This is a genomic window from Staphylococcus warneri (genome assembly GCF_900636385.1).
Lineage (GTDB): Bacteria > Bacillota > Bacilli > Staphylococcales > Staphylococcaceae > Staphylococcus > Staphylococcus warneri.
In genome coordinates this window covers 461,371-519,041 of record NZ_LR134269.1, presented here as the reverse complement: position 1 = coordinate 519,041, position 57,671 = coordinate 461,371, and the positions used below count along the sequence as shown (strand labels likewise).

At 32.2% G+C, this 57,671-nt stretch carries 53 protein-coding genes and 2 pseudogenes (2 of these 55 only partly in view); 19 read left to right on the top strand and 36 right to left on the bottom strand.

Annotated elements, in window-relative coordinates; genetic code table 11:
* A protein-coding gene (locus tag EL082_RS02355) for a TetR/AcrR family transcriptional regulator (protein WP_002467484.1) crosses the window boundary here: on the top strand, positions 1 to 583 show its 3' portion. The gene continues 26 nt to the left of window position 1, outside the view; 583 of the gene's 609 nt are visible here — the last part of the coding sequence; its start codon lies beyond the left edge, outside the window; it ends in the stop codon at positions 581 to 583.
* Positions 584 to 644: 61 nt separating this feature from the next.
* Positions 645 to 1,592, top strand: a complete 948-nt coding sequence (locus tag EL082_RS02350) for a magnesium transporter CorA family protein (protein ID WP_015364735.1) — start codon at positions 645 to 647, stop codon at positions 1,590 to 1,592.
* A 70-nt stretch (positions 1,593 to 1,662) separates the two neighbouring features.
* Here the strand turns inward: EL082_RS02350 and EL082_RS02345 are convergent, their stop codons facing one another.
* Positions 1,663 to 3,102, bottom strand: a complete 1,440-nt coding sequence (locus tag EL082_RS02345) for a sucrose-specific PTS transporter subunit IIBC (RefSeq protein ID WP_103286171.1) — start codon at positions 3,100 to 3,102, stop codon at positions 1,663 to 1,665.
* 384 nt (positions 3,103 to 3,486) lie between these two features.
* Here EL082_RS02345 and EL082_RS02340 point away from each other — a divergent pair, with 384 nt between their 5' ends.
* The 4 genes from EL082_RS02340 to EL082_RS02325 all read left to right on the top strand — a co-directional run bounded on the left by EL082_RS02340 (position 3,487) and on the right by EL082_RS02325 (position 8,103).
* On the top strand, positions 3,487 to 3,858 hold the full coding sequence (locus EL082_RS02340; RefSeq protein WP_015364733.1) for a YbgA family protein: 372 nt from the start codon (positions 3,487 to 3,489) through the stop codon (positions 3,856 to 3,858).
* 936 nt (positions 3,859 to 4,794) lie between these two features.
* Positions 4,795 to 6,897 (top strand): AraC family transcriptional regulator Rsp, encoded by a 2,103-nt coding sequence (rsp, locus tag EL082_RS02335; protein WP_103286172.1) that lies wholly within the window; start codon positions 4,795 to 4,797, stop codon positions 6,895 to 6,897.
* Positions 6,898 to 6,973: 76 nt separating this feature from the next.
* On the top strand, positions 6,974 to 7,396 hold the full coding sequence (locus EL082_RS02330) for a pyridoxamine 5'-phosphate oxidase family protein (RefSeq protein ID WP_002467277.1): 423 nt from the start codon (positions 6,974 to 6,976) through the stop codon (positions 7,394 to 7,396).
* A gap of 362 nt (positions 7,397 to 7,758) precedes the next feature.
* Positions 7,759 to 8,103 (top strand): DUF4889 domain-containing protein, encoded by a 345-nt coding sequence (locus tag EL082_RS02325; RefSeq protein ID WP_002467269.1) that lies wholly within the window; start codon positions 7,759 to 7,761, stop codon positions 8,101 to 8,103.
* Positions 8,104 to 8,391: 288 nt separating this feature from the next.
* On the opposite strand, the gene EL082_RS02320 is transcribed toward EL082_RS02325, so the two are convergent.
* The 3 genes from EL082_RS02320 to EL082_RS02310 all read right to left on the bottom strand — a co-directional run bounded on the left by EL082_RS02320 (position 8,392) and on the right by EL082_RS02310 (position 11,042).
* Positions 8,392 to 9,669, bottom strand: a complete 1,278-nt coding sequence (locus EL082_RS02320) for a cation:dicarboxylate symporter family transporter (protein ID WP_002467272.1) — start codon at positions 9,667 to 9,669, stop codon at positions 8,392 to 8,394.
* 249 nt (positions 9,670 to 9,918) lie between these two features.
* Positions 9,919 to 10,284, bottom strand: coding sequence for a DUF3139 domain-containing protein (locus EL082_RS02315; protein WP_002467273.1), 366 nt, complete (start codon positions 10,282 to 10,284; stop codon positions 9,919 to 9,921).
* Positions 10,285 to 10,412: 128 nt separating this feature from the next.
* Positions 10,413 to 11,042, bottom strand: a complete 630-nt coding sequence (locus EL082_RS02310; protein WP_002467276.1) for a nitroreductase family protein — start codon at positions 11,040 to 11,042, stop codon at positions 10,413 to 10,415.
* Positions 11,043 to 11,206: 164 nt separating this feature from the next.
* On the opposite strand from EL082_RS02310, the gene EL082_RS02305 reads away from it, so the two are divergent.
* Together EL082_RS02305 and EL082_RS02300 are read left to right on the top strand one after the other, a co-directional pair.
* Entirely contained in the window at positions 11,207 to 11,653 is a 447-nt protein-coding gene (locus tag EL082_RS02305) for a MarR family winged helix-turn-helix transcriptional regulator (RefSeq protein ID WP_002450328.1), read from the top strand.
* A 238-nt stretch (positions 11,654 to 11,891) separates the two neighbouring features.
* On the top strand, positions 11,892 to 12,308 hold the full coding sequence (locus EL082_RS02300; protein WP_002467271.1) for an Hsp20/alpha crystallin family protein: 417 nt from the start codon (positions 11,892 to 11,894) through the stop codon (positions 12,306 to 12,308).
* A gap of 53 nt (positions 12,309 to 12,361) precedes the next feature.
* On the opposite strand, the gene EL082_RS02295 is transcribed toward EL082_RS02300, so the two are convergent.
* The 12 genes and pseudogenes from EL082_RS02295 to EL082_RS02240 all read right to left on the bottom strand — a co-directional run bounded on the left by EL082_RS02295 (position 12,362) and on the right by EL082_RS02240 (position 27,273).
* A complete protein-coding gene (locus tag EL082_RS02295; RefSeq protein WP_103286173.1) occupies positions 12,362 to 13,513 on the bottom strand; it encodes a nitrate/nitrite transporter in 1,152 nt (383 codons plus the stop codon).
* Positions 13,514 to 14,005: 492 nt separating this feature from the next.
* Entirely contained in the window at positions 14,006 to 14,659 is a 654-nt protein-coding gene (nreC, locus tag EL082_RS02290; RefSeq protein WP_015364730.1) for a nitrate respiration regulation response regulator NreC, read from the bottom strand.
* 22 nt (positions 14,660 to 14,681) lie between these two features.
* A complete protein-coding gene (gene nreB, locus EL082_RS02285) occupies positions 14,682 to 15,713 on the bottom strand; it encodes a nitrate respiration regulation sensor histidine kinase NreB (RefSeq protein ID WP_103286174.1) in 1,032 nt (343 codons plus the stop codon).
* Between the two features lie 9 nt (positions 15,714 to 15,722).
* Entirely contained in the window at positions 15,723 to 16,175 is a 453-nt protein-coding gene (gene nreA / locus EL082_RS02280) for a nitrate respiration regulation accessory nitrate sensor NreA (RefSeq protein WP_002465468.1), read from the bottom strand.
* Between the two features lie 21 nt (positions 16,176 to 16,196).
* Complete coding sequence (gene narI, locus EL082_RS02275) at positions 16,197 to 16,874, bottom strand: respiratory nitrate reductase subunit gamma (RefSeq protein ID WP_002465461.1); 678 nt, start codon at positions 16,872 to 16,874, stop codon at positions 16,197 to 16,199.
* On the bottom strand, positions 16,867 to 17,442 hold the full coding sequence (gene narJ, locus EL082_RS02270) for a nitrate reductase molybdenum cofactor assembly chaperone (protein WP_002465466.1): 576 nt from the start codon (positions 17,440 to 17,442) through the stop codon (positions 16,867 to 16,869). Before narJ ends, narI begins: the two co-directional genes overlap by 8 nt.
* Entirely contained in the window at positions 17,435 to 18,988 is a 1,554-nt protein-coding gene (narH, locus tag EL082_RS02265; RefSeq protein WP_015364729.1) for a nitrate reductase subunit beta, read from the bottom strand. Before narH ends, narJ begins: the two co-directional genes overlap by 8 nt.
* Positions 18,978 to 22,661 (bottom strand): annotated as a pseudogene (locus EL082_RS02260) (nitrate reductase subunit alpha). The gene narH and the pseudogene EL082_RS02260 overlap by 11 nt, the downstream one beginning before the upstream one ends.
* A gap of 180 nt (positions 22,662 to 22,841) precedes the next feature.
* Positions 22,842 to 23,768 (bottom strand): uroporphyrinogen-III C-methyltransferase, encoded by a 927-nt coding sequence (gene cobA / locus EL082_RS02255; RefSeq protein WP_002465465.1) that lies wholly within the window; start codon positions 23,766 to 23,768, stop codon positions 22,842 to 22,844.
* On the bottom strand, positions 23,759 to 24,073 hold the full coding sequence (gene nirD / locus EL082_RS02250; protein WP_002465474.1) for a nitrite reductase small subunit NirD: 315 nt from the start codon (positions 24,071 to 24,073) through the stop codon (positions 23,759 to 23,761). Before nirD ends, cobA begins: the two co-directional genes overlap by 10 nt.
* Positions 24,074 to 24,075: 2 nt before the next feature.
* Entirely contained in the window at positions 24,076 to 26,481 is a 2,406-nt protein-coding gene (gene nirB, locus EL082_RS02245) for a nitrite reductase large subunit NirB (protein WP_103286175.1), read from the bottom strand.
* A 69-nt stretch (positions 26,482 to 26,550) separates the two neighbouring features.
* Positions 26,551 to 27,273: a sirohydrochlorin chelatase gene (locus EL082_RS02240; protein WP_002465467.1), complete on the bottom strand. Its 723-nt coding sequence runs from the start codon at positions 27,271 to 27,273 to the stop codon at positions 26,551 to 26,553.
* Positions 27,274 to 27,591: 318 nt separating this feature from the next.
* On the opposite strand from EL082_RS02240, the gene nikA reads away from it, so the two are divergent.
* Positions 27,592 to 29,064, top strand: a complete 1,473-nt coding sequence (gene nikA / locus EL082_RS02235; RefSeq protein WP_050969304.1) for a nickel ABC transporter substrate-binding protein — start codon at positions 27,592 to 27,594, stop codon at positions 29,062 to 29,064.
* Between the two features lie 93 nt (positions 29,065 to 29,157).
* Here nikA and EL082_RS02230 read toward each other — a convergent pair whose 3' ends face one another.
* The 7 genes from EL082_RS02230 to EL082_RS02200 all read right to left on the bottom strand — a co-directional run bounded on the left by EL082_RS02230 (position 29,158) and on the right by EL082_RS02200 (position 34,240).
* Positions 29,158 to 29,694 (bottom strand): GNAT family N-acetyltransferase, encoded by a 537-nt coding sequence (locus tag EL082_RS02230; RefSeq protein WP_002465459.1) that lies wholly within the window; start codon positions 29,692 to 29,694, stop codon positions 29,158 to 29,160.
* Positions 29,695 to 29,971: 277 nt separating this feature from the next.
* On the bottom strand, positions 29,972 to 30,790 hold the full coding sequence (locus EL082_RS02225) for a formate/nitrite transporter family protein (protein WP_015364724.1): 819 nt from the start codon (positions 30,788 to 30,790) through the stop codon (positions 29,972 to 29,974).
* Between the two features lie 285 nt (positions 30,791 to 31,075).
* Positions 31,076 to 31,255, bottom strand: a complete 180-nt coding sequence (locus EL082_RS12015; protein WP_080567105.1) for a hypothetical protein — start codon at positions 31,253 to 31,255, stop codon at positions 31,076 to 31,078.
* Positions 31,256 to 31,336: 81 nt separating this feature from the next.
* Positions 31,337 to 31,807 (bottom strand): SRPBCC family protein, encoded by a 471-nt coding sequence (locus EL082_RS02215; RefSeq protein ID WP_002465462.1) that lies wholly within the window; start codon positions 31,805 to 31,807, stop codon positions 31,337 to 31,339.
* 149 nt (positions 31,808 to 31,956) lie between these two features.
* The gene (locus EL082_RS02210) at positions 31,957 to 32,961 is read right to left on the bottom strand and encodes a metal ABC transporter solute-binding protein, Zn/Mn family (RefSeq protein WP_002465472.1); all 1,005 of its coding nucleotides are present in this window, start codon (positions 32,959 to 32,961) and stop codon (positions 31,957 to 31,959) included.
* A 293-nt stretch (positions 32,962 to 33,254) separates the two neighbouring features.
* Positions 33,255 to 33,854, bottom strand: coding sequence for a thioredoxin domain-containing protein (locus tag EL082_RS02205; protein WP_002465464.1), 600 nt, complete (start codon positions 33,852 to 33,854; stop codon positions 33,255 to 33,257).
* A gap of 26 nt (positions 33,855 to 33,880) precedes the next feature.
* Positions 33,881 to 34,240 carry a DUF4467 domain-containing protein gene (locus EL082_RS02200; protein ID WP_002465456.1) on the bottom strand — a complete coding sequence of 120 codons (360 nt, stop codon included), beginning with the start codon at positions 34,238 to 34,240 and terminating at the stop codon, positions 33,881 to 33,883.
* A gap of 289 nt (positions 34,241 to 34,529) precedes the next feature.
* On the opposite strand from EL082_RS02200, the gene EL082_RS02195 reads away from it, so the two are divergent.
* The gene (locus EL082_RS02195) at positions 34,530 to 35,780 is read left to right on the top strand and encodes an aminoacyltransferase (protein WP_015364722.1); all 1,251 of its coding nucleotides are present in this window, start codon (positions 34,530 to 34,532) and stop codon (positions 35,778 to 35,780) included.
* Between the two features lie 57 nt (positions 35,781 to 35,837).
* On the opposite strand, the gene EL082_RS02190 is transcribed toward EL082_RS02195, so the two are convergent.
* From EL082_RS02190 to EL082_RS02175, 4 genes are all read right to left on the bottom strand, one after another.
* A complete protein-coding gene (locus tag EL082_RS02190) occupies positions 35,838 to 36,563 on the bottom strand; it encodes an amino acid ABC transporter ATP-binding protein (RefSeq protein WP_002466659.1) in 726 nt (241 codons plus the stop codon).
* Complete coding sequence (locus EL082_RS02185) at positions 36,560 to 37,279, bottom strand: amino acid ABC transporter permease (protein ID WP_002466658.1); 720 nt, start codon at positions 37,277 to 37,279, stop codon at positions 36,560 to 36,562. The genes EL082_RS02190 and EL082_RS02185 overlap by 4 nt, the downstream gene beginning before the upstream one ends.
* Positions 37,260 to 38,042 (bottom strand): transporter substrate-binding domain-containing protein, encoded by a 783-nt coding sequence (locus EL082_RS02180; protein ID WP_002466652.1) that lies wholly within the window; start codon positions 38,040 to 38,042, stop codon positions 37,260 to 37,262. Before EL082_RS02180 ends, EL082_RS02185 begins: the two co-directional genes overlap by 20 nt.
* Positions 38,043 to 38,159: 117 nt before the next feature.
* Positions 38,160 to 39,596 (bottom strand): MDR family MFS transporter, encoded by a 1,437-nt coding sequence (locus EL082_RS02175; protein ID WP_002466654.1) that lies wholly within the window; start codon positions 39,594 to 39,596, stop codon positions 38,160 to 38,162.
* 168 nt (positions 39,597 to 39,764) lie between these two features.
* On the opposite strand from EL082_RS02175, the gene EL082_RS02170 reads away from it, so the two are divergent.
* Positions 39,765 to 39,869 (top strand): putative metal homeostasis protein, encoded by a 105-nt coding sequence (locus EL082_RS02170; RefSeq protein ID WP_015364720.1) that lies wholly within the window; start codon positions 39,765 to 39,767, stop codon positions 39,867 to 39,869.
* Positions 39,870 to 40,026: 157 nt separating this feature from the next.
* On the opposite strand, the gene EL082_RS02165 is transcribed toward EL082_RS02170, so the two are convergent.
* A complete protein-coding gene (locus EL082_RS02165; RefSeq protein ID WP_002466650.1) occupies positions 40,027 to 40,713 on the bottom strand; it encodes a 2,3-diphosphoglycerate-dependent phosphoglycerate mutase in 687 nt (228 codons plus the stop codon).
* Positions 40,714 to 41,099: 386 nt separating this feature from the next.
* Here EL082_RS02165 and EL082_RS02160 point away from each other — a divergent pair, with 386 nt between their 5' ends.
* Complete coding sequence (locus EL082_RS02160; RefSeq protein ID WP_002466656.1) at positions 41,100 to 41,480, top strand: aggregation-promoting factor C-terminal-like domain-containing protein; 381 nt, start codon at positions 41,100 to 41,102, stop codon at positions 41,478 to 41,480.
* Between the two features lie 69 nt (positions 41,481 to 41,549).
* On the opposite strand, the gene EL082_RS02155 is transcribed toward EL082_RS02160, so the two are convergent.
* The 3 genes from EL082_RS02155 to EL082_RS02145 form a co-directional block, all read right to left on the bottom strand.
* Complete coding sequence (locus EL082_RS02155) at positions 41,550 to 42,452, bottom strand: cation diffusion facilitator family transporter (RefSeq protein ID WP_002466660.1); 903 nt, start codon at positions 42,450 to 42,452, stop codon at positions 41,550 to 41,552.
* A gap of 295 nt (positions 42,453 to 42,747) precedes the next feature.
* Complete coding sequence (locus tag EL082_RS02150; RefSeq protein WP_002466655.1) at positions 42,748 to 43,128, bottom strand: GtrA family protein; 381 nt, start codon at positions 43,126 to 43,128, stop codon at positions 42,748 to 42,750.
* A gap of 2 nt (positions 43,129 to 43,130) precedes the next feature.
* Positions 43,131 to 44,642: a hypothetical protein gene (locus EL082_RS02145; RefSeq protein ID WP_050969285.1), complete on the bottom strand. Its 1,512-nt coding sequence runs from the start codon at positions 44,640 to 44,642 to the stop codon at positions 43,131 to 43,133.
* 189 nt (positions 44,643 to 44,831) lie between these two features.
* Here EL082_RS02145 and EL082_RS02140 point away from each other — a divergent pair, with 189 nt between their 5' ends.
* Positions 44,832 to 45,980, top strand: coding sequence for a glycerate kinase (locus tag EL082_RS02140; protein ID WP_019236069.1), 1,149 nt, complete (start codon positions 44,832 to 44,834; stop codon positions 45,978 to 45,980).
* 33 nt (positions 45,981 to 46,013) lie between these two features.
* On the top strand, positions 46,014 to 46,700 hold the full coding sequence (locus EL082_RS02135; RefSeq protein WP_002466727.1) for a hypothetical protein: 687 nt from the start codon (positions 46,014 to 46,016) through the stop codon (positions 46,698 to 46,700).
* Positions 46,701 to 46,771: 71 nt separating this feature from the next.
* On the opposite strand, the gene EL082_RS02130 is transcribed toward EL082_RS02135, so the two are convergent.
* Both EL082_RS02130 and EL082_RS02125 read right to left on the bottom strand, forming a co-directional pair.
* The gene (locus EL082_RS02130; RefSeq protein WP_223266646.1) at positions 46,772 to 47,359 is read right to left on the bottom strand and encodes a DUF2812 domain-containing protein; all 588 of its coding nucleotides are present in this window, start codon (positions 47,357 to 47,359) and stop codon (positions 46,772 to 46,774) included.
* Positions 47,352 to 47,681, bottom strand: a complete 330-nt coding sequence (locus tag EL082_RS02125) for a PadR family transcriptional regulator (protein WP_002466723.1) — start codon at positions 47,679 to 47,681, stop codon at positions 47,352 to 47,354. The genes EL082_RS02130 and EL082_RS02125 overlap by 8 nt, the downstream gene beginning before the upstream one ends.
* Before the next feature lie 159 nt (positions 47,682 to 47,840).
* Here EL082_RS02125 and EL082_RS02120 point away from each other — a divergent pair, with 159 nt between their 5' ends.
* Entirely contained in the window at positions 47,841 to 49,046 is a 1,206-nt protein-coding gene (locus tag EL082_RS02120; RefSeq protein WP_002466722.1) for a putative multidrug effflux MFS transporter TcaB, read from the top strand.
* A 66-nt stretch (positions 49,047 to 49,112) separates the two neighbouring features.
* Here EL082_RS02120 and EL082_RS02115 read toward each other — a convergent pair whose 3' ends face one another.
* A complete protein-coding gene (locus tag EL082_RS02115) occupies positions 49,113 to 49,592 on the bottom strand; it encodes a GyrI-like domain-containing protein (protein WP_002466724.1) in 480 nt (159 codons plus the stop codon).
* Between the two features lie 165 nt (positions 49,593 to 49,757).
* Here EL082_RS02115 and EL082_RS02110 point away from each other — a divergent pair, with 165 nt between their 5' ends.
* Positions 49,758 to 50,372, top strand: coding sequence for a C39 family peptidase (locus tag EL082_RS02110; protein WP_015364716.1), 615 nt, complete (start codon positions 49,758 to 49,760; stop codon positions 50,370 to 50,372).
* Between the two features lie 55 nt (positions 50,373 to 50,427).
* Here EL082_RS02110 and EL082_RS02105 read toward each other — a convergent pair whose 3' ends face one another.
* The gene (locus EL082_RS02105; RefSeq protein WP_002466720.1) at positions 50,428 to 51,237 is read right to left on the bottom strand and encodes a metallophosphoesterase; all 810 of its coding nucleotides are present in this window, start codon (positions 51,235 to 51,237) and stop codon (positions 50,428 to 50,430) included.
* Positions 51,238 to 51,593: 356 nt separating this feature from the next.
* On the opposite strand from EL082_RS02105, the gene EL082_RS02100 reads away from it, so the two are divergent.
* Together EL082_RS02100 and EL082_RS02095 are read left to right on the top strand one after the other, a co-directional pair.
* Positions 51,594 to 52,997: an amino acid permease gene (locus EL082_RS02100; protein WP_103286176.1), complete on the top strand. Its 1,404-nt coding sequence runs from the start codon at positions 51,594 to 51,596 to the stop codon at positions 52,995 to 52,997.
* Between the two features lie 125 nt (positions 52,998 to 53,122).
* Positions 53,123 to 55,306 (top strand): annotated as a pseudogene (locus tag EL082_RS02095) (cation:proton antiporter).
* 66 nt (positions 55,307 to 55,372) lie between these two features.
* On the opposite strand, the gene EL082_RS02090 reads toward EL082_RS02095, so the two are convergent.
* Entirely contained in the window at positions 55,373 to 57,202 is a 1,830-nt protein-coding gene (locus EL082_RS02090; protein ID WP_002466462.1) for an APC family permease, read from the bottom strand.
* A 254-nt stretch (positions 57,203 to 57,456) separates the two neighbouring features.
* Here EL082_RS02090 and EL082_RS02085 point away from each other — a divergent pair, with 254 nt between their 5' ends.
* Positions 57,457 to 57,671, top strand: the 5' end (the start) of a protein-coding gene (locus EL082_RS02085; protein ID WP_103286177.1) for a serine hydrolase domain-containing protein. 1,294 nt of this gene lie beyond the right edge of the window; 215 of the gene's 1,509 nt are visible here — the first part of the coding sequence; its start codon is at positions 57,457 to 57,459; its stop codon lies off the right edge, out of view.

Genomic DNA, 57,671 nt, shown 5'->3' with positions numbered 1-57,671 from the left:
AACCAAATCTGCAATTAAGCACGCTTTTATACAATTATTGAAAGAACGAGGCCTTGAAAATATTACAGTTCAAGATATTGCAGATAAAGCTGACATCAACCGAGGTACTTTTTATTTACATTATGAAGATAAATACCTACTTCTCACTGATATGGAAGATGAATGTATTGATCAAATTTCTAAATTCACTCAATTCTCAGAGATTCAAGGCGATAATGTTGAAATGATAGCGACATTATTTATCGATAAAGTGTTGCGTAACATTATTCAACATGTGTATGATAATTTAGACTTTTACAATACTATTTTGAGTTTAGAAAGAAAAAGTCGCTTAGAAGAAAAAATAAGTGATTTGATACAATATAATATGAAAAATCAAATCAGTGTTGATAATGAAATTGAAGGTATTCCTGAAATGTATTTTCATAGTTACGTATCTGGTGCTACAATATCTATCATTAGGTATTGGGTATTAGACACAAACCGTATCTCTGTTGACGAATTAGTTACACACATCTTTAAGATTATTTATTATGGCCCACTAAGGATTATGGCCGAACAGAGATATAACCATTTGAATTAAACACATTGCTCGTTAAACATAGTGATGCGTTTGAAAAAAAGCTTTGAAAGGACTTTAACAAATGATCACTGCATATAAACATTCAAATCAAATGAATAATGAAATTATTGAAACACCTATAGATCAACAACCATTATGGATTAATGTCGTTGAACCTGATAGAGAAGAAATCGAATATTTAATGGACCACTACAATTTACCTGAAGATTTTATACGAGATCCTTTAGATTCAGAAGAAAGTGCACGTATCGAATATGATGAAGATACTGGATATTCTCTCATTATTATCGATTTACCATTAATCAATTCTACTAATCGTAGTGTTTTATCTTTTATTACGATTCCGCTTGGTATCGTCATTGGAAATGGTATCGTTATGACAATTTGTGATGCTGAAAATGAATTCTTAGAGAACTTTTCAAGACAAGATAATATTAATCTAAAATTTCATAGTCGCTTCGCTCTAGAAATATTAACCACTATTGCGAACCATTATAATAGAAACTTAAGATTACTTAATAAATCAAGAATCCGTATTGAAAGAGAATTAAAAAATAATATTACAAATAAACAACTTTTCAAATTAATGGAAGTCGAAAAAAGTTTAGTCTACTTTTTAGCCGCATTAAAAGGTAACGATACCATTATTAAAAAATTATTCCGTTTACCTGCTATTAAACGATTTGAAGATGACGAAGAGTTACTTGAAGATTTAATCATTGAAAATAACCAAGCCATCGAAACTACTGAGTTACATCAACGTATTTTAGAAAGTATTACAACATCCTATGCGTCACTATTATCTAATGATATGAACACCATTATGAAAACTTTAACCATGTTTACGGTTTTACTAACCCTACCTACACTTGTATTTAGTTTCTTTGGTATGAACGTTCCATTACCATTAGATGATCATAGTTATATTTCTTGGATTATCGTTGTTGGTATCTCACTGATACTTGTTGCGATTGTCAGTGTATACTTATGGCGAAAACAGAAGTTATAACCAGTTTTAAATATAAAAAGATGGACAGTACTAGAGGTCAATATACTCTAACTGTCCATCTTTTTTATGTTTATTGAACTTCTTTATATTTTTTTCTTTTAGATAAGACAAACGTTACAACTACAGATACTACAAAGGCAATGACCATGCCAATTAGATAATGTAACCAACCACCATGATTAGGATTGATTGAAATAAATCCTGGTATACCTGCAGTCCCCAATGCAATCGCTTTAACTTTAAAGAATGAAATATATGCCGCACCTAGTCCAGAACCAATGATTGCACCAATAAATGGATATCTTAATTTTAAGTTAACACCAAACATTGCAGGCTCTGTGATACCTAAAACTGCTGAAATACCTGCTGCTGAAGCAACACCTTTTAATTTTTTATTATTTTTTATAATAAAGAATGATGCTAAAGCTGCCCCACCTTGTGCCATATTAGACATCGTAGCAATTGGGAAAATAAATGAACCACCCGTTTTAGCTTGATCTGCAATCAGCGTTGTTTCCACTGCAATAAAGCTGTGATGCATACCTGTAATAACAATAGGTGCATATAATAAACCGAAGATTAATCCTCCAATAGCACCACCGAATTCATATAACCAAGTTAATCCATCAGATAACCAATAACCTAGTTGTCTTGTAATTGGGCCAACAAATAAAAATGTTAAAAACGCTGTCATAAAGATAGATAACAATGGTGTTAATAAATTGTCCAATACAGTTGGTACTACTTTACGCAACCACTTTTCAATTGTTGCTAATATATAAGCTGCCACAAGCATAGGCAATACTTGTCCTTGATAACCCACTTGGTTAATATGTAATCCAAATACATCCCAATGTGGAATCGCCTTACCTGCTTCTACTGCCTTGGGAAAATCATAGGCACTCATTAAACTTGGGTGTACTAAAATCATACCGAGTGCAGCCCCTAAAAATGGATTGCCGCCAAACCTTTTAGCAGCACTAAATCCAATTAATATAGGTAACAATGTAAATGGCGCATTCGCAAATATATTTATCATATCTGCTAATCCTGCAAATTGACTGTGTACCTCAATTAAAGATTTACCCGCATAAAATAAATCTTTTGCAGTTAATAGATTGTTTAATCCCATTAATAAGCCACCGGCTACGATAGCTGGAATAATCGGTACAAAAATATCTGATAGCATTTTGACAAATCTTTGTATTGGATTCATATTTTTAGTCGATTTGTCCTTCACTTCAGATGTTGTAGATGCTTCTTTACCTGTGATATTTTCCATTTCGTTAAATACTTTGTTGACAGTTCCAGACCCTATAATAATTTGATATTGTCCACCAGTTGAAAATGTTCCTTTAACAACATCCATTTTAGATAATGCTTCTTCATCAACTTTACTCTCATCATTCAAAATTAATCTTAGTCTGGTTGCACAGTGGGCCATTGAATCTAAATTTTCTTCACCACCAATGGCATTTAGTATCTCTTCTGCAGATTGTTTATAGTTCATTTGTCTAATCCCTCCCATTTTTAGAACCGGTTCCAAAATAACTACTTTAATTGTAACCGGTTCCAATTATTAAATCAACACTACCTTTTCACTTTTTGCGTAAAGGGAGTGGGACAGAAATAATAAAGAACCACTAATCATTGATTATGTAGTGGTTCTTACGCATTAGCCATAGCTAATGTGTACTTTAAAATAGGAATACATGAGTGAAACTCATGCATAAGAAATACTAATTTCTAAAGAAAAAGAATGACTTTACAGTCAACTACTGTCTATATATAAATGTAACTTGAACTATATATATTTATGTCCCAGCCTGTAATGTCGTTGACTAATTATGATTAAGGGTATATATGAAATACTAAACGTATAGGAGGGTACAAATTGAAAGAACGCGGACGCATTGAACAATTATGGCGAGAAGAAAAATATCGTGTTTTACTACATAGTCAAAAACAATATGACGCTATTCGAGAAAAGCTAAAGACTCAAACCTCTTACGAGGAAATTCGTATGATGATTGAACACGCTATCACTATTGATCCCAGTCAAGGTAGTGTCATAAATGCATATGATCATATGTGGGGATACTTTAAAAAGTTGGCTACTGACGAAGAAAAGCAAAAGTCTCAAACATTGAAACAACAATTTGTTAACCATGAGGTGTCCATTCATGATTTAATGTCATTTTTAAATGTATTAGCTAATAAATATGAGGTACATTACATACAACAAAGTACTGTATTAAAAGAATAAAAAAACAAACGTTCCATTTTTTAAGGAACGTTTGTTTAATTTTGTGTCGAAAAGGTACGTCACCTTTAAGACACATTAAATGTACATTATGTTTAAATTCTAAAGAAAGATTAATTCTAAGTTGTATCACCAAATAATAATAAACAATAAATAGGACTTAATGCTATAACATCCAGTGAAAGTTATTGTCATGCTTCATATAATTTGTTTTCACTTCGGGGGGAGTATTTCAAATTAATGATTATAAATTATCGCTACTTAAAAATTGATGCTTCATCATACTTTAATTTTCAGAAGATGTGATTTCTCAGGATGCTACCTATTTCTTTATTGGTTAATATCAGCTGCACATTCTAGTTGCTATATCATATCGATTTCAAACCAATGTCATAATGCCTTAACACATATGCTATATGTGTTATGAAGAAATAGGAATTGTATGCGTTAAATCTTGATGTTTATTCTTATTTTAAGTTGATTATTTATTTCACTAAATATGGCGTATGTGATTCTGTGTTGTCTCTCTCTTTTGTTGTTATATCTAAGATGTGTATAACGTACATTTAAAATCACAGATTAACAATCCAGGAATTAAATTTTTTAAAATTCTGTTGGATTGAAATCTATTATTATTATCTACTAAATATTTCATTCTCACTCTATTTAAAATTTCCAAATACTCTCTACTACATTTCTAATTTCTCATTTGTATTGTAAACAACACAAAATTGACTACGTTTTCACAAAAATTGCTATAATAACTTTTATTTTTAACTATTACTATTTGAATGAAAATCTATTATAATAAATATTATTATTCAATCGCATATTAAATGACTTAGACTATGAATATTCTCATATATATTCAAATCGAACAATTTATAAGTGATTATTATATTGTGATACTAAAAAATAAGAGGAGTCCCTTCACATAACATGTCATGCCATTTAACCCTATCCACTCAACATCAAACGCAGCCATGTCGTAATATTAATCAAATCATCATACTGTTTTCATTAAGTCATGAATTGAGCATTAAAATAAATGGTGAACGTAAAGATTTAGATGCTCATATTGCAATTATTAACCATGGAGACATATATGAAATAGAAAATGCGACACATTTAGTTCAATTAAGCATACCTATTTTTTATTTCTACATCGAAGATACATCGTTTTTTCAATGTTACTTTGACAGACATTTATTGCAATCAAGTGACTATATCAAAACATTATTACTTCAACTTTTACAACAAGATTCGAAAAATAATATTGACCAACAAGTGTGCCCTAAAATCATCCAAACATTATATAAAGAAGCAGTAGTAAAATTAGAAGACGATTATATACCTAATATGGCAGTCAACTATCCTTTATTTGCAAATTGTCTTCAATTTTTAGAAGAACATTTAAGTCAACCTATTTCTTTAAAAGATGTCGCTACTCACAGTAGTATTTCTGAGTCTTATTGTTCTAATTTATTTAATCGATATTTGAATATGAATTTTAAAGACTACTTTACAAGTCTAAAATTATGTCATTCTATTCAACTACTTATGACCTCTCATTTATCAATTAACGCTATATCCGAAATATCTGGTTTTACTAGTCATACCAATTTTACGAATCAATTTAAAAATTATTTACAATTTAGCCCTAAACAATACCGCACATATATCAATCAAATTGATACTATGCCACAATTAAATATTGGCGATTATGATCATGCAGCTTTTTTACCACTCATAGAAAAGTTTAATTTCAATGATCAATTAACTACAGAAATTACGAAAATTGATATTGAACATTTTGATCCTAAAGATCATTCAAAAGCTTCCAAAGCATTTATTCGACTCGATAATTTCAATGAATTGTTTCACTTCACCTTTAATGATTATTTCGATATAGATTTTTCATTTTTACCTGAACCGGTCATACTTATCAACGACATTAAGGACTTAACAACCAATCAAATCAATTATCATTTATTATATAGATGCTTTGATAAATTATTCGAACGACATATTGGCTTAGCAATGACCATTAAATCCAAAGTGGACTTTAAAGCAGTTAATCAATTCATCTTAACATTTTTACAAGGTCATACCGACTATCAACTCAATAAAAAGACAGTCAAACTAATGCTAATTTTTGATTCAGCAACAATGACGATACATGATATTCATCTATGTCATTTGAAGATTAAAAATAAAAATAGAGATATCAAATATGGTGTAACTATAGATGGATTATTGCATCAACATCAAACTTTAGATAAAACATATGATATTTTAAGACGACTACATTTTGATTATTATTTACTCGATATCGAAAATATAGAAACGACATCCTTGCTGATTAACAAAAGTAAAACATATAATCGAACGACTTCGCATTTCGATAATTATAAACAATTTATAATAGATTCAGGTATAGAATCTACACGTTTTGTGTATGATTATTTATCTTTAAAATGTTTTAAATATACTAACAATGGTGTAAATCCATTACAACTCGCTGACTTAGTTTGTCATATTATTGCACTATTACGCTATGGTGGTGGCATTAGTTACCAATTGATTGCCACTGGTTCAATTTATATTTCTCTTTTTAATGAATTCGGTAATGCACTACCCCTCATTCACATTTATAAAATGGCACATGCATTTGTGGATGAACCTATTCAAATTTCTAATAATTACATCATGAGTCGAAAAGATGGCAATTATCATTTTATTTTATTTAATAAAATCAACGATCGCTATTTATCTGTTACACATCTAGAATTCATATTAAAAAATAACTTAAAAGCAAATTCATTAATTACAGTCCAAACGTTAAATAATGAACATGGCACTATTGATAATTTATTACCTCAAAACAGACAACAACTGTTTCTTGATAAGGAGATGATTGAACAATTAGACCGTTCTAATCATCCTAAAACTGAATTATCACTCCTAGAACTTGATAATCAAGACATCAAGATCATTTTAAAACACGACGAAGTGAAGTATATCTGTATTAAACCCAATTAATGATTTAAATATAACTATGGCTAAAGTTTAACAATGATGATTTATGGTTATAGTTATCATTAAGGAGATGATTATATTGGATAATCAAAAAGCAACTGAAGCGATTGAAAAAGTATTAGATCATTCTAAAGTAGGTGTACTATCTACAGCTTATAATAACAAACCTAATAGTAGATATATGGTGTTTTATAATGATGAATTAACGCTTTATACTAAGACAAATGTCAACTCAATTAAAGTTGAAGAAATTGAAGATAATCCTTATGCGTACATTTTATTAGGTTATAATGAAACAACTAATCACAGTTTTGTTGAAATTGATGCAACGATTGAAGTTGTCAAAGATCAAAAAGTCATTGATTGGTTATGGGAAACGCAAGATAAATCATTCTTTGATTCTAATAAAGATCCTGAATTATGTGTATTAAAAGTAACGCCTAAGTCTATCAAACTTATGAATGACAAAGATTTAGATACACCTTTCACAATTGAATTATAATTATAATGTGAGTTTGGGACACAATTCCAAAATAATAGCACAAAGATGATTTAAAGTTTAGAATCATTTTTGTGCTTCTTTTATATTTATTATGAGGTTTACACATGTAATTTAATCCATGCCACTAAACTCATTTAATGAAGTGCTTATGTAAAAAAGGAATCACATGACTTAATACGCACACCAATGGAAGCTCAAATACTTATTTGTCAATATTTTTACGTTAATGAACCACAAATACGTATATTTTATGAATTTTTCAATTAATAATAAACACTTATATTTTGAATTTAATTGCAAATTACTCTAATTTTCTGTATAAATGAAATAGAAAACAACAATACTAAAGGAGAATATATAAAATGAAGAGTAAAAAAGGACTTGGTTTTGGTCTTATCGCAATTATGTTAATTGTATGTATTGTTTTAGTTGTCGTAATGATGGCTGGTGGCAAGAAAGAAACATACTATGGTGTTATGAAAAATGATACTACAATTGATAAAATGATTAGTGAAAAAGACGAAAAAATTGAAAAGAATGTTAAACTTCCTTCAGATGCAAAAGTATCTGTTAAAAAAGAAGATTTCGTTATGATTACTAAAAATGAAAAAACTGGCAAAATTGCAAAAGTGAAAAAAGTAGATCATGATGATGTACCTCACGGATTAATGACTCAAATCCATGATATGGGACATATGCATATGTAGTTAAAAAGGAAGCAAGTCCTGATGACTTGCTTCCTTTTCTTTGTATATATATTTGTCGTATTCTCATAAGTCTAACCATTAAAATGGAAGTACGTTTAAGGATCACAGTAGCTTGCGCTACTGCGTAAGAAGTACTAACCATTAAAATGGAAGTACTTCTTTAAATGCATAAGGGCCCCTAATCGCTAATGCGATTTTCTTCTTCGGTTCGCCTTAGCTTGCGCTAATGCATAAGAGCCCCTAATCGCTAATGCGATAAGGGGCTCTAAAAATGTCAGATTTGTTATTTTATAGTGATTTTAAATACTCTTGGCCTTGTTTCTTATCATATAAGTTTTCCCATTTTGCGATAACTACAGTTGATAAAGCGTTACCCATAACGTTAACGACTGTACGTACCATGTCTAATAAACGGTCAACTCCTATGATTAATGCAAGTCCTTGAGCTGGTAATCCCATTGCACCTAATGTTGTTAATAAAACAACGATTGAAGTACCTGGAACTGCCGCCATACCTTTTGATGTAAGCATTAATGTTAACATTAACACAATTTGTTCTGTTAACGTTAAATGCATACCATACATTTGTGCGACGAATAAAGCAGCGATTGACTGATACAATGCTGAACCGTCTAAGTTAAATGTATATCCAATTGGTATAACAAATGATGTAATTTCTTTTGGTGAACCAAATTTTTCCATCTTTTTCATCATTACTGGTAATACAGCTTCTGAGCTTGATGTTGAAAAGGCTAAAAGAATTTCACTTTTTAGTATTTTCATAATTGAGAAAATACTTATGCCACACATTCTTGCTACAATTCCTAATACTACAACTACAAAGAATACCATCGCGAAGACGACAACTAATACAAGTTTAAGTAGAGGAAGTAAAGCTGATGCACCAAATGTAATAATTGTTGTACAAATAAATGCAAAGACACCTAATGGTGCTAATTTTAAAATTTTGTTAATCATCCAGAAAACTGCTTCTAATGTACCATTTAAGAAAGATTTAACTGGTTCTGCTTTTTCACCGATGGCAGCTAAGCCTAAACCGAAGAATACAGCAAAGAAGATGATTGGTAATAATTCTCCTTTAGTTAAAGCTTCAAAAAAGTTTGTAGGTACAATGTTTACAATGGTATCAATAAAATGGTTACCATATGTAGATTGTTCTGCAGCGTGTGCAGATGATTGATATTTAGAAATATCGCCCTTTGGTAGTTTTGATGGATCAAGTCCAGAACCTGGTTTAAACAAGTTACCGAAGATAATCCCAAGACCAATAGCGATTGTTGTTATAATCTCAAAGTAAAGTATTGTTTTCCATCCATAGCGACCTACGGTTTTCGACTCCCCTACGTTCGAAATAGATAACGCTAAAGAACAGAACACAACTGGAATAACGATCATTTTAATTAAATTTAAAAAGACGTCTCCAAATGGCTTTATGTAGTTAGCCGCTTCTTCATTTCCATATAATATAAGTCCAACGACAACACCTAGAACCAACGCAATTAATACTTGCACTGGAAGGCTAATTTTTCTCTTGAATAGAGCCATATTGCAAACTCCCCTTCATCTGACATCACTTAATTATATCAGATAACTTAAAAATAGCTATAATTTTTTAAATAACAAATACAAATAATTGTGTTGAAATTTCTAAATAATTGTGAAACCAGAGTATTTTACTACGGTTATTTTTTTCACTTTCATTGTTATAATCATAATTCTAGCCTAATATCAAACTTACACAATAAGAAAAAAAGGTTACCGATTTTTTCAATCGATAACCTAAAATTATTTAGATTAATTTGAAGGTTTATAATTTTTATTAAAGTAATTGTGTTTGGCACTTTTTAAACTTTTCTTAGTTTCAGTATCAAAACCTTCTGCAAAGATACCTTTTCTTGTACTTATCGGCTGTATGACATAAGTTACTTTAGGCTCGTCTTTATAAATAACTTCCTTATAATAGACACCTTTTTTAGCGCTATACAAAGTTTCTTCTTTTTTTATCTTATCTTTTAAATGATGTTCTTTAAGATAACTATCGACCATTTCAATATTTTTATGGCCTTGATATGTTTTAAGTGCGAAGAAAAATGCAAATGCTAAAACTAATGAAATGATTAATATAATAGCGATTCTAATTAATTTCTGTTTCCTACTCATTTTATAGACTCCTTTTGCCTTATCTTAATTAGTATGAACGAAAAGCATACATTTTTAAAGTCTTATAAAACTTTTGTAACAAAATATTCTTATCTGAATTTTGCACTTAAAAATTTTGTTCAAGTTTATTATAGATATTGTCTAACATCTTCAAGTGGTAAACGTACTGAGTCATGTGCTTCTTGTGCACCTTTACCTACTGCAATAGCTACCACAGGTACAAAACGCTCACTATCTAAACCTAACACGTCTGCAATATTAGCTTTATCAAATCCACCGATTGGATTCGTATCATAGCCATGAGATTTAGCTACAAGCATGAATTGCATAGCCATTAAACTACTATCAATATTGACGATATCTTTCATACCTTCTCTAGATAACCCTTTATAATGAGGAAGGACCCAACTTAACATTTTATCTTTAATTTCTTCAGTCATATGTTTCTTACTTACTGCGTCACTATAAATTTGTTCAGCTTTTTCATAATTTTTCAAGTCACCAAAAACAATAATCATCGCGGACGATGTATTCACTTGTCTTGAGTTCATCCCAAATGAGGGTAAGATTTTTTCTTTACCTTCATCCGAATCTACTACCATTATTCTCCACGGCTGCATATTTACGGATGATGGTGCCTTAGTTGCTTTTTGAATCATTTCATCCATTTCTTCGTGACTAATTTTATATTCAGTATCAAATACTTTTACAGATTTTCTTCCTTTTAATACATCATCAAATTTTGAGATTCTTTCCATTAAGTTCTCCTCTTTCTTTATAAGTCGTTTGATATTTCAAAACAATTAATTTTTATTATAATTTTGTAATTTTTAAATGAAAAGCAATTTGCCTATATCACTTCAAACGGCACTTGACAAGTCATACACTTCATAATATTGTTAGCTTAACAAGGAGTGATTTAATGTATGTAGAAAATAGTTATTTAAGCAAACAATTATGCTTTTTATTCTATGTTTCATCAAAAGAAATAATCAAAAAGTATTCTAGTTATTTAAAGGAATACGAACTCACGTACACTGGTTATATAGTGCTAATGGCGATTGAAGAAGATGAGAAACTTAACATCAAAACTTTAGGTGATAGAGTTTTCTTAGATTCAGGCACTTTAACACCATTACTAAAAAAATTAGAAAAGAAAAATTACGTTGTTCGAACTCGTGAAGAAAAAGATGAAAGAAATCTTCAAATTTCACTGACAGATCATGGTAAAAGTATTAAAAAACCATTATCTGAAGTGTCATTAAAAGTATTTGGCGAATTTGATATCGACGTTAACGAAGCTAAAGAATTAATCAACCATCTTCAAATGTTTGTTTCTAAAAACTTTGATAAATCCACGGAAAAGTAATACTTCTATAGAGAAAAAGACAAAAGTAAACTTTCCCTCAACATTCATATCTTTCTTTTATTCATGTAAATCCAAGTTATGTGAACCAATGTTTCATATTGTAAGCTTTTGTCTATATTCTCTAGAACGAGTAATCACTCCATGAATCCTTTTTACTTTACCTCACCCTAAACAGTACATATAATGAATTTACAATTAAATATGATTCAAATTTAGTTAATCAAAAGGAGCGAATAGTATGCCTAGTAACGACTTCTTTAATAATTCATTTTTGAAAAATGACCCTACTGATATGTTTAGAGACTTAGGTAAACAAGTTTTTAATCAGTTTTCAACACAAGCATTTCCAGCTAATTTATATAATGAAAGCGATCATTATTTAATAGAAGCTGAACTTGCAGGCGTTAAAAAGGAAAATATATCATTAACTTTTGATCATCATACATTAACGATTAAAGCTAATAAGTATTTAGAGCCTCATAATGGACAAGCACAATTGAATGAACGCTCTAACGGAGAACTTGTGCGTCGATTTGAATTTGAAGATGTAGATAAAGATTTAATCAAAGCAACATTTGAAGATGGCGTCTTAAACATTCGCTTACCTAAACAACAACAAGAATCTGAAGACGCAACAACTATTTCTATATTATAAATCAAAATATAACACCCTCGTCACGGTATAACCATGATGAGGGTGTTATTTATTTATGCTTCTTTTTTATTTAAATGAACCATTGTGATTAATGCGATAAGTCCAAAAACAGCTAAAAAGATAAATGCTAAATGACTTGAACCAGTCATACCTGTAACATATGTGATTACTAATGGTGGGAAAAAGCCACCAAGCCCCCCCATCATTGATACAATACCATTTGCTGATCCAGCTTCTTTCGCAAAATATGAAGGTACTAATTTAAAAATAAGACCATTACCAATACCTGCACATACACTTATCATTAAACATCCAATGGTAAATAATGCGATGTGATTAGAAAATCCTAAAATTAATGCACCTATAATCATAATGACAAAATCTACCATCAGAACTTTAACTGCATTTAATTTATCACCTAGTATACCTCTGACTGGTCTCAAGAAAGTCGCTAAAGCAATAAATATACCTGAACGAATACCTGCATCTACTTTATCTATACCAAAATGTTGTACAAGATAGTTTGGCAAAAATAGTCCAAAGGCTACAAACGCACCAAATGTAATAAAGTACCAAAGACTTGTATAGTATAGTTTATAATTTTTAAATAAGATTTTCATTTGAGCTATTAGTGGCACTTTTACTTTAGGCTCACGATTATCCCCAAATATAAACATTAATACTGCAAATATAGCAATAATAACCAAATAACTTCTAACCGTTGCTTGCCAACCAATAATCCCTGCAATTGGCGGTGCTAAAAAGGATGAAATGGCTGTCCCTATATTTCCCATACCATAGATACCATTTGCTAATCCTACTTTATCTTTTGGAAAATATTTTGGAATTGATGTAACACCTACAGAGAAGATGGCACCACCAACACCAAGAAAGAATCCAGATATCATCATCATTTTTGGTGATTGTGCTTGTCCTAAAAAGTAAATTGGAAATAAAAGCACTATAAAGCTACAGAAAAACACCCATTTGGCTCCAACAATATTAGTTAAATAACCAAAAGGGACACGTAATATTGATCCTAAAATTACGGGTATTGCTAAAATAATGGATAGTTGTCCCGCTGATATTTTAATGTCTTGAGAAATAAACGGCATTAATGGAGAAATAATACTCCAAGCCATAAAACCAACCACTAAGCTAAGTGTTTGTAATGTGAGTTGAAATCCACCTTTTGTCTTGTCCATATTTTCACCCTCGTCGAATTCATTTATTTATTAGTACTATGTGGGCCTGCCTTTTAATAGCAGTATTAATGAACATAGAACTAATCTTAATTTGATTTTATCTACTTTGTGAAAAACTGAACATTAGGATAATCCCTTATTTATATAAGTAATTCCCCTATTAATAGGATCACAGTAGCTTTCACTACTGCGTAAGAGGGTGAAGAACAGAAATTTTACATTTCGTCTTTCTTCCCCGGCACATGATGACTAGGTGAGTTACAAGTATCACGTAGTAACTTACCAGTCATCCACTGCCCCTAACCATTAAAATGGAAGTACTTTTAAGGATCACAGTAGCTTTCACTACTGCGTAAGAAGTACTAACCATTAAAATGGAAGTACTTCTTTAAATGCATTAGAGCCCCTAATCGCTATAGCGATCATTCTCTTCGGTTCGCCTTAGCTTCGCTAAGGCATAAGAGCCCCTAATCGCTATAGCGATAAGGGGCTCTAAAATTCTAATAGTTTCTTTTTCATGGCGTATTCTACGAGTTCTGGTTTTGATTTTAATTCTAGTTTGTTCATAATGTGTGTTTTATGTGCTTCTACTGTTTTCACTGATACAAATAGTTTTTCTGCTATTTCTTTATTACCGTAGCCTTTTGCTATTAATGGCAATATCTCTAATTCCCTTTTGGATAACACTTTGAATGGATCTGATGTATCTGTATATTCCTGATTACTACTGTTTACAAATTCATTGACTAATGAGGTTGTTAATTTCATATCCACATATGTCTCACCATTATAAACCGTTCTAATAGCAAGCAATAGTTGTTCATCAGGTGCGTTTTTCAAAATATAACCTTTCGCACCGTTCCTCAATACATGAAATAAATACTCTTCATCATCATACATCGTTAAGATTAAAATCTTAGTTTCAGGAAAACTTTCATGAATTTTACTCGTTGCGATAAGTCCAGATTCACCTGGTGGCATACTTAAGTCCATTAATAGCACATCAGGTTTAAACTCCATGACTTTTTGATAGGCTTCTACACCATCAGCAGCGGTAGCAACTACTTCCATATCCTCTTGATAATTCAATATCATAGAGAAACCGGTTCTAACAACTGCATGATCATCGGCAATAACTATTTTCAACATTATTCCCCCAAAAATTAATTTACAGTGGTACTTCTAAAGTAATAATCGTTCCTTTACCTATATGCGTTTCTATGTTTAAATTCCCTTCAACAAGTTCTGATCGCTCTTTCATTCCATATAACCCTAGTCCAGATCCTCTTGGCTTGGAAGATGGATCAAATCCTTGTCCTCGATCAATAATTTCAGCGATTAAAGTCAATTCATTTTGCTGAATAGTGACTTCTACTTCACTAACACCAGCATATTTTAAAGCGTTATATACAGCCTCTTGAACAACTCGATAAACGACTGTTTCCACTTCACTATCAAATCGATGATTGACAATGTTAGAAACATAATTGATTTGCATACCATAATTTTCTTCGAATTGTTTAAAATACGATTTAAATGCTGCCTCTAGTCCTAAATCATCAAGGGATGCAGGACGCAATTCAACTGATAAATGTCGGACATCATCAACGAGTTGTGACATTAATCCTTCAATATTTTTAACATCATCTAATATCTTCTCTTTATCTTGTTGATATTTTAACAAACGTAATTGAACATCAATATTCAACATTTCTTGAATAACACTATCATGTAATTCTCTAGATATACACTTACGTTCATTTTCTTGTGCAGAAATTGTTTTTCTCATCATTCGACGTTGATTCATTTTTTCTTGTCGTTCAATTTGAGGTGCAACATCTTGCAAAGTAAATGCGTTGATGCCTTTAACCGGATCAATTGTAATGTAAGAAGCTGTAAATGGTGCGATTTTTCTGTTTTTTGTTTTCATAAATACTTGGAATTGAGAGTGATGAGGTTGTTCTACATCTAAAAAGCAATCTTTGCATGACTGTAAGTCATACTCATTCGTGTAACCCTCGCATCGTCTGCATATCGCATTTGTCATCGCACTATAATTTTCTTCTTCCGAAATGACCTCTTTAGCTGCTTCATTCATTGCTATGACTTTTCCGTTATTATTTACAAAAACAATCTTCTCATTTGTACTTTCAAAATAACGTCTTAACAACACTTCAAGTTGTTCATTATTAACCGTCAAGTTAATCACCTAAATTTCTTCATTAAATATCCCTAATTGTTCATAAATATCTATATCATACACATTTATTGGTAATGGTTTATGATTTCTTTGGCCAAACAACATGACACCATACACTTGTTGTTGATACCAAAGTGGAATCGCTATGACCGCGGTTAAATTTTCACTGAGTAATATAGGAAACTTAACCTTTTCATCAGGTGTTAAAGCCATGTCTACATTAGCAATTACCATTCTCTTTCCCGTTTTCATCACATTACCAGCTAGACCTCGCCCTTTACGCAAAATAATCAATTTATATCTATCATTCTTATTGCCTGACACATATTGCCATTTTATAGGTGAAAAGGTGCTCGCTGATTCATAAAAAGCTAACGCTGCAAAATCAAAACCTTGTTCTAATCTAATTCTATCAATATTTTCTTGAAAATTTTGGCTTTCAAACATTGAATCTGGCATCATACTATTTCCACCCTTGAATTACTATAGTTTATTTTTTCGGTAAATAATGTACCTTCTATTTGTATATGATAAGGGTACACTCCATACATGAACTAAACGCGTAAATGGCCAACACGCAAAAATGGTAAACCCTAATAACATATGCAATTTAAATTGCAATGGTACATTGGTCATCAAATCTGCATGAGGTTTAAACATAAAGAGTTGTCTAAACCAAACTGAAATGGTTTCACGATAATTAAATTCGATATGCATCATATTCGTAACTATTGTAGAGTAACATCCCATGAAGATAATGATTAATAAAAGAATATTAACAAAAATATCTGAAAATGAACTTAAACGTCTCACATTTTTGATTGTAATTCTTCTAGCGGTAAGTAACAACATACCTATTAACGTCATTATACCAAAAATACTACCAATATATACTGCCCCAAAATGATACATATGTTCACTAACACCTAATGAATCCATCCAATATTTCGGTATGACAAGACCAACGACATGTCCAAAGAAAACGGGAATTACGCCTAAATGAAATAGTAAGCTTCCCCATTTCAATCTCTTTTTTTCAATTAATTCGCTAGACTTTGCAGTCCAAGAAAACTGGTCATACTTAAATCTAGCAATGTGTCCGATGATAAATATAGCGATACATAAGTATGGATATATGACCCATAAAAATTGATTAATCATGCAGAGCCACCCCTTCTGGCACTTGTAAACATAATTTCAACGTCTTTCTTAATGCTTGAATGACATAACCATATGGATGGTTGAGTTTTCCAAGTTCATTTGCCATGACATATGTTCCATCTTCAATAATCATAATGACTAATTGAATATTTTCTTCTGCCCTTTCATCACCACGCCATTCTATAGTTTGTAAAAATTGTAGCATCAACGGTAGATAATCTGACAGTTCATTATCTACCATTTTCAAACCAAACATTTCGTACAATACTTTAAGTTTTGCTAACATTTGCCCTCGCTCTTTTTGCGTATCAAATTGATTATATGTCATATATAAAGGGGCTTTTTTGCTAAAATCAAAGGTATCTGTATATATTTGTTGAATTTCAGATAACGTATATTGCATCATCTGTTCTCTAAATGCTAATAGATCTTGATACCCCGGATGACTAGGATCGATAACTTCGTTAAATATATTTTCATTAAATGTCTTTTTCTCAGGGAAGCATAATTGCATTGCGATATATCCTAAACTGTCTTGATATCGATATAAATTGTCAAAGTTAATCACGGAAAATCCCTCCATAGAAACGCTCGTTATAAATGTCTTGACCTGACTTGTCCGTAGCAACTGCGACGCCGCATCCTTCACAATTCACACCAAAGTTTTCGCCACCATAACCTTGCGAACCTTGAGCGTGATACGTATCTAAATAAGTTTCTTTATGTGTTGTCGGTATCACAAATCGTTCTTCATATTTGGCTAAACCTAATAATCGATACATATCTTTCGTTTGTCGTTCAGTAAGACCTAGTTGCGTTAGACGTTCAACATCAAAATCTTTTTGAGTCACCTGTGCTCTCATATAACTTCTCATCATAGCCATTTTTTGTAGTGCTTGTTTGACCGGCTTAGTGGCACCTGCTGTAAACATATTCGCTAAGTATTCTATCGGTAAGCGCATTTCTTCTATGGCAGGAAAAATCATATCCGGATTTTGTTCTGAATTTTTACCTTCAAAGTAACTCATAATTGGACTTAATGGTGGACAATACCACACCATTGGCATTGTTCTATACTCTGGATGCAATGGGAATGCTAATTTATATTCAATGGCTAATTTATAAATCGGTGACTGTTGTGCCGCTTCAATCCATTCATGATTAATACCATCTTTTTCAGCTTGTGCAATGATTGCTTCATCAAATGGGTCCAAGAATAGTTCCAATTGCTTTTCATATAATTCTTTTTCATTTTCAGTTGATGCCATTTCTTCTACTCTGTCAGCGTCATATAATAATACGCCTAAATATCTCATTCGACCTGTACAAGTTTCTGAGCAAACTGTAGGCATGCCTGCTTCAATTCTAGGAAAACAAAATGTACATTTTTCAGCTTTATTCGTTTTCCAGTTAAAATAGACTTTTTTATAAGGACATCCAGTCATACAATAACGCCATCCACGACATGCATCTTGATCAACCAAAACGATGCCATCTTCATCTCTTTTATACATAGCACCTGATGGACAAGACGCAACACAGCTTGGATTAAGACAATGTTCACATAATCTTGGTAGATACATCATAAATGTTTCATCAAATTGAAACTTGATATCTTCTTCTATCTTTTGAATATTAGGATCTTTAGGCCCAGTCACATGACCACCAGCTAAATCGTCTTCCCAGTTAGGTCCCCATTCAATATCCATATTTTCACCAGAAATAACAGAGTAGGCTCTTGCTACTGGAGAGTGTTGACCTGCCTTAGCTGTTGTTAAATGCTCATAGTTATAATTCCAGGGTTCATAATAATCTTGAATCAATGGCATATCAGGGTTATAGAAAATCTTTCCAAGTGCTATTTTAGACCACTTACTACCAGATTTAAGTTGTAATTTCCCTTTCCGATTCAATACCCAGCCGCCTTTATAGTGCTCTTGATCCTCCCAACGTTTGGGATAACCTGTACCAGGCTTTGTTTCAACATTATTAAACCACATATATTCTGCACCAGGTCGATTTGTCCATGTGTTTTTGCAGGTAACGCTACAAGTGTGACAACCTATACATTTATCTAAATTCAACACCATTGCTATTTGCGCTTTAATCTTCAAGCCAATTGACCTCCTTCATCTTTCTTACTGCTACATATACATCTCTTTGATTTCCAATTGGTCCATAATAATTGAAATGATAACTAATTTGAGCATAGCCACCTATGAGTTGTGTTGGTTTCAAATGAATTCGTGTTGGTGCATTGTGTGAACCACCTCTAGTATCAGTAATTTCAGAACCAGGTGTTTGAATATGTTTATCTTGTGCATGATACATAAACATAGTACCTTTAGGCATTCTGTGTGAAATGACAGCTCTCGCTGTAACGACACCATTTCGGTTATATACTTCTAACCAATCGTTATCCTGAATGTCATGTTCAACTGCATCCTCATCAGAAATCCATACTGTTGGTCCACCTCTAAATAACGTCAACATATGTTTATTGTCTTGGTACATAGAGTGAATATTCCATTTGCCATGCGGTGTTAAGTATCGCAATATTAAAGTGTCAGTACCGCCTTTAATTTGCTTATCCTTAGTACCAAATACCATTGGTGGTAATGTAGGTTTATAAATAGGCAAACTTTCTCCAAATTGTTGGAAAATCTCATGATCAATATAGTAACTTTGACGACCAGTTAACGTTCTAAATGGTACGAGTCTTTCTATATTTGTTGTAAATGGTGAATAACGTCGTCCATTTTTATTTGAGCCAGGGAACACTGCTGTTGGAATAACTTCTCTAGGTTGAGAACCAATATTTAAAAATGTTATTTTTTCAGACGCACGTTCACTTGAAATGTCAGTTAGCGTCATACCTGTTTGTTTTTCTAAATCTTGATAAGATTTTTGTGATAATTTGCCATTTGTAGCTGATGAAAGATTTAACATTGCATCTGCTACATTTCGAGCAGAGTGAATTCTAGGTTTATCATTTTTGATAGATTTAGGATCTTTATCATTCCAAGTCCCTAGCATACTTTTTAATTCTTCGTATTGTTCCTTCACGCTAAAACTAACACCATGCGCCCCTACTTTATCTGTCTCTAATTTCGGTCCAACAGAAACATACTTATCATAAATTAATGTGTAATCACGTTCTACGATGGTAAAGTTAGGCATTGTTTTACCTGGTATGGCATCTATCTCACCTTTAGACCAATCTTTTACTATACCTAATGGTGTGGCTATTTCTTGTTTAGAATCATGACCTAATGGTGTTGTTACGACATCTTTATATGTACCTGGTAGATAATCCTTCGCCATTTCTGACACTGCTTTAGCGAGTGTTTTATAAATATCCCAATCGGATCGAGACTCCCACAATGGATCTATGGCTGGATTAAATGGATGAACATAAGGATGCATATCAGTAGAAGAAAGGTCATGCTTTTCATACCAAGTTGCTGCTGGTAAAACAATATCTGAATATAATGGCGTCGCTGTCATTCTAAAATCGAGCGATACGAGTAAATCTAATTTACCTGTTGTTTCTTCTCTCCACTGAATTTCATCAGGTTTATCATCTTCGTTTGGTGATGCTAATAATCCTGATTTTGTACCTAATAAATGTTTCATAAAATATTCTTGTCCTTTAGCAGAACTAGAAATTAAATTAGAACGCCATACGAATAATGTTTTAGGATGGTTTTTTCTTAAATCAGGATCTTCTACTGCAAATTTTGTTTCCTTCGTTTTCACTTCATTAATCGCACGTTGTAAGATGGCTTCATTTGAATCATCACCATTTTCTTTGGCTTCTTCAGCGAATAACAAACTATTCTTATTAAACTGTGGATACGAAGGCAACCAGCCTAATTTAGCTGCTGTCACATTGTAATCAGCTGGATGTTGATGTTTTATATGCTTCGCTAAAGGTGATTTCAATTTATCAACATTTGATTCTTCATACTTCCATTGATCTGTTGCGAAATAGAACCAACTTGTCCCATTTTGTAAGCGTGGAGGCCCTTGTCAATCTTTAGCAAATGCAATCGTATTCCATCCTTCGATAGGTCGACATTTTTCTTGTCCAACATAGTGTGCCCAACCACCACCATTGACACCTTGACAGCCACATAACATAACTAAATTTAAAATAGAACGATAAATTGTATCGGAATTAAACCAATGGTTGATACCAGCTCCCATAATAATCATTGAGCGTCCTTCTGTGTCTATAGCATTTTGAGCAAATTCTTTTGCAACTTGAATGACTAGGCTAGATTTTATACCTGTAATGTTTTCTTGCCAGGCAGGCGTATATTTAGAATGTGCATCGTCATATCCCGTTGCTTCTAATTCATGATTAAAACGTTTGATACCATATTGACTTATCATCAAATCATATACAGTAGTAATATATCTTTCATCACCATTAGCTAATTTAATCTTCTTAGTAGGTATAGGTCGTTCAAAGACACCGTCGCCATTGCTATCAAAATATGGAAATTGAATTTGTTGTAATTCAAAATCACTTTCATCCATGGATAGACTAGGTTGAATATCATTGCCTGCTTCATCTTCTAATTTAAGATTCCATTGTTTACCATCTTCCCAGCGTTGCCCCATCGTGCCATTTGGAACAACTAGTTGATTTGATAAGTTATCAAATAACACAGGCTTCCATTCTCCGTTTGTTGTATCTTGTCCAAGATCACTTGCTCTTAAAAATCGGCCTGCTTTCAAACCATTTTCATCTTGATCTAACATTAATATAAAAGGCATATCTGTATATTGTTTAGCATAATTAATAAATCGTGAATTAGGATTATTGATATAATATTCTTGTAAAATAACATGTGTCATTGCTTGAGCAACTGCAGCATCAGTACCTGGATTAGGCGCCAGCCAATTATCTGCAAACTTTACATTTTCAGCATAATCTGGTGCGATAGAAATGACTTTAGTTCCTTTATATCGTACTTCTGTCATGAAATGTGCATCTGGAGTTCTTGTTAATGGTACGTTTGAACCCCACATAATCATGTAAGCAGCGTTATACCAATCACTTGATTCAGGGACATCTGTCTGTTCCCCCCATATTTGAGGTGATGCTGGTGGCAAATCGGCATACCAATCATAAAAACTCAACATTTCTCCACCCAACAAATTAATGAATCGTGCACCAGCTGCATAGCTCACCATAGACATCGCTGGAATAGGCGTGAATCCTGCTATTCTATCTGGACCATCTTTTTTAATGGTATATAGTAATTGAGCAGCGATAATATCAGTTACATCTTTCCAATTTGATCGTACATGACCACCCATACCACGCGCTTGTTTATAACGTTTGGCTTTTTCTTCATCTTCTACAATAGATGCCCATGCAGCAATTTTGTTTCCATGATTTTCTTCAAGTGCTTCTTGCCATAATTCTAAGAGCTGCCCTCTGATATAGGGATATTTAACTCTTAATGGACTATATTCATACCATGAAAATGAGGCACCTCTTGGGCATCCTCTCGGTTCATATTCTGGCATATCTGGACCACAACTAGGATAATCTGTTTGTTGATTTTCCCATGTTATGACGCCATTTTTAACAAAAACTTTCCATGAACAAGACCCAGTACAATTCACGCCGTGGGTAGTTCTCACTTCTTTATCGTGACTCCAACGTTCACGGTACATTTTTTCCCATTCTCTGCTTTTACTTTCAAGTACTGACCAATTACCATTAAACTTTTCAGTTGGTTTAAAAAAATTCAATCCAAATTTGCCCATAAATATCCTCCTAGACCTTTACTTCATCTATGCGTTCCAATCTTTTCAATTAGATTGTACATTTTTTCACAATATTTATATATTAGGGAATGTCCTAATTGCACTTATAAATTCCCTACTACAAAAAAGCAGTGCCTATTCTAGATAGACACTGCTTTATCATTAATATTCATTTTGTGCTTATAATTCAATAAACTGATGTGTATACTGCTTTAACACTGATTTGTATAATGCTTGTTGAGAATAATGATACGTCTCATCTACTTCTATCATGCATCCATAACCTTGCTCATATAGTAATTCACATTTTTCTAATGCTTGGTTTCTATCGCCTTTTACAATATATATTTTTTCTTTATTCTTAGTCTTAATTTGGGGTTGTGAATAGCTGATGATATCTCCAATGATACAAATGCCTGGTAATCCTTCTACTTTATACTGGTTTAACTTTTGTTCGATATTACTTATATTTCCAGTCAATACTTGTTCATCAAAAAGTGAGGCACGGAAAACAATTGCGATTGGGTAATCATACGATGTATACTGTCTGATTTGCGAAATAATTCTAGGTAGTCGTTTAACCCCCATATAAACAGCTAGCGTTCCTTTATTTATTAATGTACTGATATCAATGTCATTATCTTTTGAATCCTTAAAATGACCTGTTGAAAAAGTAACGTTTTTAGCTATACTTCTCATTGTTAGACCTAAGTTCATGGATTGTGCTGCTGCACTTGCCGATGTTATCCCCGGCACTATTTCAAAGTTGATATTTAATTCAACTAAAGCTTCTACTTCTTCTTGGACACGTCCAAATATAGCAGGGTCGCCTCCTTTAAGCCTAACCACATGATGATGTTTACTTGCCGCTTCAATCATTTTTTGATTAATGGCCTCTTGTTGAATATGTTTAGTATATGGTTTCTTACCAACATCAATGATTTCTATATCTGGTTTAGCATATTGCAATATAAAGGGATTAACCAATCTGTCGTATAATATAATATCTGCATTTTCAATGAGTCTTTGCGCTCTTTTAGTTAATAAATTAGGATCACCAGGACCTGCACCTACTAAGTAGACAGTTCCGTATCGATTTAAAGGCATATAAAAATATCTCCATCTACGACTTCTACTGGATACGTTTCTACACAACCAGTATCTGGTTCCTGAACATCACCTGTCTTAAGATCAATTTTTTGGTCATGTAAAGGACAATAAACATAGTTTCCACTAACAGTACCTTCTGACAAAGGCCCCTCTTTATGAGGACAAATATTATTGACTGCAAATATCTCTCCTTCATTTGTTAAAAACAAACCAATCTCTTTATCGTTTACGAATACTTTCTTACCAATTAATGGTGTTAACTCATCTATACGGGACACTTTAATTTTCTCCATATGTTTCATGATTAAACCCTCTCAACTTCAAAGATTTTTTGTGATGCTTTATCATTTACGATTGCTTGCCAAGGTTCCTCTTGGATCGCTTGTTTCGCTTCCATCACTCTATCGAAAAGTGCTTGTTGACGTTCGGGGTCTAACAATACTTCTTTCACATTTTCAAAACCAAGACGTTCTAACCAAGGCGCAGTTCTTTCAGCATATATTCCAGTTTCACGATAATATTGCATCAATGCACCACAAATACGAATCACTTCATCTTCTGTTTCTACAGTAGTTAGTAATTGTCCTTTTGTTACTTCAGTACCGCCATTACCTCCGATATAGAGTTGGAAACCATTTTCTACTGATATCACACCAAAATCTTTCACACCAGATTCTACGCAACTTCTAGGGCATCCTGATACACCCATTTTGAATTTATGTGGGGTATCAATATATTCAAATGTTTTCTCTAATCTAATACCAAGTTGAGTCGTATATTGTGTTCCAAATCTACAGAATTCTTTACCAACACAACTTTTAACTGAACGTGTTTTTTTACCATAAGCTGAAGCAGAACGCATGCCTAAGTCTTCCCATACGCTTGGTAGTTCTTCTTTTTTCAATCCATATAATCCCACACGTTGAGATCCTGTAACTTTAACAAGTGGTACATTATATTTTTTAGCGACTTCCCCTAGTCTAATAAGTTGATCTGCATCTGTAACACCACCGCGCATTTGGGGGATGACGGAGAATGTACCGTCATTTTGAATATTTGCATGATAACGTTCATTGGCAAATCGTGATTCTTTTTCATCTTTATGCTCATATGGATATATCATGTTCAAATAGTAGTTGATAGCTGGACGACATTTTGGACATCCATTTTTATCTTTGAAGTTGAGTACATGTCTCACTTCTTTAGATGTTTTGAGTCCTTTTGCTCTAATTTGAGTAACAATTTGATCTCGTGATAAATCCGTACAAGCACATATACCAGTTGGTTTAGAGGCTATAAAATCATCACCTAATGCATATTGTAGAATGTCTGCGATTTGGCCTTTACATTTCCCACATGAATTTCCTGCTTTAGTCATTTTTGTAACTTCAGCTACAGACGTTAATCCATTTTTAGTAATCGCTTCTACAATTGTGCCTTTATTGACACCATTACAACCACAAATTGTTTCGTCATCTGCCATATCCTCAATAGATACATTGGCAGCTTCTCCACCTTTTGTTAATAAAGAGACCAACGTATAGTCTTCGATAGATTCGTGCTTTTTCATCATGTTATAGAAGCGAGAACCATCATCTGTATTCCCATATAACACTGCACCGACAACTTCTCCATCTTTTAAAAATACTTTTTTATAATTATTATCGATACTATTAAATATCTCTATACCATGAATATCGTCAGTTTCTTCAATAATACCTGCACTATATAAATCACACCCTGATACCTTTAAAGAGGTAAATGTAGTAGAGCCATGATAACCATTAGTTTCCTTATTTGTTAAATAGTCTGCTAAAACGATACCTTGTTCATATAATGGTGCAACTAAACCATATACTTTACCTTCACATTCTGCACATTCTCCCACAGCAAAGATATTTGGATCATTTGTTTGCATAAATTCATTAACGATAATACCTCTATTAACGTCTAAACCAGCCGCTTTAGCTACCTCAGTATAAGGTCCAATACCTACCGCCATAACAACTAAGTCCGCTTCTAACACACGTCCATCTGCTAATCTAACGGACTCAACATCTTCATGACCGAGAATTTCTTGGGTATTCGCTTGTAATTCAAATCGCATACCTTGTTGTTCCAAATCATTTTTTAGCATTTGACCTGCTTTTCGATCCAATTGCATTTCCATAAGCCATTCTGCTAAATGTACTACGGTTACCTCCATACCTTGGTCTAATAACCCTCTAGCACATTCTAATCCTAATAGGCCCCCACCTATAACAATTGCTTTATGTTTAGTTTGAGCTATCTCCATCATGCGTTTAGTATCATCAATTGTTCGCCACCCAATAACACTTGGTAAATCAGATCCTGGAATAGGTAAAACAAATGCTTTTGAACCTGTGGCAATTATACATTGATCATATTCAAAGGATTGCCCACTCTCAGTTAAAACTGTCTTTTTTTCTCTATCTAATATCGTCACTGGATCGTTATTAACCAATTTAATGTCATGTTCTGCATACCAGTCATATGAATTCATGATTGTTTCTTCTACAGTCATTTTATTTTGTAAAATATTAGATAACATGATTCTATTATAATTTGGATAGGCTTCTTTACCGATAATGGTAATTTCAAAACGTTGCGGATCTCTATCCAAAATTTCTTCGATAGTTCTCAAACCAGCCATGCCATTTCCTATCATCACTAATTTGTTTTTAGTCATATATATGCCCCTTTATCACTATAGATAAGTTATTTAAAGGATTGGATATAAAGGCACATGTTGTTATTTTTAAAATTGGAGTGCTTCAAGACGTTCTCGTATAATAAGTCTCAATGCGTCATCAAAATTGATTGACGGTGTAATGTGTAGTTTACAATGAATATCCATGTCATCAATGAATCGTTTTACTTTATTGACCAATCTTCCATCAAATAAAAAGAGTGGCACGATAATTAATTCATCATATTGTTTTGATATCTCGTCTAAATCATTCCTGAATGTTAAAACGCCATATAAAGCTCTTGCATATACAGGTCGCTTCGAGTCGATGGTTTCCACAAATGCTTTAAGTTCATCATGTGCTTTTGTAAAACGGCCGCTACCATTACCGTGTGCAATAATAACCGTTGCTGTCTTGGAGGCTTGATCAGCAAGATGCACATCCTCTATTCTTCTTTCTACTAGTGATTTCATATAAGGATGTGTGCCTAAAGGTTCACTCATTTGACTCGAAATTTGAGGATACTTTACTTTCATCTCTGATAGTATGTTAGGAATATCGCCAATATAATGCATCGCTCTAAAAATAAGTAACGGCACAATTCTAAATTGTGTGATTCCTTTTTCGATCATCTTTTCCATTGTTATTTCTAAACTCTGTGTGTCACTCTCTAAAAATGCTAATTCGTAATGGTACTCTTCATCTTTTAGTAAAGTTGTAATGAATTCTTCTAAGGCTTTATTTTGATTTCCTTTTCTCATTCCATGTGCCACTAAAATGTTGCCTACCATAATACCAATCCTTTCAACTTGAATTGTAAACTAATTCGTAGAGTTTTTGTGATTAATTTCACATTTTTAGTGAAAATTAGGGAATCCCCTTATACAAGTTATATACACAACATATTAAAATATTTAACTTTGTAAAAAGAGATGTATAAAGATTTAAATTACATGTAATAAGATATATAATTAAAATATTAGTGGTTAATATATGTACTACTTCAACTAGCACCAATTTCAAATACATAACGAACGATGCAATATGTACGTGCCATATTAACGACTTAGTAAATTTTCATGATTAGACAATGGAGAGGAGTAAACGACATGAAAAGATTTACTATTCTGATAATTATAGTATCCTTTATTTTAGCAAGTTGTAACAATAATGCAACAAATAAAAAAGATACGCTTAATGTTGAAATCCCATTAAAAACAACATCAATTGCGCCATATGAAACGGATGTACCTGTGAAAATCGGTGCATTAGAATCTTTATTCAAAATGTCTAAAGATGGTAAAGTTAAACCCCTATTGGTTAAATCCTTCAAACAAAAATCTGATGATACCCTTACCCTAAAAATTAAAGATGACATTCATTTCCAAAATGGTCATAAATTAACTGGAGATGCTGTCAAACGTAGTCTAGAACAAGGTGTTAAAAAGAGTGACTTATTAAGTGGATCTCTACCTATTGATAAAATCACTGCAAAAGGCCAAGAAGTGACAATCAAAACCAAGGAACCTTATCCTGAATTAAAATCCGAATTAGCGAGTCCATTCGCAGCTATTTATGACACACAAGCGAAAGGCAAAGTTTCGGATCAACCAGTTGGTACAGGCCCGTACCAAATTGACAAATATCAACGGTCACAAAAGATAGAGCTATCAAAATACAAAGATTATTGGCAAGGTACACCTAAATTAAGTAAAATCAATGTCACATATCATGAAGATGGCAATACTCGTGTCAACCATTTATTATCTGGCAAATCAGATTTAACAACAGATGTACCTATCGCTCAAATTAATGATGTTAAAAAATCTAATAAAGCGAATATTCAAAGTACATCTGGTTTCAGAACTCATTTATTACTTTATAATCACGACAGCAAAAAAATGAATAAAAATGTTCGAGAAGCATTTGATGCAGTTATTAATCGTAAAGAAATTGCTAAGAATGTGTCCAAAGATTATGCCAAACCAGCCTCTGGACCATTTAATGATCGATTGAAGCATATTAAAGGTAGCGAGGTTCAGCCACAAGACATTAATAAAGCGAAAAAGCTATTAGCCAAAGAAGGCTACACTAAAGATCATCCTTTAAAAATCAATATGGTTACTTATGATGGTAGACCTGAATTACCTAAGATTGGACAAGTTATTCAATCTGAAGCTAAAAAAGCAAACATTGAAGTAAAATTAAGAAACGTAGATGATATCGAAGGATATTTGAAAGATAAAGATGCATGGGATGCTTCTATGTATAGTTACTTAACAGTTCCTAGAGGAGATACAGGTTATTTCTTTAATACTGCTTACTTACCAAAAGGCGCAAATAATAAAGGTAATTATGACAATAAAGAGGTTACTCAACAAATCAAACAATTAAACCACACATTCGGTCAAACAGAACGTGAGCAACTAACGAATCAAATATTGAAAACGTCAGACAAAGACATTCCAAATAGTTATATAACGTACAATGACCAAATTGACGGTGTAAGTAAAAATGTGAAAAACTTCAATGTAACACCAGAGTCTATTTATCTAATTGATTACAAAGTAGATAAAAAATAATAAATCCTCGAACTTTTAATAAAATTAAAATAGCCAGTAAATGAATGTTTCAATTCATTTACTGGCTATTTTTAACTCTTTGTGATGACTTTTTTAAAATGGTGGTTGTCCTAGAATCTTTTCTTCAAAGCGTTCAGGAATTAATATTTTCCTCATAATCACACCTAAATCACCGTCATCGTTTTCATGTTCAGCATATATTTCATATCCTCTTTTTTCATAAATACTTAATAACCAAGGATGTAATCGCGCGGATGTTCCTAATGTGACTGCTGAGGCCTTTAATGTATCTCTTAAAAAATCTTCTTCTACGTATTTTAACAATTGACTACCATAGCCCTGTCCATCGAATTCTGGTTGTGTGGCAAACCACCAAACGAACGGATAACCAGAAATACTTCTGACACTCCCCCAAGGATATCGTACGGTAATCGTTGAGATGATTGTATCGTTCAATTCTAATACAAATGTTGTATTATGTTTGATGTTGTCTGCTACCATTTCCTCTGTGGCATTCACTGATGGCCAATCAATGCCTAATTCCCTTAATGGCGTAAAGGCTTCATACATAAGTTGATGAATCGGTACAACATCATTTTGATCTGCAATTCTTATATTCACGTTACTCATTCTCTTCACGTCCTTCGTTTTCTCTATTCATGACATTAAGCGTAAAAAGAAAAACGACAAGAGTCAATCAACTTGTTTGATAACTCGTCATAAAAATTAACAGGCTAGGACATAAATATATTTCAAGTTACATTCATATTTAGGCAGTAGTTGACTTACACATATGTGTTCCTATTTTAAAGTACACATTAGCTGTGGCTAATGCGTGAGAACGACTACATAATCAATGATTAGTGGTTCTTTATGATTTCTGTCCCACTCCCTTACACAAAGATCATTATTTTAATTGTGAACGTTGACCATTTAAATAAGCATAAACTAATCCAACAAAGATACCGCCACCAATATAATTACCTATTAAAGCAAATACAATATTTTTCAAAACGCCTAAACCTGACATTCCATCAATATTGAAAAATAGCATACCTGAGAATAAACCGGCATTAAAGACAACGTGTTCATAACCCATGAAGACAAACACAACTACTCCACAAGCAATAAAGAATGCTTTGGTTAATCCTTCTTTAAATTGCATAGATACAAAGATACCTATATTAATAAAGAAATTACAGAAAATACCTTTTACTAATATATTTAACCATGTTGATGCTTCTGTTTTCTTTTGTACAGTTTCAGTTAGTGCATCCGTCATTTCTGGAGTCATTACATGTGCATATTCCATTAAGAAAAATAAGATGATTCCACCCAGTACATTACCGATAAAGCAAAATGTAAATATCCATATGACTTTATTCAAACGTATTGCTTTATAATACCAACCTACTGTTAGATACATAAAATTACTTGTTAGTAATTCTGAATTCGTTAATACAATTAATACTAAGGCTAAACTAAATGCAATGGCACCAAGCAAATTAATTAAGCCATCAATTTGTGTAGCAGCAAATTGTGTTTTAATAGCTAGCATAAATACCGTGACAATAGATAACAAGAATCCTGCCATCATTGCTTTTAACGCATAACGCATAGGTGTTTGATCAGCCATGACTTCTTTCATTTGCGCTTGGCTTACTACCGCTTCCATAATAGACTTAGTTGCGTATGTATCTTCGGTAGTTTTTCGATTTTCCATCATATTCTCAATTACTCCCATCTTTTTAAAATCATTTATTTCATATTCATTATATGAAGAAATAAAGATGATGAATAGTGGTAATTTTTTAACAAATGATAAAATGCTTTTTAAGTTATTTATAAATATTTGATAGAATCAGTTTTACATTTCAATTTAATGATTGTCTCATCTAACATTTCCCTTTTGACTTTACCAATTAATCTAATAAAAACTAAATAAAAAAACTGAGGCAGACACTCAACCATTGTCCCCACCCCAGTCCATATTTAAATATTAGCGATCCCATTATTTTCGTTTTAATTTTGAAAAATAATGTAATCCTGATGCAAAAATACTATACCCTAATAACGTTCTTAATATAAAACGTACATATTGGTTAGCAAAACATTTGGAATTAATGACAACCGCCGAAATAAAATGAGTTATTGAGTATAATCCCAACACGATTAAATATCGTCTTTTCATCAAATCAACCTCTTTTAAATAAGATTCCACTTCAATAATACACCCATTTACAAATCCACAGTTGGTACAATTTATTTACAATTATGATTTCAATAGTTTTTCTAATTGGTCCAATGTTGAATTCATACCTTCTTCGACGCCCATATCAAGCGCTTGTTGAGCAGCTTCTTCCGAAGGTAATACAGAAGTTGACGTCACTGTAGTTTGATTAGGTTGCTTTTCCTCAAATTCAATTACAATATGCATACCTGGCATATTAGGATCTTTGTCGCCATCTGGTGTAGCGAAAAAGTCTAAGTATTCAATGTAATTAGGTTTTTCAATTTTTTTGTATTCTGAACGCGTGTAACTTGTCATATCGGGCGTGTGTATAGCAAAAAATGCATGTCCTCCTTCTTCTACATTAAATTCAAATACTTCCGTAGAAGCACCTTCTGGATGAAACCATTGTTTAAACAAATCTTCTTGTGTATATGCGTTAAATAGTTCATGAATCGTTCCTGTGAATGTTCTTGAAAAGATAATTTTATTTTTTTCAACTTTAATAGTCATAGATATTCTCCTAAATTTTGATAATTTAAAACAAATCTATCATAGCAAAATAGAATAGAAGTTACTAAAGATTGAACCATAAAAAGCACCTCAACATGCTAGAATCAAGTTCTAACATCTGAAGTGCTCTGTATTTCTCAATATATTATTTAGTGTTCATGTTCGTGTTCATGCTCATGGTCTTCATCTTTTACTTTAATTTTACTATTTAAAGCCTTTTTAATGTTTTTAATGTTTTCTTTCATTAATGATTGGTATGAAAGACCTTTTTCATTTTGTTGTTCTTTAGTTACAGATTCCATATTGTTGAATTTTAATGGTTTCGCATCTGTTTCTTTTCTAATTGTATCAGTAATCTTATTTGATACATTTTCTTCATATAAAATGTATTCTACTTTATTCTTTTTAATTTCTTTCACAATGTTTGTAAGATCCTTTTGTGATGGATCTTCTGCACTCATATTTTGAACGCCTACTTGTTCGAATCCATAACGATTAGAAAGATAACCTAAAGATTCATGAGAGATAAATACTGCATTACCTTTTTTACCTTTAGTCGCGTCTTTCATGTCTTTATCAATATTCTCTAAATCTTTGTTTAATTTTTTATAGTTCTTTTCATAATATTTCTTATGATCAGGGTCTTTTTTCACAAGTTGATCTTTAATTTCTTTAGCGAATGTTTGGTCCATCTTAGGATCTAACCAAATGTGTGGGTCATATTTACCATGATGGTGATGTTCTTCTTCGCCATGATGTTCTTCTTCACCTTCATGATGATGATCTGCTAATAAATCATTTTTGCTGATTTTATCTTGTAGAGATAATTTTTTATCATCTTTTTTAATTGTTGAAGCCACTTTTTTAGCTACTGGGTCTAAATCGTCACCAGTATAAATGAATAAATCAGATTTTGCCGCACTCATCATATCTTTTTGAGTAGGTTCATAACTATGTAAATCTGCGCCCGCTGGATAAATTGATTTAACATCTACATATTTACCACCAATTTGTTCTGTAAATGATTTTAACGGATATACTGTTGTATTAACTTTTAACTTATCTCCTTTTTTATGATCATCACCGTTGCCACATGCAGCAAGTGCTAATATCATAAGAGGAATAAGTAACAATAAACTTAATTTTCTTTTCATGTCGTTCCTCCTAAATAGTAATTATTACGATTAAAAATTATATACCTTACTCTCGTAAAAAACAAGCCTATTCAGACAACTTTTTTATCATTCATATCTTTTAAATATTCAAAATTATTTCATCTTATATGACCATACCCAGTGTCACCTTTAACTATCTAGTTATCCATCATCTTCATCAAATTTTTACAATATCCATAAAAGGTCGAGATTTGATGCTATTGCATATTGGAAAAACGATTCATCGTCGTCCAAAATGCAGGCATAAATCCCGACCTCATTATATAAATGATTTATTTTGATTGAAGTAATTTATCATATTCTTTAAAGTGATATGGATCTTCCACTTTTTTGCCATTGATAAACACAGTTGGCGCTGTCTTAATATGATGTGCTTTTGTATCTTTCTTATCTTTATTTGCAGCTTTCCATGCGGCACTATTTTTAGTTTTATATTCTGACTTTATTTTTTCTTTTTGATCTGCAGAAATATTCAAATGATCAATCTGTTGGTCAACTACTTTTTCAGTAATCCACGCTTTCTTTTCATCTTGTTGATGCTCAAACATTAATTTTTGAAATTGTAAATAAGAACGAGGTGCAATATTTTGAACTGCATGTCCTGCTCTTGACCCTATAATTGAATCTTTACCTAAAAATGCCATATTAACGTATTTAATTTCCGCTTTATGGTTGTTTAAATATTTCTCTTTAAGTTTAGGCATCACATTCTTTTCAACCTTTTTACAATATGGACATTTAAAATCACCATAAATAACAATGAGTGGTTTACCGTCTTTAGTAGCTTGAGGCGATTTCACATCTTCTTTACCACAACCGCTCACTAACACGATGATGAAACACAAACATATTATACTGATTAATTTTTTCATTGTTGCTCCTTATCACTTATAGCAGGCTAGCGCATATTTTCTTCTTTGTAATCTGGATCATGTTCTTGATAATAACCTTTTGAGTTAAAGTTTTCTTTATATTTAGCCTTTTTCCCCTTAAACTCATAAGTGTAATAATGGACTTCTTCATCATCACTTAAAGGTTTATACGCTAGGATAACGTATTTTCCTTTATCATAAACATAGATATTAGCATCCTTTTTATCAAAGTGCTTCACTTCGTCGCCAGCATCTCTTTTTGCTATTTTAGTTTGTTTCTTTTCTTGTAACTTAACCGCTTTATCAATTTTATCTGTATATTTTCCACTACTACATCCGACTAGTACTAGTGTTAATACACTGATCATCACTACGAATTTCTTCAATATGTTCACTCCCGATAATATGACTCATTTGAGATGAAATCTTATTTTAAATCATGTCATCTTTCACTCTAGATTTTATCATAGAATCCAGAGTATCACAGTATCAATTCATACAAAAAACACAATTTTAAATTAATTTTAAAAATAAATAGAATCTATGATTTTATCACATCATACAAAAGTATGACGCTATTTTTTATGATATGATGTGTAATGATAGTAGTATTTTGATAATATAATTATTGACGATTCATTAATTAGTTTTTATTTCTAGAGGGGAAGATATATATTGAAATTTGTAAACTTAACATCCGAAGAATTCGGTAAATTTACTACAGAACATTTTTCACATTACACACAATCAAGCATTCATTATGACAATCGACGTGAAATGCGTGGAGACGTTCATCTTGTCGGTGTTAAAAACGATAAAGACGAGGTCATTGCTGCTTGTCTGTTAACTGAAGCACGTACATTAAAATTCTTTAAATATTTTTATACACACCGTGGTCCAGTCATGGACTATAATAACTTATCACTAGTACATTTCTTCTTTAAATCTTTAACTTCATACTTGAAGAAACATAATTGTTTATATGTACTTGTTGATCCTTATATTCTTGAAAATTTAAGAAATGCTGATGGTGAAATTTTAAAATCATACGATAACCGCGCTGTTATCAAAACTATGGAAGATTTAGGCTATAAACACCAAGGTTATACAGTCGGATATGATATGATGAGCCAAATTCGTTGGCTTTCAGTCTTAGATTTAAAAGGTAAATCAGAAGATCAATTAATGAAAGAAATGGACTATCAAACACGTCGTAATATTAAAAAAACTTATGAAATGGGTGTAAAAGTACGCACATTATCTATAGAAGAAACAGGTACATTCTTTGATTTATTTAGAATGGCGGAAGAAAAACACGGTTTCAAATTCCGTGATGAACCATACTTCGAAGAATTACAAAAGACATATGGCGACAACGCTATGCTTAAATTAGCCTATATCGATTTACAAGAATATCTCACTACTCTAGAAGACAAACACAAGGATTTATCAAAACAACTTCATGACGTAGAAACAGCTTTAGAAGAGAATCCAAATTCTAAGAAAAATAAAACGAAGCATACACAAATTAAACAACAATACGATAGCAATGAACGTAAGATAAACCAAACTAAAGATGAAATTGATAAAGAAGGTCAAGTATTGAACTTAGCCGCTGCAATATATATTTATAACGACCATGAAGTATATTACTTATCTAGTGGTTCTAACCCAAGATATAACCCTTATATGGGCGCTTACCGTTTGCAATGGGAAATGATTAAATTTGCCAAAGCACATCATATTGATCGTTATAATTTCTATGGTATTACTGGCGACTTTAGTGAAAACGCTGAAGATTATGGCGTTCAACGCTTTAAAGAAGGCTTTAATGCTAATGTATACGAATATATCGGTGACTTTGTTAAACCGATTAAACCATTGTTTTACCATGTAAAAGAATTAATTGAAAACAGAAAAAAATAAGTATACTAAAAATCCCAGTGAAACTGAATTCACTGGGATTTCTTTATCTTATAAATACTATTGAATGACATTTAAGAAACGCTTAAGTTCATCTGTTTGTGGACGATTAAATATATCGTCGGGTGTGCCCTGTTCACCTATTTTACCTTCATGAATAAATACAATTTGGTTAGATACTTCTTTAGCAAATCGCATTTCATGTGTAACGATGACCATCGTCATACCTTCTTGTGCTAAATCTTTAATCACTTTCAATACGTCATTAACAAGTTCAGGATCAAGTGCAGATGTTGGTTCATCAAATAGCATGACTTTAGGATTCATAGCTAAAGCTCTAGCAATTGCTACACGTTGTTGTTGACCACCAGACAATGCATGTGGACGTTGATCTTTCACATGTGTTAAGCCAACCTTTTCTAGTAGCTCTAGTGCTTTTGTTTTAGCTTCAGACTTACTTTGCTTCTTAACAGTAACTAAACCTTCCATGACATTCTCAAGCGCAGTCTTGTGTGGGAATAGATTATAACTTTGGAACACCATCCCAGACTGTTTACGTACTTCAATCTGTGATTTCTTGTCCTTAGCTGTATACGTTTTACCATTAACATAAACTGTACCTTCTGTTGGAATCTCTAAAGCGTTCATCATACGTAAGAGTGTTGTTTTACCTGAACCAGAACGTCCAACTAAAGTTACAACTTCGCCCTTATCGACTTTTAAATCGATACCTTTAATCACTTCTGTTTGATTAAATGATTTATGAATATTCGATAATTCGATCATGAGCGATACCCTCTTTCAATGTATGATTCATAAAAGCTTTGAATAACTGAAATGATGAAACAAACTACCCAATACATTAATGCAACTAAAAGATAAATCGTTAAATATTCATAAGAAGTTGAAGCAACTTCCTGTGCTTTACGGAACATTTCAGCTACTAAGATAAATCCTAATAAAGATGTATCTTTAATAAGTCCTAAGAATGTATTACCTAATGCTGGTATTGATACGCGAATGGCTTGTGGCAGAATAATACGTTGTACAGTTTGGCGATAATTCATTCCGATTGAATAAGCCGCTTCTGTCTGTCCTTTTGGTATAGAAATAATACCACCACGAATAATTTCAGATGCGTACGCACCCACATTAAGTGATAGCCCTATAATAGCTGCGATAACTGGTGCCAATGTCCATTGATTATCAGCATCGTTTGTTAAGAGTCTTCCTAATTCTGGAATACCGTAAAAAATAATAAATAATTGAACAATCATAGGCGTTCCACGAATGATTGATACGTATACTCGTGCAATACCTTTTAATATTTTACTTGTAGAAATACGCATTAAGGCTGTAAATAAGGCAATGATTAAGCCTAATACAAATGTTACAAGTGTGATTGGGATAGAATATTTCACTAATCCTTCTAACATAGGTCCAAATGCTTGCTTTGCAGCGTCTAAAGCATGAAGTTGTTCACTATTCAGGTTTAGAAACATCTTGACCAAACCATTTCTTACCTATTTTTTTAAGTTCGCCATTCTCGTCAATTTTCTTCAATCCATCATTGAATTTTTGTACTGTTTTATCATCAACTTTTTTAGAGAAAGCGAATGCTGATTTATTTTTCTCAGCGTCACCTTTAATTGCTTTGATTTTAGCGTTAGGCTTTTGCTTTTTATAATCTAAATAAGAGAGGCTATCGTTAAATGTAGCATCTACACGATTAGATAATAATAAGTCCATTGATTGGTTAAATCCATCAACTTTTGTGATTTTAGCGCCTTTATCTTTAGCTAATTGACCATAGTTAGAAGTAAATGTTTGTGCTAACTTTTTACCTTTAACATCATTGAATGATTTAATATTTTTTTCATTTTCACGAACGACTAATACCGCACTTGAATAAGTATAAGGATTAGAGAATTTGTATTTTTTCTCTCTATCTTTATTAATACCTACTTGGTTGGCAATGACATCAAAACGACCTGCATCTAGACCTGCAAACATTGAGTCCCAAGATGTTTCGTTAAATTTCAATTTAAGTCCTTCTTCTTTCGCTACTGCTTTAATAACATCAATATCGTAACCAGTTAACTTATCTTGCTTATTGTGGAAAGTGAAAGGTGCGTATGTACCTTCAGTACCCACTCGAATTGTATTGTCATCTTTACTACTTGATTTACTATCTTTGTTTGAATTGTTACCACATGCTGCTAATACAAATACTAATGCAATGACACAAAATAAAAGTCTTTTCATTAAACTATTCTCCCCTAATCTTATTATTCTAATCGGAATAAAAACATTTTAATCCTTAATGGGTAGTAAGTCAATAACTAGTTACTGGCTTTTGACTGTCATCACAACTCTGATTAGCTATTGTTCGTCTGTCGATTTTGTATTTTTCTTTAACATAAATGAACATAAAAAGCTCACTACTGTAATTAAAACGGCAAATAAGAAACCAGCGTGATAACCATGTAATAACGTATCTATTTTAATCTGTCCTAACATCTCGCTACGTTTCATGCCATCATAATCACTCATATTAGGTGAATAGTGTTTACTTGCTTGCGTTAAAATAGTAATTAAAATTGCTGTACCAATTGATCCCGCAATTTGTTGTACTGTATTAGTCATGGATGAACCATGCGCGTTCATTTCATATGTTAATTGGTTCATTGTATGCGTCATCACAGGCATTAAACCTAATGCGATTCCTATCATACGTATGCCATAAACTGTTGCTAACATCACTGAACTTGTATTTTCATCCATAATGACAAAATAACCAGTAGTAATGATTACAATCATCATACCGATGAGTGCTAAAGGTTTTGCACCGAATTTTTCATAAAGTCCCCCTGATGTGAATGACATAATCGCCATCACAATGGCACCAGGTAGTAGAATTAATCCGGAGTCTAAAGGCGTACGATTTAATAAATTTTGTACGAACATAGGTAACACTGTTTCAGAACCAATCATGGAAACCATGGTAACTGCCATAATTAAAATACCAATGGCAAATTGAGTGTTTTTAAACACACCAAAGTTTAATAATGGCGTTTCAAGTTTAGATTGTCTCCAGATAAATAAGGCAACAAGTATCACACCACCAATAATAGTAGTTAGAACGATAGGATCATTCCAACCATCGTGAGAAATTGAACTTGTTCCATATAACAAACCACCAAATCCTAAGACAGATAAAATGATTGAAATGATATCAATAGGTACTTTGATTGTTTCGCCCACATTTTTCACTGTAAATAGGGCAATGATAAATGTGATGGCAGCAATAGGAGCAACCACATGGAATAGTGATCTCCAATTTAAATACTCAACTAAATACCCTGATAATGTTGGTCCAATAGCTGGCGCAAGTCCAATAACTAAACCAAACATTCCCATATATTTACCACGTTCATGTGGTTCAAATATATTCAAGATGGTTGTCATCATGAGGGGCATCATGATACCTGAACCTAATGCTTGAATAATTCTTGCTATTAATAAAATAGTAAAGTTAGGACTAAATCCACCTAACATAGTTCCTAAGAAAAATATAAAAATACCAACTAAGAAAACTTGTCTTGTCGTATATCGTTGGATAAATAATGCTGATAATGGAATCACTACCCCATTAGTTAATAAAAAAGCTGTTGTCAGCCATTGTACTTGTGAATATTCAATGTTGAAATCTTTCATAATACTAGGTAGTGCTGTCGCTAATAAGGTTTCATTAAGCAAACCAAAGAACCCGCCTAGTAACATCGTAATCATCATTACTAATTTTGCTTTAAGAGACACTAATACTCCTCCTTACTTTCCTTTTCTTTTATCACAACATTATACAGTTGTTGAATGTAATATGCATTTTTTTAGTTCAAAAGGTTCTATTTGTACAAATCGTAATAATTACTATTTACATTTTTGAAACTTTCCGCCATAATATAAAAAGATAAAGGAGGTCATATTATGAAAACAGATTTACAAACCGCACGACGTAATTTGAACAGTCCCAATATTAAAACAAGAAAACGTGCTTTGAAAATTATCAAACAACATAAAAGAGCAAAGTAATCCTTCCCTATTTCAATATATACATTTACAAGAAAGATGATACTTTCATTTGATGCAAAACATCATATTGCTAGACATCATTAATTCACATTAATATTACTCCACAAAAAAGGTCACCTATTGATGCAAGCATCAACACGTGACCTTTTATTTTTGACTATAAATAGTATTTGTCTTTCACTTCTAAATCATCTGTTAATTCGTATACTAATGGTGCTCCTGTTTTAATTTCATAACCGATAATGTCTTCATCTGATACATTTTCTAAATACTTGATTAGTGCTCGGATTGAATTACCATGTGCTGAAACTAATACAGTTTTATCATCTAATAAATGTTGAGAAATTTGATCTGTCCAAATCGGTACCACACGTTCTAACGTATCTTTCAAACTTTCAGAATACGGCATCATTCTATGATCTAAATGACGGTATCTTCTATTTTTCAAATATTCATTACGTTGTTCTTCACTTTCTGCAGGCGGTTGAATATCGTAAGAACGTCGCCATTGATGAACTTGTTCTTCACCAAATTGTTGTCTTGCATCATCTTTATTTAATCCTTGCAACGCACCATAGTGACGTTCATTTAAGCGCCAGCTTTTATATACTGGAATCCATTGTTGTTTTGATTGTGCTAAGATATACTGCGTTGTTTCCAATGCGCGTGTTAATAATGAAGTAAAGGCAACATCTATTTCTAACTGATTCTCTAATACTTTCTTACCTGCTGCAGTTGCTTCTTCAATACCTTGCTCAGATAAGTTAACATCTGCCCATCCTGTAAATAAATTTTTCGCATTCCATTCACTTTGACCATGACGACATAGAATTAATTTTGGCATCATTTAACACCTTCCTATTTATATAACAAACTATCTTGAAGGATAGCTGATATGTATATTCAATTAAAAAAACTCGTTTAATAAATCGATTTATTAAATTTTATATCTTCATTATAGAACTACCATATAAAATTTCAATCATTTACAGTTGCTATTATGTTGTCATTTTTTGACATATTTTTATTTCTATTGCAATGAATGTATTCTCACTAACATGTATGTCATCATTTTTTTATTTTCATGTAACCTATGCAAACAATTGAGGTGTTATAGTATGCATTACATCTTTAGAACATCATAAATTCAAATGATACATTCAGACTCATATCCTTGGGGGATATCAATTTAAGTCGAATATTATTCACTAACTAAAGGAGTTAACTATAATGAAAAAATCTATTTTAGCAATTATCGCTACAATTTCTATAGGTGCTACAGGTATGGAAGCACATCAAGCTCATGCAGCTGAAAACAACCAATCGTCACAACAAAGTTATTCAGAAAGTAATGAATCTACAAGTAGTGTTTATCAAGAGTTCATAGATGCAGGCGGTACTAAAGCATTGTGGGACAGTATTGTTATACCAGAATCAGGTGGTAATCCTAATGCATCAAACGGACAATATCATGGTTTAGGTCAAACGAACCAATCTTGGGGCTATGGTTCCGTTGAAAACCAAACTAAAGGTATGATTAATTATGCTAAAGAACGTTACGGCTCAATCGATAAAGCTATTTCATTCAGAGAAGCTAACGGTTATTGGTAAGCTGTATATATTAAAAAAGCGTCGAATAGAATCTTAATTGATACTATTCGACGCTTTTACTATATTATTTTATTGGTGTGATTGATGTATTTCATTTTCAGTAGCTTCATCTATTTTTGGTTCAGGATGTACATATACTGATGATATACCTTTCTCATGAAGATGTGATTCAACTTTATCACAAATTAAATGTGCTTCATTAATAGATAAATTAGGTTCAACTACAATAGTCACATCTAAAAAGATACTACTACCATGATAACGTCCTTTAATACTTCGAACGTCTAGCACGTCATCCACTTCTAAAATATCATTACGATATTCTTCTAAATCCTTTTCATTAAAACCATCACTTAATGTAAAGATAGATTCTTTAAATATTCCAAAGCCAGTATATATAATTAATAAACCTAATATTGTTGCTAAAACAATATCAATAATAGGAAATCCGATTTGTGTAAATACCAAACCTACTGCAGTACCAATACTGACTAAGCTATCTGATAAATTATCTTTAGCAGCAGATTTTAACGAACTACTATTTGTTTTCTTTGCTAATTTATGATTAATGACATAAACGCCAAGCATGATGAGACCACTGACAATACTAACTAGAATTGTAATCGGACTTGGTACATGTTTATCATGGGTTAATAATCGAGGTGCATTTTCAATGACAACTTGTATCCCCACAAACATAATAATAAATGATACTAATAATGTTGAGATATTTTCAGACTTTAAATGACCATATGGATGATTTTTATCTGCTGGTTTAATAGAAATTTTCAGTCCAACAATAACAGCAATAGAGACCACTATATCTGTCATATTATTCAATGCGTCCGCTCTGACTGCTGCAGAATTATATATAAATCCTGTCACGTATTTAGCTATTGAAAGAATAATATAAACAACTAAACTTAGATATGCCCCACGTTGTGCAATTTTCAAATTTTCATTTTGAGACATGACAATAGACCACCTTGATTTCCTTTAGTAATCATAGTATGAATCATAAAAAATGTTTTTACAACGTTTTTTAATTTCTATATTTTTTATATAATTAAGCTAATTATTTTTTTAGATTTGCCTAAAAATCAACCTGCTAATCGCTAAGAAAAAAAGTACTTTTTCAACTCAATTTCAAATTAAAAACCCATCAATTTATATTTGATCACATAAAAAATCTCACAAATGATATTCACTACTCATTTGCGAGATTATAATGTTATGCATGATTGAAATAATGATGATTACTCAAACGTCAATCTTTTAAAATCCATTTTGATAATATGAATGTAATAGGTATCGTAATGATCAAGCCAGCGAATGGTGCAATTTCTGATGGTATATTGAACCACTGTACAAATACATATAACAATACAGTCTGCATTCCCATATTAACGACTTGTGTCAAAGGGAAGCTAATAAATTTACGTAGTGTAGGTTTAACTTTATATACAAAGTAACAATTTAAATAGTAAGAAATGATAAAGCTTACTAAAAAGCCAGTAACATGACTAACTAAATAATTTACATTTAAAAGTTTTAGTAAGAGTAAATACACTACATAATAATTAAATGTATTCACCCCGCCTACAATAATAAATTTTATTATCTCAAAGTGCGTTTGAGTCAATTTCATACTTAATCTCCTTCAAGTTTTGCCATGTTCGATCCATACGGTACAATTTTCAATTTAACATTCTGTGGTATATCATAATATATTTTAAATAAATTGTGTTGTATATCATTGCGAGGCGTTGCTTTTTTAAGCATATTTTCAAACGGCAACTTCTCAAGTACGACCACATGTTTAATATGTTGTGTATCTAATTGATGTTCAATAGAATTTAACCGTTGTATATGTGTAAAATATATCATACTAAAAGTCACAATAAATATCATAGATAATCCTAATGCTAGTGCTCTTATCCCAATATGTAACGATTTCATATTAATTCCGCTCTGAGTCATTAATAGTAGTAAATACAAGGCCCATAATATATAAATAGTATAGAAGTTACCTGCCGTTATCGGAGACACTACAAGTAATGGCACAGTGACTAATAATATAGATCCAAGTGTATAGTAACCTAACATTCTCATAAACTGTGCTTTAAAAATGATATAAGTTGCAATAAATAACGCAATGTAGAACCATCCACAAATCATTAAATTTAATAAAGCGACACTGAGTGACCCTTTTAATTTATAAAATTGAAGAAAATCATATATAAAGAATTTATAGAAAGGCAAAATAGCGATACTGACTACCAAAACTACTTTCCAACGTAATATCCAATGATTGAAAAAGGTATTTTTAAATAATAAATATATTGTTATAAACGCAATCACGGTTAATATTAAATATTGATTAATGAAAATATATTCCGGTAATTCCTTAAATATAGTATGTAATATCTTATGTTTCAAACCTTGATTATCTGAGAACCGTAAATATTCGTTGCCACCTCTGTAAATACTGATATATATCGGGTTAATAAACATGAGCATACCGCCTATTAAACTTAACATAAAGCCCATGATTAAATAATAATTGATATGTCGATTTCGAATGACAAAGATGACATTCCCAACAATCAAAATCAACATATTATAAAGTGTTAAATTTTCAACAAACAATTGCCCTATTAAAGTGGATATTAAAAACAAACTTATCCACGTAGTATTGAGTTCTTCCCATTTATATATAGATACTACAACTACAAATAATATCAATATCGATAACACTGTACTAGGTACATAACTAAAGAAACCTGCGAAGTTACCATACGTATCTCTATAAATGATTCTTGGCATCATTAAAATGACTATAAACGCAATGATAATATACGTTCTACGTTGATATTTGCCAGTCATGATAACTAATAAATAGACCATACTCATTGATATAACGGCATAGAGAAGATATCTTAAAACACTGATTTTCATAGCTATTAATTCTAATAAGTTATCTAAGTATCTCCCATTCGTGTATTCAATCAGTCCTTTATACACCGTTAAATTATGTGCAATTGCCCATTTGAAATCATCTCCTGACAAAGGTGTTAGAATACTAATTAATAAATAAAAAAGAAAAATGAAAGTACACCATACGTATAATTCATTCAATTTAAAGTTGATCTTGTTGTTCATGTCTAAGTTGTTCACCTTACCTATATAAATATTACGTTATATTATTATACTATTATAAATTATATTTTCCATATATAATGTTGTATCTTTCATCCATGATTAATTGATCACTGATAATGTTTTATCTTTTGTTTTCAAGTTGACTCTTTTACAATAAAGATAATCAAATCGATGAGGAAGTGTCGTCCAATGAAAATAGTCATCGCACCAGATTCATTTAAAGAGAGTATGTCCGCAAAAGAAGCAGCGGAAGCGATACAAGAAGGATTTTCCACAATATTACCATCAACCATTGAATATGATTTAATTCCCATGGCTGATGGTGGCGAAGGTACAACTGAAGCCTTGATAGATGCTTTAAACGCTAAAATAATAACAACAACCGTAAAAGATCCACTCTACCGAGACATTAACGCTAATTATGCTTACTCACCACATCAAAAGATAGCAATAATAGAAATGGCCGCTGCATCCGGCTTAGATTTGTTATCAAATGAAGAACGAAATCCATTGAAAACCACTTCTTTCGGAACTGGGCAGCTTATTAATCATGCTTTAGATCAAGGTGCTCAAAAAATTATACTTGGTATTGGTGGCAGCGCTACGAATGATGGCGGCGCAGGCATGTTACAAGCATTAGGCGTAAAATTTACAGATAGCAATGGGCACTCTATTGAACCAGGCGGAATACATCTTCTTGATATCCAAACCATTGATACAACACAGTTAAATTCAAAATTAAAAAACATAGATATGAAAGTAGCTTGTGATGTGACTAATCCATTGTTAGGTGATAATGGTGCTACCATGATATACGGTCCACAAAAAGGCGCCACAACAAAGATGATACCAAAGTTGGATACCGCTCTAAGCCATTATCATGATAAGATAAAATTACAACTAGATAAAGATGTTAAAGACATACCTGGTGCAGGCGCAGCTGGTGGCATGGGCACAGCCTTATTAGCATTCTTGGACGTTCAATTATCTAAAGGTATTGATGTGGTTTTAGAAGAAACACATTTCAAATCTAGAATTAAAGATGCAGACTTAGTCATTACAGGTGAAGGCAAATTAGATTACCAAACGATTTTCGGTAAAACGCCAATTGGTGTTGCTCAAGTTGCTAAGCAATTCAATCTACCTGTTATAGCCATTGGTGGTAGTTTGGGCGAGCGATACGAAGCAGTCTATGATCACGGTATAGATAGTGTCTTTAGTATCATGAATCAACCTATGGATCTACAATACGCACTGGATAATGGACCTACCCTTTTAAGTCAAACTGCACACAATATCGCCCGTTTATTAAAATTAAACATGTCTTTTGATTCATAAATAAGCTAACCCAATAATGATGAGGTGAATGAAATGAAGAGAACTGATAAGTATAAAGAATCGTATCGTTATGATGACCAATACCAAAATCATCGTAGCCAAAGTGAAGAACGTGAATACAGAAATCAAAGTCAATATCGTGATCAAAATGAATTTAACGATCCAGAACAACACCCTGAACGCTATTACAATGGTAGAGATTATAGAAGAGAACAAGAGTTACAAGAAGAAAACCAAAAAACACGTAAATCTAAAAAATGGTTAATCGCTATTATCGTTATATTATTAATTATCGTGGCTATTTTCGTAACGAGAGCAGTGTTAAATCACAACAATAACAAAGTAAATAACGACCCTAACGTCTCTCAAAACTATAAAAAAGAAGTCGAAAATCAAAACGACGATATTAATAAACAAGTGGATACAGCTAAAAACGAAATTAAACAAAATAAAAATAGTCAAACTCAAATTAATCAATTACAACAACAAATTAATAACTTAAAACAAAAAGAAGAAACTAATGCAGATTCAAAACTCACACAATTTTATCAAGACCAAATCGATAAATTAAAAAATGCAAATAATGCACAACAAAACAACGAGAACCAAAACAAAGTAGATAGCATGCTACAAGACATCAATACAAAATTTGATAGCATTAAAACTAAAATTGACGAACTCCTTAATGGTTCCGGTAATTCAAAAAATCAACAACAATAGTCATCAACCATAACAGGCTTACATGTACTTCCATTTAGAAATACATGTAAGCCTGTTTTTGCCATTAAATTTTAAATATTGTTCTGTTTCAGTTTATTAATTTTAAATTGTAAAACTATTACTATCGATATTAGTGAAATAAATATTAAATGAAATGACAATCTCATTAATGCAAATGGTAATTCAAATAATATAGCTTTCCACATTAAATTTTTAGGCATATCCCATAAACCTGGAGTTAAAAATAGTTGGAAAGCATTTTGATGTTGAAAAATGTTAGATAAGTAAGTAGCTAAATAAATGATACATACAGAAGTTATTAGATTAACTATCCTTTGATAAAATGCTAATTTAGATTCATTATCCGAAAATAATTCATCATTACCATCCCGTTTCTTTTCCCAGTACTGATTGTTAACACCATGTGGTCTACCAGAAATATGATCCCATCCACATTCCTCATGTAAAGTGACATAATCATAAAAATCTCGCTTTTTTAAAGAACGATAATCTACCCTGACTACGTAATTTTCATCAGTTTCTATAAATTTATAAAATCCAAAAGTTGAAAAACTAACTAATTTATAGCCTTCATCAAGAATATTGTTAATCCATTTTTCTTCTTTAATTGGGTTTAAAAACATTCTGAATTTAGTCATTTTTTTCAATTTGATCACTTCCTGATTCATAAATATTCACCATTCTACGTAACCTATCATTTTCAATTTCTAAAATTTCTTTGCCAAGCTGAGTTATTTTATAAACCTTTCTACGTTCCTTTGATTCGCTAATCATGTTTATATATCCATTCTTTTGTAAATTTTCTAGTGCGCCATACAAAGTCCCTGCTGCAATATTTACATCACCATTACTCATTTCGTTAACTTGTTGCATAATTTTATAACCATGTGCTGGCTTGACTAATGATAATAAAATATAATGCATCGTTTCTGATAAAGGTAGCAGTTTGTATCTTTTCATAATAATCTACCTCACTTTCATTATATAGTTCTACTGTACAGTTAAACTATATAGTTAAACTGTATAAATGTCAAATACATAAAAATTTAAATTACTACATACAAATATGGTTAAAACATATATAATTTGTTCTATAACTTCTTTAAAAGGAGAATGATTATGCAAAATACAAGTGCCAAGCACTTCCCTTTCATATTAATTATCATTTTCGGTGTAATGACTACCTTTGGTCCTTTATCGATTGATATGTATTCACCATCGTTACCGAATGTGCAACATGCTTTTAGTTCAACGACATCTGAAATTCAATTAACGATTTCTTTTGCAATGATTGGCTTAGCACTTGGACAATTTTTCTTTGGTCCGTTATCAGATGCATTTGGTCGAAAAAAAATTGCTTTAACGATTCTAGTTATATATATGCTTGCATCCTTAATTGCGGTATTTACGACAGACTTATATTTCTTTCTATTTTTAAGATTGCTTCAAGGTTTAACAGCAGGTGGCTCTATTGTTATTGCAAAAGCATCTATCGGAGATAAATTTAGTGGTGACGAAATGGCTAAGTTTTTAACGTCACTTATGGTCGTTAATGGGATTATTACTATCATTGCACCATTACTCGGTGGATTCGCTCTAACCATATCTACTTGGAGAAGTATCTTTGTCATTCTGACAATAATCACAATCATCGTCATTATCGGCGTATTGATGAAAATGCCATCAACAGATCAATCCGAACGTAAAATATTAAACTATGGACGTATTTTTAAAGATTTTGGTCAGTTGTTAAAGAAACCATCATTTGTGATTCCAATGTTGTTACAAGGATTAACTTATGTCATGTTATTTAGTTATTCAGCCGCATCACCATTTATTACGCAAAAAATTTATAGCTTATCGCCACAACAATTTAGTATGATTTTAGCAGTCAATGGAATCGGCTTAATTCTAGTAAGTCAAATTGTGGCACTATTAGTTGAAAAGTTGAGTCGATACACGCTATTAATCTATTTAACACTAATCCAAATCATTGGGGTCGTATTGATTATTTTAACGTTAACAATGCATTGGCCTATTTGGATGTTAATCATCGCTTTCTTTTTAAATATAAGCCCGGTTACGTCTATCGGACCGTTAGGCTTTGCACTCGCTATGGAAGAACGAACTGGTGGTAGTGGCAATGCTTCAAGTTTATTAGGCTTATTCCAATTTATTTTAGGCGGTGTGATTTCACCATTAGTTGGTCTTAAAGGTCAATTTGACGCTTCACCATACCTAGTAATCATTTCAGTAACGGCAATATTATTAGTCATATTACAAGTCATTTATTTCAAACTTAATCCAACTAAATATCGTTCATAAAATAAAAAACGCAAGTGTGATGCTTTCAGACCTATAAGTCTGAAAGCATCTAACACTTGCGCTTTTTTATGATTTATTTTGTTCTATGGGTAACCAAATTTCAGTAATATAATTGTCGTCTTGCGTATCGCCTTCAGGATACAATTCGAAAAACGGTGCACGCTTTAACTGAATATTCTCAGTTGGAATCAATTCCTGATGAATTTGACGCATCGCTTGTCTAATGGATTGAGGTACTTTCCCTTTCGCATTGACCACAAGATAATCATTATCCTCTAGTTGATACGTTTCTAAACCGTCGTTTGGATTGGTCTCACAAGACACCCCAATCATATAATTCATTTTACCATCTTGTTGTGGTAAACAAAGACCAAGCAACCCATTAAGTGCTAGGTCACTTTTTTCTGCAAGTCTACGATCTAATCCCATAGACGTCACATCTTCCCAAAAATCAGGAATATTACTTTGAGCATGACCGCCACTTTTAAATTGACGTGTCACGCCAATAATATGTGTCGCTTTCATACTTTTAATTTGATAATCCATCTTTGACTCCCCTTAAAAATTTCTACTCCCATTTATTTATAACCTATCTTGGGATTGAATAACATTAAAATGATTATTTCTAAACATATCATTATCCAAAAAATGGTGCACGGTATATAATATTGAATATTATTTAAAGTGTATTTAAGTCGAAGGAGATTAACGATGAACCAAACTATATTACCTGTTAAACCGATGAGTCAGTTATTTCCAATACCAATGATTATGGGCTGTGAAGGCGTATCAGCGTCTATGATGCTTCACTATAATGAACAACCTGTTAAAGCTACAGACATTATGAAAAATTGGCCCACCCACCCAAACAATCCATATAAAGGTTATGTTGGTCATCATTTACTTGTTAAATTTGGCTATCACCAAACCATTTTCCCAAAAGCCTATGTTCCGTTTTTACAAAAATACAACTCACATATCATTGACGGCACAGGTACTAGCTTGGCTGAATTAGAAAAGATCATTGATAAACGACAACCTATTGTGATTTATCATACGAGTTTAGGTGCTCGACCAATGCGTCGTAGCTTCAAATTTGATGGTCGTAAAATTCGTCTGGTTTCGAATATCCATGTCACATTACTAATTGGCTATGATGATCAACACTATTATTATATAGACCCACTATGGAGTCATATAAAGAAAGGTGTTATTGTTCCAGCTATCTTCCCTAATCAAAAACAAATCATTAAAATTAAGAAATCTAAAATGGAACGCAGTTTTAATGCCCCAGGGCGCATGTGTTTATACGTTGATCCTAAATAATCAATATCAAAAACACTTCGCTAACACCCACTATTATTTTGAGTGTTAGCGATTTTTAAATGATAAAGTCCATTAGTGCATGATTCATTTCCTGAGAAATATCATCTGTACGCCATTGACGTTGATATCCTAAACATGGACATAAATAGTGTATACCCTTATCCATCAAAGTTTTTCTAAAATGAACGTGCCCCATAATACTATATTGAATATTGTTAGTTTGGTATATATGATTGAAGTCTTTGGTTCCGATATAAGCATTAAAGAAATCAAAAATACGATGTGGTGTTGGCACTACGAAAGCAGGATGTGTAACAACATGTGTTACTAAAATAATCTTACGTGTGCCAACTTGTTCTATATCCGCTTCCACTTGTTGCGCCGCTTGTAATGACAAATCTTTATCCGTCATATCACAATCCATTCTCACTTTATCTTGCCAAGTTGCACCATAATGTTTACCTCGTTCTAATTTCTCGAATGAAAATTGGTCATTAGCAAATGAGTAATCATACCATCCTGTATGCCCCACTATTGCCCAATCATCATTAATAATATACGGTTGTTTAATCAAACACGTGTCTTGTTGTGTATAAATGTCGAAAATGTCTTGTGAACTTTTATCTGTACCATCAGACCATAAATCATGATTCCCAGGTACAAATAATATTGGGATATTTAGCGTTTCTTTTAAGTCATTGATAAATTGAATCACTTGTCGATAGTCATTTGAAATGTCACCTGCAATGACGAGTAACTCTATATTTCTTTTGATTACCACATCAACTAAACTATCCAAATAATGTTGCACGGTTAATTTGGGGTGTCGATCAACATGTAAATCTGAAATCGCACCTATTCTCATTTTACATTCCTTCTTCACATATTATTTATCATTGTTAATCATTATTACATATCTCTTTTTTGATTCAAAAAACTATGATTGATAATCATTATCACCATATCATTTCAAAAATTATTATTTTATCTTTATAATAGTTATGTTTTCGAAAATTAATTACTATTGAAAGTACCCCTATTTAACAGAATTATGTGATTATTCAAAAAAGTCATAAGTAATATTTATCATACAAAGCCTAATAAATGTATTTACTTATATTTTGAAAATTAATTGCTTTATTACAACTATTTCTATAGTATTAATAAAAAGAAAACGCTTTCACAAAAAATGTTTATTTTGCTTTCCTGAGGAGGAACATTATGGCAAGACAACTACATAGAGAGTTGAATAACAGACATATCCAATTAATTGCAATTGGGGGTGCAATTGGTACGGGGCTATTCTTAGGTTCTGGACAGACGATTTCACTTACAGGACCTTCTCTGTTATTCACATATATGATTATCGGAATGATACTTTTTGCTTTTATGCGTGCTTTAGGGGAATTATTATTAAGTAATACGAAATTCAATTCATTTGTTGATATAGCCAATGAATACATCGGACCTTTCGGTGGTTTCGTGATTGGTTGGACTTATTGGATTTGTTGGATTGTTTCGAGTATGTCTGACTTAACAGCAATGGGACAATATTTCGCCTTTTGGTATCCACAAGTACCTCACTGGCTAACAGTATTATTCATTGTATTAATTTTAATTTCGTTTAACTTACTCGGTGCAAGACTATTTGGAGAATTAGAGTTCTGGTTCTCAATTATTAAAGTAGTTACAATTGTCGCTATGATTATTGTAGGTTTAGTATTGATATTCTTTTCTTTCAAAACACATTACGGGCATGCATCATTTACTAACCTAGTTAAACATGGCGGTATGTTCCCACATGGTGCATTTGGGTTCTTAATGTCATTCCAAATTGCTGTGTACTCATTTATAGGTATAGAATTAATTGGGGTTACAGCTGGGGAAACAAAAGATCCTCAGAAAACGATTCCTAAAGCTATCAATAACGTACCTATTCGTATTTTATTATTCTATATTGGTGGACTACTCGTTATCATGTCCGTCATTCCATGGAATGGTATCGATCCAGATAGCAGTCCATTCGTGAAATTATTTACATTGATTGGTATTCCATTTGCCGCTGGTATTGTTAACTTCGTAGTATTAACAGCTGCCGCTTCTGCGACAAATAGTGGTATTTATTCAAACAGTCGTATTCTATTCGGCTTATCTAAACAAGGTCTAGGACCAAAAGTGTTAAGTAAAACCAATTCAAATGGTGTTCCTTACTTATCAATGTTCGTGTCATCATTTACTTTATTGGTCGCAGCACTACTTAACTTTATCTTTCCAGATGCCATTCAATTATTTATATATGTCACTACGCTATCGACAGTATTGTTCTTAGTTGTATGGGCAATGATTATTGTTTCTTATATTATTTATGTTAAAAAGAATCCACAAGAACATAAAGACAATAAGTTTAAATTGATTGGAGGACAAGCTACAGCATACGTTGTATTAGCATTCTTTGCGTTTGTATTCATTTTATTATTCTTTAGTGATGATACTAGAGCTGCTATCTTTATTTCACCATTCTGGTTCATCTTCTTATACTTCTACTATAAAAAGTATAAAAATAACGCTAAAGACTTAGCTGATAAGCAACGCTTATCTGATCAAAAACACGTAGAAAACACATAATAATTATATTATTATAAGGTATAATCGATTTTGTCGATTATACCTTTTTTTGTCTAATTTGTTTAAATTGTAAATGTGAAAATATAAGGTAGAATAATATATATCATTATTACAAGGAGATTTCTATGGAATTATTAGAAGCTTTTATTATCTTTATAATTGCAGTAGTGATTAGTTCGATTATACATAATCGATTTCCTAAAATCCCTACTGCTTTTATACAAATCGCGTTAGGTGTGGCCATCTTCACCTTACCTATCCCCATTCATTTTGATTTCGATTCTGAGGTCTTTATGATGGCTGTCATTGCACCTTTACTATTCGTTGAAGGTACGCATGTTTCAAGAACGAAATTACTTGAATATAAAAAACCAATTATTCTAATGGCTATGGCTTTAGTATTTACTACCGTTATTGGTGTAGGTTTCTTTATTCATTGGATCTGGCCTAATTTACCAATGCCAGCTGCCTTTGCTATTGCAGCAATTCTATGCCCAACAGACGCAGTTGCTGTATCAGCTATCACAAAAGGGAAAGTCTTACCTAAAGGATCAATGTCCATACTTGAAGGTGAATCACTTTTAAATGATGCTGCCGGTATTATTTCATTTAAAATTGCTGTTACAGCTTTAGTCACAGGTGCCTTTTCAGCTGTAAATGCGATAGAGCAATTTATCGTGTCTACAATTATTGGTATTTTAATTGGAATTATTGTAGGTTCAGTGGTTGTCAGATTACGTATTTACTTAACTGCTAACAAAGGTATGAAAGACAATAATACTTTAACATTCATTCAATTACTTACACCATTTGCTGTTTACTTTATTGCAGAGTTGTTCCATGCATCAGGCATTATCGCAGTTGTTGTTGCAGGTCTTTTACATGGTTGGGAACGCGATCGACTCATTCGTGCACAAACTGAACTACAAATGAGCTACTCGCAAATTTGGAATACGTTGAGTTATGCCCTAAACGGATTCGTATTCGTGGTATTGGGATTCATCGTTCCTGAAGTTGTCATCCAAATCATCAAAGTAGAACCAGATAATATTAAATTCTTAATATTGATTAGTTTGCTTATTGCACTAGCTATTTATGTTGTTCGTTTTATCTGGGTGTTCTTACTATACAAAGATTTCTATTATCCAAATCACTTACAACGTTACTTGGAAGACACGGATATCGCTGAAGAACAACCACCAAGCCGTATACGTTATTCATTTATTATGACAATGTGTGGTATACACGGAACAATTTCATTATCCATGGCCTTAACATTGCCAACGATTATCAATAACCACCAAACCTTCGAGTATCGAAATGATTTATTATTCATCGCTTCATTAATGGTACTTATCAGCTTAATAATGGCGCAAGTGGTATTACCTTTCATCACAGAATCAGAGAAATCAACAGAAAATGAAGGTATGACCTATCAATCAGCAAAAATTTTCATTATGCAAGCGGTTATAAGTCGCCTTAAAGAACTATCTGAAAAGAATAAAGACATTGATTATAGACCTGTATTAACACAATATTATGGAGAAATGTCATTCCTAATTAATGCAGAACCAGATAATCAAAATACTAAAGAATTACATCGTTTAGCAGAAATTGCTGAGGAAGAAGAAACTGCCACATTAGAATGACTTATCAATAAAGGCAAGATCAATTCACAAGAGTTGAATAACTATAGAAATGTTAAAGAACTTACTAATTCCTATAAAGAAGCTTCTTTTGTAAAGAAAATTTCACGCTTCTTTAAAATGTTCTATCTTCGTTTTAAAGCAAGAAAGAATTTACGTAAACAAGAGTATGATCGATTTAAAAAGGAACATGCTCATAAAGATCATGTCTCACCAAGCAAATCAAATCAAACTGAAAATAATTCGCAACATCACAATGAAGAAGCACAACTTGACCGTACAGAAATGTTAAAAGTTTATCAAAATGATTTGAAAAAGGTGCAACAAATTTTACGTATCGTTAATCATCATATTATTTTACGTATGCAAAAAGAGCAAAATGCTTCAAACGTGTTAGAAGTAAGTTTAGTTGTTGATCAATATCACACCTTATCTCGTGCCTTACGTAATCGACGTAAAGGTAATAAAAATAAAGATAAATCAAACCAAACTTCTAAAGAATTAACAACTGAAGCGCAACAAAATATTCACCTCCAAGCTATTTATGCTGAACGTGAATATTTAGATGCTTTAATTAAACGTAATCAACTATCACGTAAAGTGGCAAGTCAATTACGGGAAAATATCAACTACAATGAAATAGTATTTGCAGAGAAATATTAACTATATGTCTCAAACTAAAAGCCGTCGCACTTATTAAATAATTGATGAGTGCGACGGCTTTTTAATTTATTTTTTTAGTTTAAATGGAATTGTACATAATATCACGTTCTTTTGATAAATTAAATGCATTTTTAATCGTAAACTCGTTTGGTTGTGTAATAAATGATGCCAAGGTTTCTTAGGAATAAATTCCGGAACAACCACCGTGATTAAATAATTTTGATCTTCGGCTTTACGATGTATTTTATCAATAAATCGTGATATCGGTCTGATGATACTTCTATATTCTGAATGTAAAATAATAAGTCTAACGTCAGGAAAGTGTTGCTTCCATTTTTCTTGGAATGCTTTTTCATCTTCATCACCAAATGAAACGTGCACTGCAATCACGTCATTATTCGCTAACATTTGTGCATAATAAATTGATTTATCAACCACAGTCGTAATACTCATAATCGGTACAATCGCTAAACTACGATCTACTACTGGTACGTCATGGACATCTAAATCAGAACGTAATTGCTCTGCGACATTACGATAATGAATTTTAATTCTTACAAATACAGATACGAAGAATGGTAAGAATAATAAAATGGGCCAAACATGACTGAATTTAGTAATCAAGAATATCATAAATACTACAAATGTAATCGTACCACCTAATGTATTAACTGCTAATTTAGCCTGCCAACCTTTTGGTCGTTCTCTAAACCATTTTAATACCATACCAAATTGCGCTAATGTAAATGGAATGAACACACCTACTGCATATAATGGAATTAAATTTTCAGTTTTACCTTTAAATAAGATAATTAATATAATCGCAAAAATACCTAACACTAGAATTGAGTTAGAATAACCTAATCTGTCCCCTCTAACTGTAAACATTCTAGGCATGTATTTATCTTTAGACATAGATGCCGCTAACATTGGAAATGCTGTAAAACCAGTATTTGCTGCTAATACTAAAATCAATACTGTTGTAGCTTGTACAAAATAGAATGCCACATTGTCACCAAAGATTTGTGTTGCTAATTGTGATAGAACTGTAGTCTCAGTCTGTGGCATAATGCCATATACATAAGCTAATCCTACGATACCTACTAATAGGAATGCTAAAATACTACCCATTGTGACTAACGTTTTTACAGCATTTTTAGGTGCTGGGTCTTTAAAGTTTGTCACCGCATTTGAAATAGCCTCTACCCCTGTTAAAGAAGAAGCCCCTGAAGAAAATGCTTTTAATAGTAAAAAGAGTGTCACGCCGTGTACTGCTGTTCCTACTGAAGATTGCATATGGGGTTGAATGTCACCTGTTGCAACACGCCACGTTCCCACTACAATTAATGCAACCAATCCAATTATGAATAAGTACACTGGATAAGATAACACAGTAGCCGATTCAGTTAGACCTCTTAAATTTAATATCAAAATAACTAATACTAATAAACATGCTATGAGTACTTTGTAATCATATAAATTTGGAAATGCAGCTACAAACGCATCTGCACCGGAGGATATACTAACTGCTACGGTTAAAATATAATCGACCAATAACGAACCACCAGCAAGAAGTCCCCATTTCTCTCCTAAGTTCGTTTTTGATACCATATATGCTCCGCCACCTTTAGGGTAAGCATATATCACTTGGCGATATGATAATATCAATGCAGCTAATAAAATCAGAACGCCTGCAGCAATAGGTAATGTATACCAAGACGCTACTGCGCCTACAACAGATAATGTAATTAATATCTGTTCTGGACCATAAGCTACTGATGATAATGCATCTGATGATAAAATGGCTAATGCTTTAAATTTAGTGATTTTTTCGTTTTTCAAGTCCCTATTCTTTTTGGGACGCCCAATTAAAAGTCTTTTAATTTGATTAAACATAACACTACTACCTCTTTGTATGTTGATGGATAAACTATACTCCCAACATTGAAAATTGTATAGGTTAACACTATATCTTTTTACTAACTATATACTACTTTAGAGTATTATAACACTTTTTATTCATTCATTTTTCTAATCATCTGTTATTCATAAAATAAATCCTTTAACTCGCTAAAACATTTCAAAACCTGCTATAATAAATTACACAAAATTAACAACGACACAACATTAAATAATAAAGGATTAGAATCATGAAAAAGAAACCATTCATCATCACTGTTTTAATGATGATTGCCATACTCATTGCTGTGATCATTACGAAACATTTTTGGGCATATAATAAAAATGAAACATTACTCACTCAATCGTCTCAAAATTATATTGATACAATTGTAAAATCAGACATGAAATCTGGCGATATACCTGGCGCTTCAATATTAATCATAAAAGATAACAAAGTCTTTTT

Excerpts from the sequence above, each read along its gene's own strand:
- EL082_RS02115 (WP_002466724.1), bottom strand. The coding sequence starts at position 49,592 with ATGGATTATCAAATTAAAAGTATGAAAGCGACACATATTATTGGCGTG.
- nreA (WP_002465468.1), bottom strand. The coding sequence starts at position 16,175 with ATGATGCCAGATTCAATGTTTGAAAGCCAAAATTTTCAAGAAAATATT.
- EL082_RS02165 (WP_002466650.1), bottom strand. The coding sequence starts at position 40,713 with ATGCCAAAATTAATTCTATGTCGTCATGGTCAAAGTGAATGGAATGCG.
- EL082_RS02300 (WP_002467271.1), top strand. The coding sequence starts at position 11,892 with ATGCCTAGTAACGACTTCTTTAATAATTCATTTTTGAAAAATGACCCT.
- EL082_RS02130 (WP_223266646.1), bottom strand. The coding sequence starts at position 47,359 with ATGACTAAATTCAGAATGTTTTTAAACCCAATTAAAGAAGAAAAATGG.
- EL082_RS02315 (WP_002467273.1), bottom strand. The coding sequence starts at position 10,284 with ATGAGTAGGAAACAGAAATTAATTAGAATCGCTATTATATTAATCATT.
- EL082_RS02090 (WP_002466462.1), bottom strand. The coding sequence starts at position 57,202 with ATGTTTAATCAAATTAAAAGACTTTTAATTGGGCGTCCCAAAAAGAAT.
- EL082_RS02120 (WP_002466722.1), top strand. The coding sequence starts at position 47,841 with ATGCAAAATACAAGTGCCAAGCACTTCCCTTTCATATTAATTATCATT.
- EL082_RS02145 (WP_050969285.1), bottom strand. The coding sequence starts at position 44,642 with ATGAACAACAAGATCAACTTTAAATTGAATGAATTATACGTATGGTGT.
- EL082_RS02295 (WP_103286173.1), bottom strand. The coding sequence starts at position 13,513 with ATGGACAAGACAAAAGGTGGATTTCAACTCACATTACAAACACTTAGC.
- EL082_RS02305 (WP_002450328.1), top strand. The coding sequence starts at position 11,207 with ATGTATGTAGAAAATAGTTATTTAAGCAAACAATTATGCTTTTTATTC.
- EL082_RS02110 (WP_015364716.1), top strand. The coding sequence starts at position 49,758 with ATGAACCAAACTATATTACCTGTTAAACCGATGAGTCAGTTATTTCCA.
- EL082_RS02170 (WP_015364720.1), top strand. The coding sequence starts at position 39,765 with ATGAAAACAGATTTACAAACCGCACGACGTAATTTGAACAGTCCCAAT.
- cobA (WP_002465465.1), bottom strand. The coding sequence starts at position 23,768 with ATGCCTTTAAATCGATACGGAACTGTCTACTTAGTAGGTGCAGGTCCT.
- EL082_RS02125 (WP_002466723.1), bottom strand. The coding sequence starts at position 47,681 with ATGAAAAGATACAAACTGCTACCTTTATCAGAAACGATGCATTATATT.
- EL082_RS02240 (WP_002465467.1), bottom strand. The coding sequence starts at position 27,273 with ATGGTAGGCAACATTTTAGTGGCACATGGAATGAGAAAAGGAAATCAA.
- EL082_RS02135 (WP_002466727.1), top strand. The coding sequence starts at position 46,014 with ATGAAGAGAACTGATAAGTATAAAGAATCGTATCGTTATGATGACCAA.
- EL082_RS02215 (WP_002465462.1), bottom strand. The coding sequence starts at position 31,807 with ATGACTATTAAAGTTGAAAAAAATAAAATTATCTTTTCAAGAACATTC.
- EL082_RS02350 (WP_015364735.1), top strand. The coding sequence starts at position 645 with ATGATCACTGCATATAAACATTCAAATCAAATGAATAATGAAATTATT.
- EL082_RS02150 (WP_002466655.1), bottom strand. The coding sequence starts at position 43,128 with ATGAAATTGACTCAAACGCACTTTGAGATAATAAAATTTATTATTGTA.
- nirB (WP_103286175.1), bottom strand. The coding sequence starts at position 26,481 with ATGACTAAAAACAAATTAGTGATGATAGGAAATGGCATGGCTGGTTTG.
- EL082_RS02205 (WP_002465464.1), bottom strand. The coding sequence starts at position 33,854 with ATGAAAAAATTAATCAGTATAATATGTTTGTGTTTCATCATCGTGTTA.
- EL082_RS02160 (WP_002466656.1), top strand. The coding sequence starts at position 41,100 with ATGAAAAAATCTATTTTAGCAATTATCGCTACAATTTCTATAGGTGCT.
- EL082_RS02190 (WP_002466659.1), bottom strand. The coding sequence starts at position 36,563 with ATGATCGAATTATCGAATATTCATAAATCATTTAATCAAACAGAAGTG.
- narI (WP_002465461.1), bottom strand. The coding sequence starts at position 16,874 with ATGATTAATCAATTTTTATGGGTCATATATCCATACTTATGTATCGCT.
- EL082_RS02310 (WP_002467276.1), bottom strand. The coding sequence starts at position 11,042 with ATGGAAAGAATCTCAAAATTTGATGATGTATTAAAAGGAAGAAAATCT.
- EL082_RS02225 (WP_015364724.1), bottom strand. The coding sequence starts at position 30,790 with ATGATGGAAAATCGAAAAACTACCGAAGATACATACGCAACTAAGTCT.
- rsp (WP_103286172.1), top strand. The coding sequence starts at position 4,795 with ATGTCATGCCATTTAACCCTATCCACTCAACATCAAACGCAGCCATGT.
- EL082_RS02100 (WP_103286176.1), top strand. The coding sequence starts at position 51,594 with ATGGCAAGACAACTACATAGAGAGTTGAATAACAGACATATCCAATTA.
- EL082_RS02210 (WP_002465472.1), bottom strand. The coding sequence starts at position 32,961 with ATGAAAAGAAAATTAAGTTTATTGTTACTTATTCCTCTTATGATATTA.
- EL082_RS02345 (WP_103286171.1), bottom strand. The coding sequence starts at position 3,102 with ATGAACTATAAACAATCTGCAGAAGAGATACTAAATGCCATTGGTGGT.
- EL082_RS02155 (WP_002466660.1), bottom strand. The coding sequence starts at position 42,452 with ATGTCTCAAAATGAAAATTTGAAAATTGCACAACGTGGGGCATATCTA.
- EL082_RS02230 (WP_002465459.1), bottom strand. The coding sequence starts at position 29,694 with ATGAGTAACGTGAATATAAGAATTGCAGATCAAAATGATGTTGTACCG.
- EL082_RS02105 (WP_002466720.1), bottom strand. The coding sequence starts at position 51,237 with ATGAGAATAGGTGCGATTTCAGATTTACATGTTGATCGACACCCCAAA.
- EL082_RS02320 (WP_002467272.1), bottom strand. The coding sequence starts at position 9,669 with ATGGCTCTATTCAAGAGAAAAATTAGCCTTCCAGTGCAAGTATTAATT.
- EL082_RS12015 (WP_080567105.1), bottom strand. The coding sequence starts at position 31,255 with ATGAAAAGACGATATTTAATCGTGTTGGGATTATACTCAATAACTCAT.
- EL082_RS02140 (WP_019236069.1), top strand. The coding sequence starts at position 44,832 with ATGAAAATAGTCATCGCACCAGATTCATTTAAAGAGAGTATGTCCGCA.
- EL082_RS02180 (WP_002466652.1), bottom strand. The coding sequence starts at position 38,042 with ATGAAAAGACTTTTATTTTGTGTCATTGCATTAGTATTTGTATTAGCA.
- nikA (WP_050969304.1), top strand. The coding sequence starts at position 27,592 with ATGAAAAGATTTACTATTCTGATAATTATAGTATCCTTTATTTTAGCA.
- EL082_RS02185 (WP_002466658.1), bottom strand. The coding sequence starts at position 37,279 with ATGTTTCTAAACCTGAATAGTGAACAACTTCATGCTTTAGACGCTGCA.
- EL082_RS02325 (WP_002467269.1), top strand. The coding sequence starts at position 7,759 with ATGAAGAGTAAAAAAGGACTTGGTTTTGGTCTTATCGCAATTATGTTA.
- nirD (WP_002465474.1), bottom strand. The coding sequence starts at position 24,073 with ATGAAACATATGGAGAAAATTAAAGTGTCCCGTATAGATGAGTTAACA.